At 70.8% G+C, this 42,032-nt stretch carries 37 protein-coding genes and 2 pseudogenes; 17 read left to right on the forward strand and 22 right to left on the reverse strand.

The features are described 5' to 3' along the window. Both ACFQ7F_RS27395 and ACFQ7F_RS27400 read left to right on the forward strand, forming a co-directional pair. A pseudogene (locus ACFQ7F_RS27395) lies at positions 1 to 830 on the forward strand (hypothetical protein); the annotation flags it as partial. A 2-nt stretch (positions 831 to 832) separates the two neighbouring features. After that, positions 833 to 1,276, forward strand: coding sequence for a hypothetical protein (locus tag ACFQ7F_RS27400; protein ID WP_383275421.1), 444 nt, complete (start codon positions 833 to 835; stop codon positions 1,274 to 1,276). Between the two features lie 74 nt (positions 1,277 to 1,350). Here the strand turns inward: ACFQ7F_RS27400 and ccrA are convergent, their stop codons facing one another. Further along, on the reverse strand, positions 1,351 to 2,625 hold the full coding sequence (ccrA, locus tag ACFQ7F_RS27405) for a crotonyl-CoA carboxylase/reductase (protein ID WP_383275424.1): 1,275 nt from the start codon (positions 2,623 to 2,625) through the stop codon (positions 1,351 to 1,353). A 139-nt stretch (positions 2,626 to 2,764) separates the two neighbouring features. Here ccrA and ACFQ7F_RS27410 point away from each other — a divergent pair, with 139 nt between their 5' ends. Further along, positions 2,765 to 3,751: an acyl-CoA desaturase gene (locus tag ACFQ7F_RS27410; protein WP_383275427.1), complete on the forward strand. Its 987-nt coding sequence runs from the start codon at positions 2,765 to 2,767 to the stop codon at positions 3,749 to 3,751. Here the strand turns inward: ACFQ7F_RS27410 and ACFQ7F_RS27415 are convergent. The 3 genes from ACFQ7F_RS27415 to ACFQ7F_RS27425 are packed head-to-tail and all read right to left on the reverse strand — an operon-like array spanning position 3,693 to position 10,677. Further along, entirely contained in the window at positions 3,693 to 4,715 is a 1,023-nt protein-coding gene (locus tag ACFQ7F_RS27415; protein ID WP_383275430.1) for an alpha/beta hydrolase, read from the reverse strand. The genes ACFQ7F_RS27410 and ACFQ7F_RS27415 overlap by 59 nt on opposite strands. A 53-nt stretch (positions 4,716 to 4,768) precedes the next feature. Then, positions 4,769 to 8,896 (reverse strand): acyltransferase domain-containing protein, encoded by a 4,128-nt coding sequence (locus tag ACFQ7F_RS27420; protein ID WP_383275433.1) that lies wholly within the window; start codon positions 8,894 to 8,896, stop codon positions 4,769 to 4,771. Continuing rightward, positions 8,893 to 10,677: a fatty acyl-AMP ligase gene (locus ACFQ7F_RS27425; RefSeq protein WP_383275436.1), complete on the reverse strand. Its 1,785-nt coding sequence runs from the start codon at positions 10,675 to 10,677 to the stop codon at positions 8,893 to 8,895. The genes ACFQ7F_RS27420 and ACFQ7F_RS27425 overlap by 4 nt, the downstream gene beginning before the upstream one ends. 291 nt (positions 10,678 to 10,968) lie before the next feature. Between ACFQ7F_RS27425 and ACFQ7F_RS27430 the strand changes: the two genes are divergently transcribed. Beyond that, positions 10,969 to 12,447, forward strand: a complete 1,479-nt coding sequence (locus ACFQ7F_RS27430) for an MFS transporter (RefSeq protein WP_383275439.1) — start codon at positions 10,969 to 10,971, stop codon at positions 12,445 to 12,447. Here the strand turns inward: ACFQ7F_RS27430 and ACFQ7F_RS27435 are convergent. Continuing rightward, positions 12,401 to 13,693: an AMP-binding protein gene (locus tag ACFQ7F_RS27435; protein ID WP_383275442.1), complete on the reverse strand. Its 1,293-nt coding sequence runs from the start codon at positions 13,691 to 13,693 to the stop codon at positions 12,401 to 12,403. The two genes, ACFQ7F_RS27430 and ACFQ7F_RS27435, sit on opposite strands and share 47 nt — an antisense overlap. A gap of 156 nt (positions 13,694 to 13,849) precedes the next feature. Between ACFQ7F_RS27435 and ACFQ7F_RS27440 the strand changes: the two genes are divergently transcribed. The 5 genes from ACFQ7F_RS27440 to ACFQ7F_RS27460 all read left to right on the forward strand — a co-directional run bounded on the left by ACFQ7F_RS27440 (position 13,850) and on the right by ACFQ7F_RS27460 (position 18,138). Further along, positions 13,850 to 15,163 carry a lipase family protein gene (locus ACFQ7F_RS27440; protein WP_383275445.1) on the forward strand — a complete coding sequence of 438 codons (1,314 nt, stop codon included), beginning with the start codon at positions 13,850 to 13,852 and terminating at the stop codon, positions 15,161 to 15,163. A 138-nt stretch (positions 15,164 to 15,301) separates the two neighbouring features. Then, positions 15,302 to 16,561, forward strand: a complete 1,260-nt coding sequence (locus ACFQ7F_RS27445; RefSeq protein WP_383275448.1) for a helix-turn-helix domain-containing protein — start codon at positions 15,302 to 15,304, stop codon at positions 16,559 to 16,561. A gap of 111 nt (positions 16,562 to 16,672) precedes the next feature. Continuing rightward, positions 16,673 to 17,353, forward strand: coding sequence for a hypothetical protein (locus ACFQ7F_RS27450; RefSeq protein WP_383275451.1), 681 nt, complete (start codon positions 16,673 to 16,675; stop codon positions 17,351 to 17,353). Between the two features lie 5 nt (positions 17,354 to 17,358). After that, positions 17,359 to 17,823 carry a hypothetical protein gene (locus ACFQ7F_RS27455; protein ID WP_383275453.1) on the forward strand — a complete coding sequence of 155 codons (465 nt, stop codon included), beginning with the start codon at positions 17,359 to 17,361 and terminating at the stop codon, positions 17,821 to 17,823. A 123-nt stretch (positions 17,824 to 17,946) separates the two neighbouring features. Beyond that, a complete protein-coding gene (locus tag ACFQ7F_RS27460) occupies positions 17,947 to 18,138 on the forward strand; it encodes a DUF5999 family protein (RefSeq protein WP_383275456.1) in 192 nt (63 codons plus the stop codon). Between the two features lie 17 nt (positions 18,139 to 18,155). Here ACFQ7F_RS27460 and ACFQ7F_RS27465 read toward each other — a convergent pair whose 3' ends face one another. Continuing rightward, the gene (locus ACFQ7F_RS27465; RefSeq protein WP_383275459.1) at positions 18,156 to 18,785 is read right to left on the reverse strand and encodes a TetR/AcrR family transcriptional regulator; all 630 of its coding nucleotides are present in this window, start codon (positions 18,783 to 18,785) and stop codon (positions 18,156 to 18,158) included. Between the two features lie 109 nt (positions 18,786 to 18,894). Between ACFQ7F_RS27465 and ACFQ7F_RS27470 the strand changes: the two genes are divergently transcribed. Both ACFQ7F_RS27470 and ACFQ7F_RS27475 read left to right on the forward strand, forming a co-directional pair. Beyond that, positions 18,895 to 20,412, forward strand: a complete 1,518-nt coding sequence (locus ACFQ7F_RS27470) for a cytochrome P450 (protein ID WP_383275462.1) — start codon at positions 18,895 to 18,897, stop codon at positions 20,410 to 20,412. 90 nt (positions 20,413 to 20,502) lie between these two features. Then, the gene (locus ACFQ7F_RS27475; protein ID WP_383275465.1) at positions 20,503 to 20,814 is read left to right on the forward strand and encodes a hypothetical protein; all 312 of its coding nucleotides are present in this window, start codon (positions 20,503 to 20,505) and stop codon (positions 20,812 to 20,814) included. Here ACFQ7F_RS27475 and ACFQ7F_RS27480 read toward each other — a convergent pair. The 10 genes from ACFQ7F_RS27480 to ACFQ7F_RS27525 all read right to left on the reverse strand — a co-directional run bounded on the left by ACFQ7F_RS27480 (position 20,774) and on the right by ACFQ7F_RS27525 (position 32,257). Further along, a complete protein-coding gene (locus ACFQ7F_RS27480; RefSeq protein WP_383275468.1) occupies positions 20,774 to 21,043 on the reverse strand; it encodes a hypothetical protein in 270 nt (89 codons plus the stop codon). The genes ACFQ7F_RS27475 and ACFQ7F_RS27480 overlap by 41 nt on opposite strands. 102 nt (positions 21,044 to 21,145) lie before the next feature. Further along, on the reverse strand, positions 21,146 to 22,378 hold the full coding sequence (locus tag ACFQ7F_RS27485) for a glycosyltransferase (protein ID WP_383275471.1): 1,233 nt from the start codon (positions 22,376 to 22,378) through the stop codon (positions 21,146 to 21,148). Further along, the gene (locus ACFQ7F_RS27490; protein ID WP_383275474.1) at positions 22,375 to 23,163 is read right to left on the reverse strand and encodes a MerR family transcriptional regulator; all 789 of its coding nucleotides are present in this window, start codon (positions 23,161 to 23,163) and stop codon (positions 22,375 to 22,377) included. Before ACFQ7F_RS27490 ends, ACFQ7F_RS27485 begins: the two co-directional genes overlap by 4 nt. An 89-nt stretch (positions 23,164 to 23,252) precedes the next feature. Then, the gene (locus tag ACFQ7F_RS27495) at positions 23,253 to 25,154 is read right to left on the reverse strand and encodes a DUF2264 domain-containing protein (RefSeq protein WP_383275477.1); all 1,902 of its coding nucleotides are present in this window, start codon (positions 25,152 to 25,154) and stop codon (positions 23,253 to 23,255) included. Next, entirely contained in the window at positions 25,151 to 26,131 is a 981-nt protein-coding gene (locus ACFQ7F_RS27500; RefSeq protein ID WP_383275518.1) for a hydroxyacid dehydrogenase, read from the reverse strand. The genes ACFQ7F_RS27495 and ACFQ7F_RS27500 overlap by 4 nt, the downstream gene beginning before the upstream one ends. A gap of 68 nt (positions 26,132 to 26,199) precedes the next feature. After that, positions 26,200 to 27,063, reverse strand: coding sequence for a carbohydrate ABC transporter permease (locus ACFQ7F_RS27505; RefSeq protein WP_383275480.1), 864 nt, complete (start codon positions 27,061 to 27,063; stop codon positions 26,200 to 26,202). Continuing rightward, on the reverse strand, positions 27,060 to 28,031 hold the full coding sequence (locus tag ACFQ7F_RS27510; protein ID WP_383275483.1) for a carbohydrate ABC transporter permease: 972 nt from the start codon (positions 28,029 to 28,031) through the stop codon (positions 27,060 to 27,062). The genes ACFQ7F_RS27505 and ACFQ7F_RS27510 overlap by 4 nt, the downstream gene beginning before the upstream one ends. Positions 28,032 to 28,104: 73 nt before the next feature. Then, positions 28,105 to 29,436 (reverse strand): ABC transporter substrate-binding protein, encoded by a 1,332-nt coding sequence (locus tag ACFQ7F_RS27515; RefSeq protein ID WP_383275486.1) that lies wholly within the window; start codon positions 29,434 to 29,436, stop codon positions 28,105 to 28,107. Positions 29,437 to 29,531: 95 nt separating this feature from the next. Next, entirely contained in the window at positions 29,532 to 30,629 is a 1,098-nt protein-coding gene (locus ACFQ7F_RS27520; RefSeq protein WP_383275489.1) for a substrate-binding domain-containing protein, read from the reverse strand. A 119-nt stretch (positions 30,630 to 30,748) separates the two neighbouring features. Beyond that, positions 30,749 to 32,257 carry a membrane-associated oxidoreductase gene (locus tag ACFQ7F_RS27525; protein WP_383275492.1) on the reverse strand — a complete coding sequence of 503 codons (1,509 nt, stop codon included), beginning with the start codon at positions 32,255 to 32,257 and terminating at the stop codon, positions 30,749 to 30,751. A 135-nt stretch (positions 32,258 to 32,392) separates the two neighbouring features. Between ACFQ7F_RS27525 and rpmF the strand changes: the two genes are divergently transcribed. Next, the gene (gene rpmF / locus ACFQ7F_RS27530) at positions 32,393 to 32,563 is read left to right on the forward strand and encodes a 50S ribosomal protein L32 (RefSeq protein WP_135332135.1); all 171 of its coding nucleotides are present in this window, start codon (positions 32,393 to 32,395) and stop codon (positions 32,561 to 32,563) included. A gap of 27 nt (positions 32,564 to 32,590) precedes the next feature. Here the strand turns inward: rpmF and ACFQ7F_RS27535 are convergent, their stop codons facing one another. The 3 genes from ACFQ7F_RS27535 to ACFQ7F_RS27545 all read right to left on the reverse strand — a co-directional run bounded on the left by ACFQ7F_RS27535 (position 32,591) and on the right by ACFQ7F_RS27545 (position 34,076). Continuing rightward, on the reverse strand, positions 32,591 to 32,827 hold the full coding sequence (locus ACFQ7F_RS27535; RefSeq protein WP_383275495.1) for a hypothetical protein: 237 nt from the start codon (positions 32,825 to 32,827) through the stop codon (positions 32,591 to 32,593). A gap of 7 nt (positions 32,828 to 32,834) precedes the next feature. Further along, a complete protein-coding gene (locus ACFQ7F_RS27540) occupies positions 32,835 to 33,548 on the reverse strand; it encodes a TNT domain-containing protein (RefSeq protein ID WP_383275521.1) in 714 nt (237 codons plus the stop codon). A 141-nt stretch (positions 33,549 to 33,689) separates the two neighbouring features. Further along, positions 33,690 to 34,076: an STAS domain-containing protein gene (locus ACFQ7F_RS27545; protein WP_383275498.1), complete on the reverse strand. Its 387-nt coding sequence runs from the start codon at positions 34,074 to 34,076 to the stop codon at positions 33,690 to 33,692. 463 nt (positions 34,077 to 34,539) lie between these two features. Between ACFQ7F_RS27545 and ACFQ7F_RS27550 the strand changes: the two genes are divergently transcribed. The 4 genes from ACFQ7F_RS27550 (at position 34,540) to ACFQ7F_RS27565 (ending at position 38,947) form a co-directional block, all read left to right on the forward strand. After that, positions 34,540 to 35,721 (forward strand): lactonase family protein, encoded by a 1,182-nt coding sequence (locus ACFQ7F_RS27550; RefSeq protein WP_383275523.1) that lies wholly within the window; start codon positions 34,540 to 34,542, stop codon positions 35,719 to 35,721. A gap of 67 nt (positions 35,722 to 35,788) precedes the next feature. Beyond that, positions 35,789 to 37,387, forward strand: a complete 1,599-nt coding sequence (locus ACFQ7F_RS27555) for an alpha-amylase family glycosyl hydrolase (protein ID WP_383275501.1) — start codon at positions 35,789 to 35,791, stop codon at positions 37,385 to 37,387. A gap of 82 nt (positions 37,388 to 37,469) precedes the next feature. After that, complete coding sequence (locus ACFQ7F_RS27560) at positions 37,470 to 38,153, forward strand: TetR/AcrR family transcriptional regulator (RefSeq protein ID WP_383275504.1); 684 nt, start codon at positions 37,470 to 37,472, stop codon at positions 38,151 to 38,153. Positions 38,154 to 38,161: 8 nt separating this feature from the next. Further along, the gene (locus ACFQ7F_RS27565; RefSeq protein ID WP_383275507.1) at positions 38,162 to 38,947 is read left to right on the forward strand and encodes an SDR family NAD(P)-dependent oxidoreductase; all 786 of its coding nucleotides are present in this window, start codon (positions 38,162 to 38,164) and stop codon (positions 38,945 to 38,947) included. 19 nt (positions 38,948 to 38,966) lie between these two features. Here ACFQ7F_RS27565 and ACFQ7F_RS27570 read toward each other — a convergent pair whose 3' ends face one another. Both ACFQ7F_RS27570 and ACFQ7F_RS27575 read right to left on the reverse strand, forming a co-directional pair. Continuing rightward, positions 38,967 to 39,620 carry an isochorismatase family protein gene (locus tag ACFQ7F_RS27570; RefSeq protein ID WP_383275510.1) on the reverse strand — a complete coding sequence of 218 codons (654 nt, stop codon included), beginning with the start codon at positions 39,618 to 39,620 and terminating at the stop codon, positions 38,967 to 38,969. Further along, positions 39,613 to 40,865 (reverse strand): annotated as a pseudogene (locus ACFQ7F_RS27575) (amidohydrolase family protein). Before ACFQ7F_RS27575 ends, ACFQ7F_RS27570 begins: the two are co-directional and overlap by 8 nt. A 98-nt stretch (positions 40,866 to 40,963) precedes the next feature. Here ACFQ7F_RS27575 and ACFQ7F_RS27580 point away from each other — a divergent pair. Then, on the forward strand, positions 40,964 to 41,254 hold the full coding sequence (locus ACFQ7F_RS27580; RefSeq protein ID WP_383275513.1) for a YkvA family protein: 291 nt from the start codon (positions 40,964 to 40,966) through the stop codon (positions 41,252 to 41,254). Here ACFQ7F_RS27580 and ACFQ7F_RS27585 read toward each other — a convergent pair. Continuing rightward, positions 41,225 to 41,944 (reverse strand): DUF2470 domain-containing protein, encoded by a 720-nt coding sequence (locus tag ACFQ7F_RS27585; RefSeq protein WP_383275515.1) that lies wholly within the window; start codon positions 41,942 to 41,944, stop codon positions 41,225 to 41,227. The genes ACFQ7F_RS27580 and ACFQ7F_RS27585 overlap by 30 nt on opposite strands. Positions 41,945 to 42,032: the final 88 nt, after the last annotated feature.

Raw genomic sequence — 42,032 nt, forward strand, 5'->3', positions numbered from 1 at the left:
TCACCGACGGGCACATCAAGGAGACGCTGAAGTACGTCCGGCAGGCCTGGCTCGAAGGCCATGAGATCGGCACGCACTTCAACGGGCACTTCTGCACGGGTACGGGCAGCGTCGCCCACTGGACGCCCTCGCAATGGCACAGCGAAATCGACCAGGCCACCGCCTTCGTGAAGGAATGGCGCACGAATACCGGCTGGACCGATCTCCCGTCACTGCCTTTCGACTACGACAAGGAACTCATCGGCGGCCGCACCCCCTGCCTCCTCGGCCAGAACAACCTGCTTCCCGTCGCCCGCGAACGCGGCTGGCGTTATGACTCGTCGTCGCCCGGTGGATCGCAGCGGTGGCCAGAGAAACGCCTCGGAGTATGGGACCTGCCACTCCAGCAGATCCCGTTCCCCGGGCACCGTTTCGAGGTCCTTTCCATGGACTACAACGTCCTGGCCAACCAGTCGAAGAATTCGACACGGGCACCCTCGTACAACTATCCCGGCTGGCGCACCCAGGCGACCCACTCGTATCTCGCCGGTTTCCGGCGCGCGTACGAGACGAACCGTGCCCCCTACTTCATCGGCAACCACTTCGAGGAGTGGAACGGCGGCATCTACATGGACGCCGTCGAGGAAGCCCTCAGGGGAATGGCCGGAAAGAAGGACGTGCGCCTCGTCTCCTTCCGGCAGTTCGTCGACTGGCTCGACGTCCAGGATCCGGCCGTCCTCGCCAGGCTGCGCGGGCTCGAAGTGGGGCAGCGCCCCGAAGGCGGCTGGCAGAGCTTTCTCGGTAAGTCGACCAAACGAGAAATCAACAGAGAGATGGAGAAGAGAAGTTGACCGTGAATCGGTTGAAGCTGAAGTTCGCGCCGGTGAAGTACACATCGGTGAAGTACGTGACGGTGGCGGGGATCGCGGCCTTCGCCGTTCTGGCGGGCCCCGCGGCGGCCGGTGCCGGCGCCGTGAGCCCGCATGGCTCGCAGGCTCCCGGGGCCGCCGCGACCACGGCCCCGCGCCCCACGCTGACGGCGAAGTCCACCGTGGGCAGCGTGCGCGCTTGGCACGACTTCCACATCTACGGAGTCAGCCACCACATGCGGGCAGGCACGCGCGTCACGCTGCAGCAGAAGCAGGGCAAGCGGTGGGTGTCGCTGCCCGCGTCGGTGTACACCGCGCGCTCCGGGGCGTACAACATGCGGGTCAAGCTCGGCTGGAAGGGACGCAACTCCCTGCGCATCGTCGGCGGCGGCGCCATCTCGCCCGTCATCTATGTGACGGTGCGCTGAGCCGACAGGCCTACCCGATCACCTGAACCCGGGCATGAGCTCACGAGCCCGTGCCCGGGATGCGGTCCGGGGCCTCAGCTGACGTCCCGCTTGCCGAGTCCGGTCCGGGGCGCGAGCGCCAGCACGCCGACCTTCCCGGTGTGGCGGTTGGCCTGGACGAGACGGGCTGCTTCGGCTGTGTCCTGGAGGTCGTACGTCACCGAGAGCGCGGGCCGGATGTGTCCGAGATCGAGGAGTCGGGCCACCGCGGCCTGTTCCTGGAGGTTGGCTCCGTGGCTGCCGATGACGCGCTTGAGGCGCATCCAGAGGTAGCGGTTGTCGAACTCGTGGAGATAGCCGGTGCTCGATCCGCAGGTGACGACGGTGCCGCCCCGCCGGACCACGAAGACGGACACCCCGAAGGTCGCCCGGCCGACGTGCTCGAACACGATGTGCGGGTCCTCCCCCACCGCGGCGCGGATCCGTTTGCCGAGCTTCTTGCCGACCGCCGTCGGATCGGCAGGCGCGGTGCCTGTCAGGCCGATCTCGGCACGGTTGATCACCGCGTGACAGCCGAAGGCGTGCGCACGCTCCGCCTTCTCCTCGCTGCCGACCACACCCACCGCGATGCCGCCGCCGTTGCGCACGAGCTGCGCGGCGTACGCGCCGAGGCCGCCCGCCGCGCCCCAGATCAGCACGATGTCGCCCTGCGTCATCCGCGCGCCGCGGTCGCTGACCAGCATGCGGTAGGCGGTGCCCGCGCACAGCGGATTGCCTGCTGCTTCCTCCCAGGTCAACTGCCCTGACTTGGGCAGGAGCTGGTTGGCGCGGGCCACGCAGTAGTGGGCGAGCCCGCCGAAGTTGGTCTCGAAGCCCCAGGCCAGCTGGGAGTCGCCGAGCATGCCGTCGGCGTGGGTCGCCGGTTCCTCGTCGTCGACGTAGGCGGGAGTGACCACGACCTCGTCACCGACGGCCCAGCGGCGCACCCCGGCCCCCGTACGGACGACGACGCCTGCCGCGTCCGAACCGACCACGTGATACGGCTGATCGTGTCGCGCGGCCCAACCGCCTTTCGCGCCGAAGTGCCGGAGAAAGGCGAACGTGGATATCGGCTCGAACATCGCCGACCACACGGTGTTGTAATTTATCCCGCTCGCCATGACCGCCACCAGGACTTCATCCGGGGCGAGTTCCGGCATCGGCACGGATCCCACGTGGAGTGTTTTTCGGACGTCTTTGTCCGCCACCCCCGTGAAACTCTCCACATCCTCCCTCCGCAGATGCGCGGCGGTGAATTCGGCGGGTAAGGGAAGTCGGCGCAGCTCGTCCGCGCCGGCTCCCGCTACGACTGCCTCTGCGAGCACATCCATGACGTTCCTCCTTCGGCACAACTGTCCAATGGTGCGGGGTCAGGTCATCACTTTCCGAACTTTCCGAGTAGAAGCCTCCCTATTTCCGACGCTAATGTCCGGCTCACCCGTACTGACGTACTGAAAGGCGAGAAAACTCATGGCAGAAGAGAGCGCGAACGCCGCATGGGGCGAACGCATGGGTACAGCTGACCGGGTCGTGGTGGGGGTGTTCGTCGGGATTCCCTTTGTCGCGGTGATCGCGTCCGTCGTCGTGCTGTGGGGATGGGGTGTCACCTGGCACGATCTGGTGATCGGCGCGGTGATGTACGCCATCGCCGTGCACGGCATCACCATCGGCTACCACCGCCTGTTCACGCACAAGGCGTTCAAGGCGGCCCGTCCCCTCAAAGTCGCCCTCGCGGTGGCCGGGACGATGGCCGTCGAGGGCGACGCGATCACCTGGTGCGCCGATCACCGCCGCCATCACCAGTTCGCGGACCAGGTCGGCGACCCGCACTCCCCCTGGCGGTTCGGCACCTCTGTGCGCGCGCTGCTCAAGGGCATGGCGTGGGCGCACGTCGGCTGGACCTTCAACAACGACAGGACCAACCAGCGGAAGTACGTCCCCGACCTCCTCGCCGACCGCGATCTGGCCGCGGTGGCGCGGTGGCAGCCGCTGATCGTGCTGTTCTCGTTCGGTGCGCCCGCCGTGGCGGGCGGGCTCTGGGGCGAAGGGAGTTGGGACTCCGGCGCCGCCTGGTCCGCCTTCTTCTGGGCCGGGCTCGTCCGTATCGGTCTGCTCCATCACGTCACCTGGTCGATCAACTCGATCTGCCACATCAGCGGAGCCCGGCCCTTCCGGGTCCGCGACCGCTCGGGAAATGTGTGGTGGCTGGCCCCGCTCTCCGGCGGCGAGTCCTGGCACAACCTCCACCACGCCGACCCGACGTCCGCCCGGCACGGAGTGCTGCGCGGCCAGCTCGACTCCAGCGCCCGGCTTATACGCCTCTTCGAGCTGGCCTCATGGGCGAGTGCCGTGCGGTGGCCGGACGAGCAGAGGCTGGCCCGCCTCTCCGCCGCCGACGTCAGGACCCCTCCGCGGGAAGCCCAAGACCCGCCGCGAGGGTCGGCCAGGAAGCCTTGAACTCCAGCTGCCAGGAGGACCAGGCGTGCGAGCCGCCGCGGTAGAAGTGGACCGTCGCCGGGACTCCGGCACGGTCCAACTGCCGGGTGAATCCGTGCGCCTGGCCCCACAGCGTGCCCTCCAGGATCGCCCCTTCGAGGTTGCCGAAGTCGCTGCTGGGGATGCCGCTGCCCTGGGAGACGTAGAGCCGGGTTCCGGCCAGACTCTTGGCCAGGGCGGCGGGGTTGTGGCGGTTCCAGTTCTCGCGGTGCAGGAAGGGACTGCCCCAGAGGGTGGAGGGGAGCTGGAGTTCCCGGGCGACGATGGCGTTCATGACCGTCGGCATGCCGAGGGCGGTCGTGTCCACGACACCGCTGTACGAGGCCGCCGCGCCGAAGGTGCCGGGGTGCCGGGCGGCGAACGCCAGGGCGCCGTAGCCGCCGGTGGAGACTCCTGCGACGGCGCGGGTGCCGTTCGCTCGGTAGGTGTCGCGCAGGAGAGCCGTCAACTCCTCGACCTGGAAGGTCTCGTAGTCGGGGGCGGTGGGGCTCCCGTAGTTCCACCAGTCGGTGGGGATCCCGGTGGGTCCCGACGCCGGAAGGACCGTGATGACGTCCTTGTCGGCCAGGAACTCCTCGACGTCCGTCTCGCGGGTCCATGAGGTGTAGTCGTCGTGGGCCCCCTGGAGGAGGTAGAGCACGGGCCATGTGCGGCCCGGCTGTTCCTTGAAGCGGGTCGGCAGGATGACACGTACGGGGAGTTGTTTGCCCACGGCGGGTGAGTCGATGGTGAGGTCGACGGTGCGGGAGTCGAGCCACTTCTCGCCGACGACGCGCGGGCCCTCGGCTGCTCGGGCCGCCGCAGGCGACACGGTAGGTGCTCCCAGGGCGGTGGAGGTGCCCAGGGCGCCGCCGGTGGCGAGGAGGGCGGTGACCGCGGCGATGGCGGCGAGTTTCTTGCGGGGTCTGCGGTGCTTCTGCGGCATGGCGGGTGGTCCTCTTCTCGGCAGGAGTGCGGGCGGGCGTGCGGGCGTACGGGTCAGGCGCCGTGCAGGTCGCGGGTCAGGAATTGGGCGAGCGTGTCCACGACCGGGGGGTCGAGCAGGGAGAGGTGGTGGCCCGGCAGCGGGGTGACGGTGAGGTCGGAGCAGTGGGCGTCCCAGCCGAGGCTCTCGTCGTCCCGTTCGTAGCGGGCGTCGCGCACGGTGTGCGGGGCCGGTTCGGTTGCCCGGTAGAGCAGGGTCCGGCCGGTGTAGGGGCCGGGCGTGTGGCGTTCGCCGCTGCGCAGGTCGAGGGCCGATGTGCGTTGATGGTCGAGGACCGCCCGGGGCAGGTCGACGGCCTGCTCGAGGAGTTTCATGACGAGGGCGATCTGCTCGGCGTCGTCGAGGCGTGCCAGTTCCTCGAAGGGCAGGGGGAGTTGGGTGCGGTAGGTGCGGGCTATGTACACGGCGAAATCGGCGTAGCGGCGGTGGGCTTCCTCCAGCGGGGTCAGGCCTGGGGGCGCGGGCAGGGGCAGTACGGAGTCGAGGAGGGCAAGGGCCCGGACCGTGCCGTGTGGCGCGAGGAGCCTCGCGGCTTCCTGGGCGAGAAGACCGCCGTAGGACCAACCGCCCACGATCCAGGGCCCGTTAGGGCATACGACACGAATGCGTTTCGCGAAGTGTTCTGCGCGGGCCTTGAGGTCCTCGGGGGTGGCCATCCTGTCGAAGCCGTAGACGGGGCGGGTTTCGGACAGGCGCTCAGAGAGGCGTGCGTACACCTCGGATGTGCCGCCCGCCGCGTGGGCCAGGAAGAGCGGGGTGCCGTCGGCCTTGTCGGCGAGAACACGCAAGGGCAAGGGCCCCTCCCCCGCCAGTTCCCTTGCCGACGGCGACGAGTAGGACTCCACCTCGCGGGAAACTCCCTGAGAGCGCCGGGCGGGCCGGGGGCCCGGCAGCAGTTCCGCGACTCCCCTCAACGTCGCCTGCCTCAGCAACACCCCCGGTTCCACCTCCACCCCGAACTCCCGCTCCACCGCTGTCCGGATGCGCGCCGCGGTGAGGGAGTCGAGGCCCAGGTCGGTGAGGGGGGTGTCGGCGTCGATGCGGTCGGGGGTATAGCCCATGACGTCGGCCACACAGACGCGGAGGCGGTCGAGTGGACCTGCGTCGCGGGTGGTGGCCGGTGCGTGACGTGGCGCCTCGTGCGGTCCCGGCTCCTCCCCCGCCCAGAAGCGGCGGTGACGCCAGCGCGGTGAGGGTACGTCGGCGATGCGCGCGCCCGGATGCAGGCTCTGACGGGGCGCGGGAATGCCCACGCCCCTCACGAGCAGCGAAGCAAGGGACGTACGGAAGGTGAGCGCGTCGTCGGTGTCGCGGTGCAGGGTCGGGAGAATGAGCGAGCTGTCGGCGCCCGCGTCCCGCAGGGTCTCCGTCAGCGGGTACAACTGCGTGGGGTGCGGGGCCACTTCGACGAACACCCGGTGGCCGTCGTCGGCGGCGGCGCGTACCGCCTGGCTGAAGCGGACGGGGCGCCGCAGATTGGCCACCCAGTAGTCGGCGTCGCAGGGCGCCGGGTCGCGCGGGTCGGCCAGGACGGTGGAGTAGCGGCGGCAGCCGGGCCGTGCGTGCCGCACGGCGGCGAGCTCCCGGGCGAAGTCGTCGAGCAGCGGATCGACGTGGGACGAGTGTCCGGCGCCGGTGACGCGCAGGGAACGGGCGAAGCCGCCCTCCCTGGTGACGTGGTCGATGAGTCCGCGCACGTCGTCGGCCGATCCGGTGACCACGCTCTGCGCCGGTGACGCGTGTACGGCGACCTGGAGCGTGCGGAAGTCGGCGGCCAGCGCCTCGATGTGCTCGCCGGGCCGGTCGACCACGGCCATGGCGCCGCCCGTGAGCCCGGCGAGGAGCCGCGACCTGATCGCGACGACGCGCGCGCCGGTGGCCACGTCGAGGGCGCCGCAGACGACTGCCGCGGCGATCTCCCCCATGGAGTGGCCGATCACGGCGGCCGGTTCGAAGCCGTACGACTTCCACAGTTCGGCGAGGGCGACCTGCATCCCGAAGAGGGCGGGCATGACGACGGCGGGCGAGGTCAGCTCGGCGCCGGGATCCATGCAGTCCCGCAGGCAGATGCCGGCCTGGTCACGCAGGAGCGGCTCAATGCGGTCGACTGCGGCAGCGAACTCCGGTTCTGCGGCGAGGAGTTCGCTGCCCATTCCGCCCCACTGCGACCCGTACCCGGAGAACACCCACACGGCACCGGGGCCGATCCCGGACGACACGCCCCCGGACGACGTAGCCCCGACCACCACCCGCCCATCGGGCTCCTGCCCGGCCAGGCGAGTCAGCGCCGTAGTCAGCTCCTCCCGGCCGCGCGCGACGACCGCCGCCCTGTGGCGGCCACGTCCGACGCGGCCCGTCAGTGTGCGGGCGAGGTCCTCGGGGCGGACGGAGCGGCTTTCGGGCCCTTCCATCCATGCGGCCAACTCGCCCGCGTACGTGCGTACGCGGTCCTCGGTGACGCCGTCGAGCAGGGCGATGACGGGACCGGTGGCCCTCTGGCGTGCGCCGCGCGGCACGCGGTGTTCGGCGAGGACCACGTGAGCGTTCGTGCCTCCGAAGCCGAACGCCGAGACGCCCGCCCGTGCGGTGCCCGAGTAGCGGGGCCACGGCTCGGGGCCCGTGACGACGCGCAGGCCCAGGGCGTCGAGGTCGGCGTGCGGGCCGGGGGCGGTGAAGTGCAGATGGGGCGGGATCTCGTCGTGGTGCAGGGCGAGGACCGTCTTGATGAGCCCGGCGATGCCCGCCGCGGCTTCCAGGTGGCCGATGTTCGTCTTCACCGAGCCGATGAGCAGCGGTTGATCGGCGGCCCGCCCGCGCCCGGCTCCGAGCGCGGCCGAGAGCGCGGACGCCTCGATCGGGTCGCCCAGAGCCGTGCCCGTGCCGTGAGCCTCGACGTAGTCCACGACCGTGGGCCCGTCGCCGTGGCTCTGCTCCAGGAGCGTGCGCTGGGCCTGTGCGCTGGGGGCCGTGAGTCCGTTGGAGCGGCCGTCCGAGTTGACGGCGGTGGACTCGATGACCGCGAGGACGCGGTCGCCGTCGCGCTCGGCGTCCGCGAGGCGCTTGAGGACGACGACGCCGCAGCCCTCGCCCCGCACCATGCCGTCGGCCGACGCGTCGAACGCCTTGCACCTGCCGTCGGCGGCCAGCGCCCCCGCCCGCTGGAAGCCGAGCGTCACCGCGGGGGAAAGGAGCAGGTTCACCCCGGCGGCGAGCGCCATGTCGCTCTCCCCCGCCCCGAGGCTGCGTACGGCGTGGTGCACGGCGACGAGCGACGAGGAGCACGCCGTGTCGACGGCCATGCTCGGGCCGCGCAGATCGAGGACGTAGGAGAGACGGTTCGCGGCGATGCTCAGGGCGGCGCCCGGCGGGGTCCAGGCCCCGATCAAATCCGGTTCCGCGGTGGTGAGATGGGCGTATTCGTTGCCGCTGATGCCCACGAAGACGCCGGTACGGGTGCCCGCGAGGGACGGCGCGGGCAGCGCCGCGTGGTCGACGGCCTCGCGGGCGACCTCCAGGAGCATGCGCTGCTGCGGGTCCATGGCGGTGGCCTCGTGCGCTCCGATGCCGAAGAACTCGGCGTCGAAGCCCGCCACGTCGCCGATGCCCCCGTCGCCGAGGAAGCCGCCGTGTCTGCTGATGTCGTCCGGCAGGGCCCTGTCCTCCCGTACGAAGGGGACCCAGCGGTCGTCGCCGACGCTGCCCACGGCGTCACGTCCCTCGCTCAGGAGCTGCCAGAAGGCGGCGGGCGATGTGACGTCACCGGGCAGTCGGCAGCCGACGCCGATGACCGCGACCGGTGAACCGCCCTCCGCGGACGGCACGGGCACATCGGCAACCGCCGGCTGCGGCGGCGCACCCCCGTGCTCCGGTTCGCCGCGCACCACCCGCTCCGCGAGCGCGCCGATCGTCGACGCCTCCCAGAGCAGCGTCGCGGGCAGCCGCGTACCCGCGAGGTCGCTGAGGCGCGCCGTCAGGACCACCGCGTCGCGGGAGGTCAGGCCCAGCTCCGCCAGTGGGCGGTCGTCGGCGATCTCCTCGGCCGCCAGGCCGTACCAGGCGCTCAGGCTCTCGACGACGGCGGCCCGGATCGCCCGGATGTCCGTGTGGCCCGCCCCCCTCATCGCGCGCTCTCCACGCCGTCCCGGCCCCCCTCGCCGAAGGCGCCTTGCAGGTAGCTCGCCCGGCCCGCCGCTCTGGCGACCTTGCCGCTGCTCGTCCTCGGCAGCGAGCCCGGCGGGATGAGGAGGAGTTCGGCGAGACGCAGTCCGTGCCGGGCCGATACGGCGGCCGTGGCGTCGCGCAGCGCGGCGAGCAGGTCCTGTTCCGCGGGCTCCGCGCCGCGCCGGTGTTCGGCGACGACCACCAGGACGTCGGTTTCGGTACCCGTCCAGGGCACGCAGAACGCGGCGAGCCGGTCGCGGCGTACGAGGTCGACGGCCGACTGCACGGTCTCCTCGATGTCCTGGGGATAGTGGTTCCGGCCGTCCACGATGATCAGGTCCTTGAGCCGCCCGGTGACATGGAGCCGTCCGTCGTGGAGCACGCCGAGATCCCCGGTGCGCAGCCACCCCGCCTTGCCCTCGTCCTTGGCGGCACCGGGCGGGCGGACGCCGAACACCTCGTCGGAGAGCCCACCGCGCTTCCAGTAGGAGAGGCCGATGTTGGGCCCGCGCAGCAGGATCTCGCCGACCTCGCCCGGGCCCGCCGAGGCGCCGGTCGCCGCGTCGGCGATGCGCAGCTCCTGCCCTGCCGGGGTGCCGCAGGCGACCAGGTGCGTCGCTTCCGCGTCCGTCGGCTCCCTCACTTCGAGCCGTCCTTCGGACAGGGCGAGCGGATCGCACGCCAGGACCGTGGGCGGCGCGGCGAAGGTGTCGGTCGTCACGAACACGGTGGCCTCGGCGAGGCCGTACGCCGGGCAGTGCGCCTCGGGCGCGAGCCCCGCGTCGGCGAACGCGTCGCGGAAGCGCTCGACCGTGCCGGGGCGCACGGGTTCGCTGCCGTTGATAAGGACCTTGACGCGGTCGAGGCGCAGCTCGGCGGCCTCGTCCCTGTCGATCCTGCTCGCGCAGTAGTCGTACGCGAAGTTGGGTGCCGCGCTGATCGTCCCGGGATACGCGGCGAGCAGCCTCAGCCAGCGCACCGGGTGCTCCAGGAAGGCGACCGGGTCCATGAGGACCGAGGGGAAGCCGCCGACGACGGGCGCGGCCACGCTCAGGACGAGGCCCATGTCGTGGAAGAGCGGCAGCCAGCCGACCGTCGTGTTGCTCGCCGCGTCGGCCGCGAAGGCATCGATGGCCTGACGGGCGTTGGCCACGACGTTGGCGTGGCTGATCACGACGCCCGCCGGGCTGCGTGTGGAGCCGGAGGTGTACTGGAGGTAGGCGATGTCGTCCGGGGCGAGCCGCTCCGGAAGAGCGACCGCGGACCTCTCGCTCGGCCGGTCCACCAGGACCACCGGCACCGGCGGCAGCCCCTGCTCGGTCATGAACCGTGCGACCCCGGCGGCGGTGCGCGCATCGGCAAGGACGCACGCGGGTTCGCAGTCGGCAAGGACGGCCGCCAACCTGCCCTCGTGTCCGGGGAGTTCGGGACTGAACAGCGGCACCGCGATCACCCCCGCGTAGAGACAGCCCAGGAACGCGGCCGTGTAGTCGAGGCTCTGCGGGAGCAGCAGGGCCGCTCGCTCACCGGGACCCGCGTTCGCCGCGATCCGCCCGGCGATCGCGCGGGCGCGGGTGTCGAGGCCCTGCCAGCCGAGGGTGTGGTGCAGGCCGGGCGACGACGGTTCGGGGAACTCCACGTGGGTGAAGGCGCGTTGGTGCGGGCGGGCGGCGGCCAAGCGCGCCAAGTGGTCGGTCAGCAGCGGGCCTTCGGGCGGCTGAAGGGTCATGGTGCTGGACATGGCGGCTCCAACTGGACGGCACGGGGACCGGGACGGGGCTCGGCGGGGACCGGGACGGGATGTAGCGGGGAGCGGGGCGAGCGGTGAACCAGGTTCCGCCCGGATGTGACCCGTGAGTAAGACGGCTTGCTGACAGATCGTCTGACACCCTCTGTCACTTCACTGACAAGCCCCCGCACCGGATTCGGCGTCAAGGGCAGCAGCCACGACCGCCGCAGCCCCGGAGAATCCGGCAGCGGAACCGCATCACCATCGGCGGCACAACCGCATCGCGATCGAGGGGAGCCGCACGTGGGCCGGGGCAGGCTGACCGCTCTTCTGGCGATGCTCGCCCTAGCCGGATTCATCACGACGCTCGACAACACCGTCATCAACGTCGCGCTGCCGACCGTGCAGCGCGACCTCGGCCTGAGCGTCACCGACCTGGAATGGGTGGCCACCAGCTACGTACTGAGCTTCGGCTCACTCCTTCCGGCCGGGGGCAGGCTCACGGATCTGCTCGGCCGACGGGTGGTCCTCGCGGCGGGGATCGTCGTCTTCACCACGGCCTCCCTGGCCGCCGCCCTCGCGGACAGCGGCGGGACGCTCATCGCGGCACGCACGGTGCAGGGCGTGGGTGCGGCGCTCGTCATCCCGGCCTCGCTCGCGGTGGTCGCCGCCGATCTGCCCGCCCGCAGACGCGCCATGGCGGTCGGCCTGTGGACCGCGGCGCTCGCGGTCGCCCTTGCCCTTGGCCCCGTGGTGGGCGGGTTCGTCACCGAACGGTGGGACTGGAGCTGGGTGTTCCTGCTCAACGTCCCCTTCGGCATCCTCGCCCTGCTCCTGGTGCCCGCAGTCCCACGCGCCGTCACCCGCGTGCGGCACGGTCTGCTGCCACTCCTCGATCTGCCGGGGGTCGCGCTCTCCACTACCTCGCTCTTTCTCCTCACGTACGGCCTCGTCAGGGGCGGCGAGCACAGTTTCAGCACGCCGCCCGTGCCGCTCTGCCTCTGGCTCTCGGCGGCCACCGGGGTCGCGTTCCTCGTCGTCGAGTCGCGGACCTTTCTGCCCCTTGTGGACCTGCGGCTGCTGCGCAACCGTTCACTGAGCGGGGGTGCGGCGGCTCAGGTGCTGTGGGGCATCGGCGTCAACGGCGTGTTCTTCTTCACCGCGCTCTACCTCCAGCGTGTGCTCGGCTTCTCGCCCACCAAGGCGGGTCTGGCCTTTCTGCCGCTGGCCGGTGCGCTGCTCGTGACGACGCCGTTCGCCGAGCGTGCGGCCAAGGCGGTGGGGGCGCACTGGTCGATCGCCGGGGGGCTCGTCCTTGTCGCGGGCGGGCTCGTGTGGGTGTCGGGGACGGGGCTGCATGCGCAGTACTGGGATCTGCAGCCGGGGCTGCTCCTGATCGGTGCGGGGTCGGCCCTGACGACTCCACTGACGGTACGTTCCGTCGCCGATGTCCCCGCGACGCGCACCGGCATGGCTTCGGGCCTGGTGAGCGCGGCCCGCGAGATCTCCGGGGTGTTCGGAGTGGTCCTGGTCGGCGTGGTGCTCACCCGTACGGAGCGTACGGCGCTGCGGCACGGCGCCGATCCGCGCAGCGCCTTCCTGGACGGCTACGACACGGGGCTGCAACTAGCCGCGCTCTGCGTCCTGTTGGGGGCCGTCGTCACCGCGGTCACGCTGCGTCGGCCCGCCAGGCACCGGCGGGAATCCGGCACCGCCATCACCGATTCGGTCCGCATCAAGGGTGTGACGCGGCGTCCTGGGCGGGGCCGGCTCCTCCGATGACGGTCGCATAGCCGTCCGGTCCGAGTACCGCGACGTCGCCCGTACGCAACCACCCGTCCGGCAGCAGCCGCCGTCCCGTCTCCGCCGGGTCGGCCCAGTACCCCGCGCACACCTGCGGGCCCCGCACCAGGAGTTCGCCGGCGTGACCCGGGGGCAGCTCGATCCCTGGAGCCCCCTCCTGGCCGACGCGGACCTCGGTGCCGGGCAGCGGCAGGCCTGATGTGCCGGGCCGGGCATTGGCGCCGCGCGGATTGGCGAGGACGGCGCCCGCGGCCTCGGGGATGCCGTAGCCCTCGACGAGCACGGCGTCCACCGAGTCCCGGATGCGGTCGGCGGTGTCGGCGTCCAGCGCGTCGGTCAGCCAGGTCCGCACCGTGGCGAGCGCCTCCAGCTCGTGGGCCGGGCGTTGGAGCAGGCGTCGGCAGTCGGCGGGCTCGGCCGACAGGAGGGTCGCCTTCCGGCGGCGTGCCGTACGCAGGAGCTCCTGTGGTTCGGGGTCCGGCAGGAGGACGGTACGCGTCCCGGTGAGCAGCGGGGCCGTCAGACCGAACAGCAGCCCGTGCGGCCGCCACAGGGGCGTGACGGCCAGAACGGTCTCCTGGCCATCACGTAACTGCGGATGCCACAAGGCGAGTTGGTGGGCCGCCGCGACCAGGTTCGCGTGCGTGAGCATCGCCGCGGGGCCGTCGGCGGCGACGTACGCGAGGACGGCCAGATCACCCGGTCCCGGCCCGACGCCGCCCGCCTGAGGCCTGTGCGCCTTCCGTATACGGCTGCTCCCCGGCCACTCCCCGTCGATCGGGACCGTGACGACGTCCCGCACGCAGGTGTCACCGCGCACCGCATCGAGCCGCTCCCCCGCAAAGTCACCGGCGACCACCAGCAGTACGCCCGAGTCCGAGAGTTGATGAGTCAGGGTCTGCCGCGAAGCCGCCGGATCGATCGCCACCACGACCGCTCCGATCCGCAGCACCGCATGCCAGGCCACCGCGAACCACGGGCAGTTGGGCAGCACCAACGCCACCCGGTCACCGCGTCGGATGCCCAGCGTCCGCAACGTATCGGCGCATGCGCCCACAGCGCGATGCAGCCCCCGGAAGCCGGACCTGCCCCGGTGGTGCCCGGCGGCCGCGTCAAGGAGGTCGGGGATCGTGACGTCGGGAACGTGCAGGCCGTGCGGCACCCCTGCTGCGTAGAAGCGGAGCCACGGTCGTGGGTCCCGGGCCGTCACCTGTGGCTCTGTCATGACCTGATCGTGGCGCAGGAGGCCGGGTCGCCACTTGTACCCCACGCACAGTTCCGGCCCGGCGGGCTGTGGTTCCACTGACTATCAACGCCCGGTTACTGCTCCGTAACTTCACGGCGTGCACAGCAATCTCCCCTCGAAACGAAGGAGTCCCCCGTGCGCAGGCCAAGAGCGAAACGGAAGAAGAGGCTGCTCGCGCTGACCGCGGCCGTCGCCCTGGCGGCCCTGGGTCTCGGCGTGCCGACCCTGACGGCGGGCGCGGCCGCGACCCCGGACGCGTCGGCCGCGTGCGATGCCCCGGACGAGCGGATCTACCAGGTACCCGGTGCCGTCCCGACCGATCCCGGCAGCGTCATCGCCTGCCGGACGACCGAACTCCCCCAGGTACCGGGCGATGTCCCGATGCACGCCTGGAAGGTCCAGTACAGCTCGAAGGACAACGCGGGCAGGGCGGTCGCGGTCTCCGGCACCGTCGCCGTGCCGGACGCTCGGTGGAACGGACAGGGCAGCCGTCCTGTTGTGGCCTTCAACCCCGGGACGCTGGGGCTCGGTTCGCAGTGCGCGTTCTCCAAGCAGCTCGCGGGCGCGTTCCAGGACGAGTACGAGGGCGAGAACATCGCGGCGCTCCTGAAGGCCGGATACGCCGTCGCCGCGACCGACGGCGCCGGCTATCTGGACGGCCAGACCCATCCGTACGTCTCCGGCGCCGACGCCGGGCACGCACTCCTCGACATCGTGCGCAGCGCGCCCGCGATCCCCGGCACCGGCATCGACCGGAAGACGAAGGTCGGCCTGTGGGGGTACTCCGAAGGCGGCGCGGCCAGTCTGTGGGCGGCGCAGCTCGCGGCTTCGTACGCTCCCGAGCTCAACGTCGTCGGCGACGCCTCAGGGGGTGTGCCGGGCGACTTGAAGGTGGTCGCCAAGGCGCTCAACGGCAGCCCGTTCGCGGGCTTCATGGTCGACGCCGTGCTCGGCCTTTCCTCCTCGCACCCTCAGATGCCCTTCGAGGAGCTCATGAACGACCAGGGCAAGGAGACCCTCAAGAAGGCCAGATCGCACTGCCTGCTCGGCACGATCTCGGCCCTCGCGGGCCAGAAGATCGAGGACAACACCTCGGACGGGTTGAGCTTTGAGCAGCTCTACGCGCTCAAGGGCACGGACGGCAGGACATGGGGCCAGGTCGTCGACGAGCAGAAGCTCGGCGTCGGCATCGGCCGCGCGCGCTCCGGCGCCACGTACGAGATCGGCTTCCCCGTCCTTCAGTACCGCGGCTCGCTGGAGGAAGTCATCCCGACCGAGACCGAGGACGCGACCCGCAAGGCCTACTGCAAGGCGAACATCACCACCCGGTGGAAGGTCTATCCCGGTGAGCACCTGACGACCGATCAGCTGGCGAAGGACGACACGGTCAAGTGGCTCGGCGACCGCTTCGACGGCAAGCCGGAGTTCGGCAACTGTCTGCTCCCGTGAGTTGTCTCGCACTCGCTGCCTCTTGTCACCCGGGTGACAAGAGGCAGCATCATGTCCATCCGTCCTTGATGGGCCGCCACGCACCCGTGGCGGTATCTTCACCAAACCTTTGTCCCCCGCGCGCAGAGGGAGCACTCCATGGTGAACGGTTCGACGCTGCCCGCCGGTATACCCCCGGCAGGCGCCCCCGCATCCGCGGGCACCCCGGCAGAGGAGTCGCACGCCGCGTTCAGAGCGTTCCCCTCGGGCCTCCACGATCACGTGAGACCGTTCCTCGACGACATCACATCGGAGGTGGTGCGGGCGATCCGCACGGAGATACCGGAGTACGCTCGCCCGACCGACGACACCTACATGCATGTCGTGAACCGGGGCGTGGAGCAGGCCCTGTCGGGTTTCCTGGCCCGGATGGCGCACCCGGACACCGACTGGGAGTCGGTGAAGGCCACGTACCAGAACATCGGCAGGGGCGAGGCGGACGAGGGCCGCAGCCTGGACTCCTTCCAGTCGGCGCTTCGCCTGGGCGCGCGCGTCACCTGGCGCCGGGTCAACGCCCTGGTCGACGCCGACCTGTTGCCCCGGCACGTGCTCGCCGCCTTCGGCGAGGCACTGTTCCTGCACCTGGACGAGATGGCCGCGGCGACGACAGCGGGCTACACCGAGGCCAGGCTGCACGCGGCGGGCGAACTGCAGCAGCGCCGGGCCCGTCTCATCGACCTGCTGACCGCCGATCCTCCCGCGTCGGCGGAGGCCATAGCCGATCTCGCCCAGGCCGCCCAGTGGCCCATCCCGCGCGAGGTGGCCGTCGTCGTCATCGACCACGCCCTCACCCCGGAGACCATCAGGCCGATAGTGCCGCCGGAGTTCCTCGCGCGCTTCTCCGAGCAGCCCGGCTGCATCGTGGTGCCCGACCCGGAAGGCCCGGGGCGGGCGCGGTCGATCGCCGCCGCCTTACAGGGGCTGCGCGCGGTGATCGGCCCCACGGTCGCGCTGCACGAGGGCGCGCGCTCGCTGCGCTGGGCCCTTGACGCCCTGGAGCTGTCCCGGCGCGGCATCCTGCCCCGCGCGGGCCTGCTGCACTGCGCCGATCATCTGGCGACGCTGCTGCTCTTCCATGACGAGGCCCTGATCGACGCGCTCGCGCAGCGGCATCTGCTGCCCCTGCAAGAGGTGCGCTCACCGCAGCGGGAGCGCCTCGCCGAGACCCTGCTGTGCTGGCTGCGGTGCGGGCACAACGCGAGTGAGGTCGCCACGCGCCTCGCCGTGCACCCGCAGACGGTGCGCTACCGCCTGCGGCAGCTGGACGAGGTCTTCGGCGACCGGCTGCACGATCCGGTGGCACAGTTCGAGATGCAGTTGGCGCTGCACGCGTTGAGCCTGCGGCCGGCTGCCGGTTAGGGCCCTTCTGCGGCACGTCACCCGGACGCGCCGCGAGGGCGGCGGCCTCCGACCGTTACCGAGCCGTAATGTCCCCTTCGTCCCAAGTCCCAGGCGAAGGAGAGTTCTTACGTGCGTGCCCGCCTCATGGCCGCTGCCCCCGTACCGACCGATTCGGCTGTCCCGACCGACTCGACTGTCCTGATCGACTCGGCCGTCCCGGCTGTCCTGACCACGAAGCGGGCCCCCCGGACCCCCACCCGGACCGTCCCGCGCCTCGTGGTCCTCTTCCTCCTCCCGCTGCTCACCGCCCTCAGCGGCCCCTTGCTCACCCCGGCGCACGCCCACGCGGACGCGCTGGTGCAGCACGCCCCGTCCGCCAACAGCCTGCTGGCCCCGCCGCGCGCACCCGATGACCCGTGCACCAGCAAGGACCCCGCGGTCTGCCTGATCCGGCAGATGACTCCGGAGGAGCGGGAGCGGGCGCGCGAGGTGCGGCTGCGCTACCACGCACTCCTGGAGACCATGGAGCGCGTGGCGGACCGTATGCACGAGGAGGGGCGCTCCGACGAGGAGATCGCCCGCGTCCTCGTCGACATGCGCAACGAGGCCAAGGACATCACCCGTGCCGGGATGACCCCCGAAGCGGTGCAAGCGCTGGAGCAGCGGAACATGAAGAAGTACGGCAATCCCCTGGGCCCGACCGCGGACCAGCAGTTCCTCAAGTACGGCAGCTGGGCCGAGGTCATCGAGGCGGCGACCCGCACCAGCGCAGCCGTCGACCAGGAACTCGGCATCCGGCCGCGCGTCTGACCGGCATGCTGCTTCAGGATTACGACCAGCACGGCCGGACGTGGGCCCTCGACACCCGAACGGGTCTCGTCTCCCCCGCGTCCGGCCGCTGCCATGGCTTCGTCCACGTGAGCGACGCGGCGGCAGCGGCGCTGTACGCCGACCCGTCCGACGGCGAACCGGCCCTCTGGCTCCAGTACGGCCAACGCCGCTGGGACTGCGCCGCAGTGATGGCCCATCAGTCCAAGGGGCCGAACGGCACCCGCCGCTTCACCGTCGAGGACGCGCGGGGGACGGCCCTCGAACTCCTCTACCCCGCACCGGATTCCGGTCCGTTCGACCCGACGTACGACTGGATCGACGCGGAGGGGGACGACTTCTTCCTCTGGGTGGCCGGTCGCCTGGCGGACGCGCACGCGGACACGGACACGGATGCCACGTCGCGTACCACACTCCTGGCGCACTTCCGGGCCGGTTTCCTCCCCGGCTGAGGTCGCAAGTAACCTTTCCGAGCGATGAGTTGATGCCTCCCGCCGAGTCTTCACTCACACAAGGAGAAACCGAACAAGACCGGGCCGCGCGCAAGGTTCGCGACCCCCACCCGGAGGTACACCATGTGCGCCCACCAGCCCCCGTGCCCGCCCGCCGAGAGCCCCGACCACCTCTCGGCCCGGGTCCTCTCCGCCCACCCCGAACAGGGCTGGAGCCTGCTGTGCAACGGCACGATCGTCTTCGACGACACCGGCGAACTGCTGCCGGACGGACGAGTGGTGGCGGTGACGAGGCCGCTGGCGATGGCGGCCTGACCCCCGCAAGGGTCACCTCACGGCGCGATCGCACCCAGCAACGCCCGCGCGCACAGGTCCCGCACCTGCGCACGCGCCAGGAGCTCCGGCTCCTCCAGCCACTCCAGGCAGACGGCCACCATGAAGGCGAGCCAGCCGCGCACGGCCAGGCGCAGGGTGGGCAGGTCGTGGGGCGTCGACGCCGTCTCGGGATCCGCGGCCAGGGCTTCCAGGATCTGGTTCTCGTGCGCCGCAAGGCCTTCGCGGTAGATCCTGCGGACCGTGGCGTCGCCCGTCTCTTCCGCACGGTGGAAGGCGCGGAAGCCTTCCGCGTGCGATTCGACGTACGCGAGGAACGTGTCGAGCCCCGTGCCGATCTGGTCGCGGACCGGTACTCCGGGCACGGCCGCCGTCAGACGCAGCATGTGATGGCTCTCGCGCTGCACGACGGCGGCGAAGAAGTCGCTCTTGGTCGGGAAGTAGTGGTACAGCAGGCCGCGTGAGACTCCGGCGATCTCCGCCACCCGCTCGACCCATACGTCGTCGTACGGATTCTGGGCGAAGAGCCGCGCCCCTGCCGAGAGCAGCTGCTCCCTGCGCTCCTCGGTGCTGAGTCTGCGGCGCGTGCGCTCCTGCGGGTTCGTGCGCTCCTGCGGGTTCGCGGCCATGGGAGCACCTTACTTGACGTGGATTCAATAGCGGGATCAGACTGTGGGTCCTTATTGAATCCGCGTACAACAGGCTCAATGGGTCTGCGGCACAAGGGAGATGGCACACATGGCGCAGGTGTCGCAGTCATCGAAGGCGGCAGAGGGGGCTGAGCAGGCCGGATCTGCCGAGTCTGCTGGGCCCACCGAGCCCGCCGGACCTCCCAAGGGGTTCCGCAGCGCCGAGCTCGGGTGGCCGCGCCTCGACCTCGTCCCGCATCCGCCGCGCCGCCTGCCCCTGATCGGTGATGTCCTGGGCGCCCATGTCCGCACGCCCGTGCAGGACTCGATGCGGATCGGCAGCAGCCTGGGGCCCATCTTCCGCCGCAAGGCCTTCGGCAAGGAGATCGTCTTCGTCTGGGGCGCCGAGCTCGCGGCCGAGCTCGCCGACGAGTCGCGGTTCGCCAAGCACGTGGGCCTGGGGGTCGCCAATCTGCGGCCGGTCGCCGGGGACGGCCTGTTCACCGCGTACAACCACGAGCCCAACTGGCAGCTGGCGCACGACATCCTCGCGCCGGGCTTCAGCCGGGACGCGATGGCCGGCTACCACCCGCTGATGCTGGACGTCGCCCGGCAGCTGACCGCCCGCTGGGACGCGCGCGAGGAGGCGGGCCGGTCCGTCGACGTGCCCGGCGACATGACGAAGCTGACCCTGGAGACGATCGCCCGCACCGGCTTCGGGCACGACTTCGGTTCCTTCGAGCGGTCCAGGCCCCACCCCTTCGTGACGGCCATGGTCGGCACGCTCTCCTACGCCCAGCGCCGCAACGTCGTACCGCCCGCGCTCGCCCCGCTGCTGCTGCGCGGCGCCACCCGGCGCAACGCCGCCGACATGGCCTACCTCAACCGCACCGTCGACGACGTGGTCGCCGCCCGCCGCGCCGCGTCAGGTCCGGGCGACGGCGATCTGCTCGACCGGATGCTGGAGGTCGCCCACCCCGACACGGGAGAGCGGCTCTCCGCCGAGAACATACGCCGTCAGGTCATCACCTTCCTGGTCGCCGGGCACGAGACGACATCGGGCGCCCTGTCGTTCGCGCTGCACTACCTCGCGCGCTCCCCCGAAGTCCTGGCGCGCGCCCAGGCGGAGGTCGACGACGTCTGGGGCGCCGCGGAGGAACCCGCGTACGAACAGGTCGCCAAGCTCCGCTATCTGCGGCGCGTCCTGGACGAGTCGCTGCGGCTGTGGCCGACCGCGCCCGGCTTCTCCCGCCAGGCCCTGCACGACACGACGATCGGTGGCGTGCACCCCATGCGCGAGGGGGCCTGGGCGCTCGTCCTCGCCACGCTCCTGCACCGCGATCCGGCGGCCTGGGGCGAGCGGCCCGAGGAGTTCGATCCCGACCGGTTCGCCCCCTCGGCGGTCCGTGCGCGGCCCGCCCATGTCTTCAAGCCGTTCGGCACGGGCGCGCGGGCCTGCATCGGTCGTCAGTTCGCGCTGCACGAGGCGACATTGGTCCTCGGCCTTCTCCTGCGCCGCTACGACCTGCACGCCGACCCCGGCTACCGCCTGCGGGTGGCCGAGCGCCTCACCCTGATGCCCGAAGGCCTCACACTGCGGCTCACCCGCCGCGCCACGGCCGCGTAGGGACCCGATTGTCAGACCCGTGCGCAAGAGTGGAGGGTCCACCGGTGCGAGCCGCCGGGCCGTCCGACCCCGCGCAGAGGAGCTCTCGACATGACCAGCACGTCGACCCCCGAACTTGCCGCCGCCCAGGCCTGCTTGCGGCTGCTGCACACCGCACGCGCCGCGCTTTCCGGTCCCTCACCGGCCGCGGCGGCCTCGCTGCTCGCAGGACCCATCGCGGAGGCGGACGAAGCGCTGCGCCGCGCGGGCCTGACGGGCAACGAGGCCGAGCTCCTGAACAGGATCTACGACCTCGAACCCGACCACCCTGACCGCCCCGACCCCCGGACCTGCCCCGCTTCGGCCAGTTCGACCCGTTCGGCTATTTCGGCTGGCCCGACTCCGTCGACCTCGGTTCCTTAGGCTTCCAGGTGAACTTGTCGCCGCCCACCCAGCGCACCAGATCCGGGTCGTCCACGTCGTGCACGACGACACCCACCTGAGCCGCCACCTCAAGGACGTCGACAAGTTCCCTGGCCTCGCCGACCACCTCGCCGTCGAGCTCCACGATGCGGAAGGGCGGTCGTCCGGGATTGACGCCAAGGACCGTGATCCGAGGGTTCGCCATATAGAGGTGCGCGCTTTCGGTCATATCTGCAGGCTTCCACGCTCCGGCTCCGTCTTGACCGTCACGACCTGCCCGTTCGGCCGCTCGGGCTACGCAACCGGTCGCCTCGGGTCACCCGGACTCCGCTCACGCGAGGCGCTCGACCGCCTTCAGGACATGACCGGCACCGTCCTCCGTGCCCATCCGGCGGGAGACGGCACCGGCGGCTTCCTTGTACGTGGCCTCGCGCACCGCGGCTCCGAGCTGCTCGGCGAGGCGCTCGGCCGTGAGCTCCTTGAACGGGATGGGCGCGGTGGCCGCACCGAGTCCGGCGAGCCGCGAAGCCCAGAAGGGCTGGTCCGCCATGACGGGTACGGGGATCGCGGGTACACCGGCCCGCAGCCCCGCCGCGGTGGTACCGGCGCCCGCGTGATGGACCACGGCCGCCATCCGTGGGAAGAGGAGCGCGTGGGGCACCCCGTCGACGGTGAGGATGCCGTCGCCCTGCCCCATCAGCCCCGCCCGGCCTTCCTGCAGGACTCCCCGCAGCCCGGCCAGGCGCAGCGCGGAGACGGCCAACTCGCTCAGCCGCGCGCCCTCACCCGCGGCCATGCTGCCGAACCCGATGAAGACGGGTGGCGGCCCGGCCCGCAGGAAGTCCTCGAAGGGGGCGGGCAGCGGGGTCTGGGGGTCGTGGTGCGGCCACCAGTTGCCGACGACGTCGAGTCCCTCGCGCCAGTCCGCGGGCCGGGGCACCACTGCGCTGCTGAATCCGTGCAGGACCGGCCACCCGGCCTCTTCCTGGCGGCGGCGGACCGCGCCCCGGCCGGCTCGGGGCAGCGAGAGGCGTGTCCGCAGGTCCGCGATCGCGTCGGCGTAGACGCGATCGGTCATCCGCAGGGAGAAGCGGCCGAGTGCACGGTTGCCGGGACCGCCGAGCGACCTGCCACCGCTCACCACCGGTGCGAACTCCCGTGTGGGGTGGGTGGGTTGCAGATAGACGCCCAGGGACGGGATGTCCATGGCCTCGGCAACCTGCCAGCCCAGTGGTGCCGTGGTCGTCGAGAGCAGCAGCACGTCGGCGCCGGGTTCCGCCGCGTCGACGAGCCCGGCCCCCAGCTCCCGTACGAACGCGGCGGCCGTGCGCATCAGCTGACGGTTCCCCCCACCGCTCTTCCTCCCACCACCCTTTCTCCCACCGCCCCCGCTCGTGTCGGCGGGCAGCGGACGGAAGGTGAGCCCGGCGCCCCGCACGAGCGGCGCGAAGGACTCCTGCGTGGCGAGGGCGACCTCGTGCCCGGCCCCGCGCAACCGTGCGCCGAGGCCGGTGTACGGGGCGACATCGCCGTACGACCCGGCGGCGGCCAGCAGGATCCTCATCGGCTGCCCGTCCCGGTCCCGACCGATTCCGCGTTGGCCCGCACCGCCGCGTGCAGGAACGCGGCGAGGCCCGGCCGCTGCTCCGAGGGCGGTACGACGAGGGCGAAGGCGCGGGGATCCTCGGTGTAGTCGTCGGCGATGCGCAGGTGCATGGCGGGCGGGCAGGGCGTGAACCAGCGGGTGATGTGCTGCCGGTGCTCCTCCGCGAGGTCCGTCGCGCGCTTCCCCTCCGCGGGTTCGCCCTCGTCGAACGCCTTGACGAGTTCCGCCCGCCAGGCCGCGGCCTCGCTCATGATCCGGGCCCAGTCCTCCTTGGAGTGGGCGGCGGCGCGGCTCATCGCCTCCCGGTGCCCCGCGCTGTTCTCCCACTTGAGCCCGGCCTCGGTGGCGTAGCTCAGGTCGAAGGTGATCTCGCCGAACACCTCGAACCGCTCCTGCGGGCCGAGCCGCACACCGGTCTGCTGCACGTCCATGGCCCGCTCGGCGACCTCCACAAGGCGGCCCAGCTTGCCGATCTGCTCCACCAGCGCCTTGTGCCGGGCCCGCAGCAGATCGAGCGCGTTGGCCTGCGGGTCCGCGAGGATCTCCGCGATCTCCTCCAGGGCGAAGCCGAGTTCGCGGTAGAAGAGGATCTGCTGCAGGCGCGCCAGGTCGGCCTCGCCGTACAGGCGGTACCCGCCCGGGCTTCGCTCGCTGGGCACGAGCAGCCCGGACCGGTCGTAGTGATGCAGAGTGCGGACGGTGACCCCCGCGAACCCGGAGACCTGCCCCACGGTGTAACTCATGGACCTCGCCTTTCGTCGCGTGCAGCATGCGGCCTGACGCGACGTGAGGGTCAAGTCACCCGGACTCGGCACTCACCCGTGCTCGCTCATCACCCGTGCTCGACGGTCAGCGGTGCGAAGGCGATCCGGGTCAGGGAGCCGTCGTCCGCCCACCGCACCTCGACGGTGTCCGCCGTCGCGCTCACCACGGTGACCGCCTCGGCCAAGGCCGCGGGTTCCTGCTCCGCGGTGAGCGTGGCCAGAGCCGCGTACAGCGCCGTGCCCTCGGCCTCGGCCGTGAGGCGTGGCACGCGAGCCCACCGGGTGAAGGCCGTGCCCTGGGGTGCGCGCTGTTCGTCCTGGCCGGTCCAGCCGTGCAAGGGGTGGAGCGCGGAGAGCAAGGGCTCCTCGGGCCCTGTCGCCCAGCCCGTGTGGGTGACGCGGGCGCCGTGCGGCGCGCCGACGACACGGTGCACGCGCAGTTCGTGCCGCCCCCTGGCCACGGTGACGCTCTCCACGCGAAGGCCAGGCACCATGGGCGGGCCGCTCACGAAAGCCGGTGTGTGCCGGGACGCGGCCCAGCCCCAGCCGTCGCCCCGACCGGCGCCCAGCGGGTGGATGCGGCTGCGGGCGCTGCGTACTCCTGCCACCTCCACCGCTATGTGGTTGTCCGCGGTGTTGCCGCGTGCCGTGGGGCCGGTCCTCGTTGAATAGGCCTGGCGGGCGTAGAGCGGGTCCTCGTGCGCCGCCGACTCGGCTTCGTGCGGGCGCGCGTGGTCGCTGCCGTGGTTGTGCAGCCGTACGACCCCGTCGCCTCGGGTGCTCTGGACGAGCAGGCCGGGGGCGGGCAGCGCGATGACCTGGTCGCGGCTCTCGCTGGGGGCGGGTTCCTCCGTGGCGGTCCACAGGGGGTGGGTGGCCGGTGCCAGGAGACCGACGAACGCCTTCGACGCCCAGTACGGGGACCCGGGGCCCGAGTAGGGCTGCAGGGTCGCGTCGTGCGGGCCGTGCCAGCCGAGGCTGAGCAGTCCGTCGGCGCCGACAGAGCCGCGGTCGAGGAAGTAGCGAAGGGATCCGCTGAGGAGTCGGCGCGAGGTGCCCGGGGTCAGGGGCGTCTGGCCGGTGACTGCGCCGAGGGCCACGGAGGCTCCTGCCGCGAACCGGTAGGTCAGGGATCGGCCGAAGTGGATCGGGGCGCCGTCGGCCCCGAAGAGGAGCCCGAAGCTCTCCAGGTGTTCGTGCAGGCGGGGGCCGTGCCGGTTCAACTGGTCCTGATCGTCCGCCAGATGGGCGTCGAGCGTCGGGTACAGGTGCAGGGCCCAGCCGTTGTAGTGGTCGAAGGCGCGCCCGTCTCCGTCGGCGTACCAGCCCTGGCCGCGGTACCAGGTCTCCAGGAGTTCGAGGGCCCGCTCCCGCGCCCGGGCCGTCTCCGCGTCGCCCCGGCCCACCGACTCCAGGAATCCGGCCACGGTGTAGGGGAAGAGGTACCAGTTGTTGGGCGCGGGGACGTGGCGGATCGCTCCGCGCAGCCACTCCTCGGCGCGATCCTGTACGTCGGTGTCGAGCCGGTCCCACAGCCAGGGGCGGGTCAGGCGCAGCCCGAGTGCGACGGATGCGGACTCCACCATCGGCTGGCCCTGGACGCTGTGGTCCAGGATCACCGGCCAGGACTCGGCGTCGTCACGGCCGGGTGTGCGGGTGCCCGCGTCGAGCCCCTCCGCGTACCGGTCGAGCCAGCCGTGCGGGTCCTTTCCGTCGGCTCCCGCCACCCGGAACGCGGCGGCGAGAAGGGTACGGGCGTATCCCTCAAGCCCGTCCGACCGTACGCCCGATGCGGAAGGCCGCCCCGGCAGGTCGAGTAGGGCGCCGCGTGGTGTCGCCCACTGCCAGGCGGCGCTCAGGAGACCGTCGGCTGCGGCCTCCCAGTGTTCGCGCGTGTAGCCGGTGAAGGGGCTCAACTCCCGGTTTTCTTCGGGCAGTCCAGGGAGTCCGGGCAGTCCGGGGATGCTCATGCGAGGTAGGCCAGCCTTTCGCGTCGTACGGCATGGGCGAAACCGTCGCCCGCGGCCCAGCGGCCGAGTTCGGCGACGGCGAGATCCGCGAGGCGACCCCACTCGTTGCCCTGCGAACCGGCCAGATGCGGGGTGATCATGACGTTGTCGCACTCCCACAACGGGTGTTCGGGAGGCAGGACTTCGGGGACGGTGACGTCGAGGACGGCACGGATGCGGCCGGCGACGGCGGCTTCGGTGAGGGCGTCCTGGTCGAGCACCGCGCCGCGGGCCGTGTTGATGAGCACCGCATCCTGGCGCATGGCGGCGATCAGTTCACGGCCGACCAGGCCTCGGGTGGCGGGCAGCAGCGGAGTGTGGACGCTGACGACATCGCTGCCGCCGAACAGCTCATCGATGCCGACCGGTTGCGCGCCGAGCGCCAGGGCCTCCTCGTCGGAGACGTACGGGTCGTGCAGCAGGACCTTGAGGTCGTAGGGGCGGAGGAGTTCGATGACGCGGCGGCCGATCATCGATGCGGAGAGGATGCCTACCGTGCGGCCGTAGTTGCCCACGCCGTGCGAGAGGCCGAGCCAGTCGTCGCGGCGCCGGGTGACCTTGAACTCCCGCGCTCGCTCGGTGACTTGCTTGCCGGTGAGCAGGATCATGGCGACGGTGTACTCCGCGACGGGCAGGGCGTTGGCCGCCGCGGCCGACGACACCTCGATGCCGCGGTCCCAGCACTCCGGGGTGATGTGGCCGCGTACGGAGCCCGCGGTGTGGACGACGGCCCGCAACCGTGGCGCGGCCGCGAGCACGGCGGCGTCGAGGGGCGGGCAGCCCCAGCCGGTGACCAGGACCTCCACGTCCCGGAGCACGGAGCGTGCCCGTTCCGTGCTGAAGTCGTCCAGGACGGTGTCCGGAACCAGATCACAGACCCGGCCGATGGCGGCGAGCGCGTCGGGGCCGAGTACGGCCGTCGCCGCGTCCCGCGCCATGGCGAGCGCGGTGTGCGGACGGTGGCTGCCGTTCTTCAACACATTCCCTTTCACGTGGTGAGCGTGGCTCACTTGACCGAGCCCGCGGTGAGACCCGACTTCCAGAAGCGTTGCAGCAGCATGAAGGCGAGGATGAGCGGCAGTACCGCGAGGAGCGAACCCATGATCACCACGGGGTAGTACTCGGGCGAGACGGTGGCCGAACTGTTCCAGGTATAGAGGCCGAGGCTGACCGGATACAGCTTCTGGTCCGAGAGCATCACCATGGGCAGGAAGAAGTTGTTCCAGATGGCGGTGAGCTGGAAGAGGAACACCGTCACCAGGCCGGGTCCCAGCATCCGCAGGGAGACACGCACATACGTGGTCAGCTCCCCCGCGCCGTCGACGCGGGCCGCTTCGAGCACCTCGTCGGGCACATACCCCTGGCTGAAGATCCGCCCCAGATAGACGCCGAACGGGTTGAAGAGGACCGGGATGAACACCGCCCAGAAGGTGTCGACGAGGCCCGTGGCCGAGGCCATCAGGTACAGCGGAAGCGCGAGCACCGTCTGCGGCACCATCACCGCGGCGAGCACCAGGCCGAAGACCTTCTCCTTGTGCGCGAAGCGGTATTTGTCGAAGGCGTAGCCGCAGGCGACACTCACCAGTGCGCTGATCGCGGCGCCAAGGACGGCGTACAAGAGGCTGTTGGTGTACCAGCGGCCGTAGAGGCCGCCGTCCATCGCGAACAGGTCGCGCAGGTTCTGTACGAAGGAGAAGTCGGTCAGCGTGAAGAAGTTGCTGCTGAACAGCGCGTCCCGGTTCTTGGACGCGGCGAGCACCAGCCACAGGACGGGCAGCAGGGTGTAGAGCACCGCGATACCGACCACGGTGTTCACGACGGTGCGGCCCAGAAGGCGGGGGCGGCCCGCGGTGAGGGTGTCGGCGCTCATCGCGCTGCCTCCTTCTGGGAGCGGTTGGTCCAGCGGGTGACGCCGTAGGACAGGGCGACCGTGCAGAGCAGCAGGATCACCGAAGCGGCGGCGGCGAGGCCGTAGTTGTTGCGGGTGAAGGCCGCGTCGTAGATGTACATGCTGGGCGAGAAGCGCGTGTTGATCATCGGGGACGACTGGCTGAGCAGCATCGGTTCGGTGAACAGCTGCATCGCCCAGATCAGGGTGAACATGGCGACCATGACGATCGAGGAGCGCACGAGGGGCGCCTTGATCTGGAGTGCGGTCCGCACCGGTCCCGCGCCGTCGACCACGGCGGCCTCGATCACTTCTCGGGGCACGGCCTGCAGGGCGGCGTAGAAGATCACCATGTTGTAGCCGAGGTTGCTCCACAGGGCGATGTTCACGATCGAGGGCAGGACGGTGTTCACGCCGAGGAAGTCGATGGTGATGTCGCCCTTGGCGAGCAGATCGACGACCGGGCTGAGCCCTGGTGTGTAGAGGTACAGCCAGATGAGGGCCGCGATGATGCCCGGCACCGCATGCGGCAGGAAGAGCCCCAACTGGGCCCAGGCGCGCAGTCGTACGACGCCCGAGTCAAGAAGCAGGGCCAGGGCGAGGGCGCCGATCACCATGAGCGGGATGTAGATCAGGCAGTAGAGGACGACCGTGCCGAGGCTGCCGAGGAAGGTCGGGTCGGTGAGGACGGCCGTGTAGCTGCGCAGGCCCACGAAGACCGTGCTTTCCGGGCCGAAGCCGAGGCCCGGCTGGTCGTCGCTGAAGAAGCTCAGCCGGACCGCGGTGCCGACGGGTATCAGGAAGACCGTCACCAACAGGATCAGGAAGGGGGTCATCAGGACGCCGCACGCGATGTGTTCACTGCGCCGGGCACGCGTACGGGCGCGGCGGGCGGAGACGGGGGCATCGGGGGTGCGGGTGGCGCGGGCCGGGGGCGCGGTCGTGGTCATCGGGGTCACCTGCCTTTCTGCTGGTGCTCGTCGGCGGACGGGGGCTTCGGCCGGGTCGGGGCGTTCGGGCCCGTCATGTGCTGTGCTCGGTGATGGAGAGGCCGAGAGCCTTGAGGTCCGGCATGGTTCCGTCGTGCGCGGCGCGCACTGCGTCGAGCAGCGAGCCCTTTCCGCCGCCCGCGCGGGCGAAGCCGTCCTGCATCACCCGCTGGGTCGCGGTCATCCGCGGCCCCCAGACCCAGCCGTCGCGAATCGTCTCGGCCTGTTCCTCGAAGAGGCGGTAGATGTCCTGGCCGGAGTAGTAGGTGCGGTCGAAGGCTTTGCGGCCGACAGGAACCAGGTCGGGTACGGCGGGGTACTGGCTGCTGGCGCCGCTGGAGAGGCGGGCGCGCAGCGCGTCGGGGTGCGAGACCTGCCACTCGATGAACTCCATGGCGGCTTCCGGATGCCGGCTGTCCTTGGTGACGGCGAAGGTGGAGCCGCCGTGGGTGCCGACGACCGGGTTGTCGGGGTCCCACTGCGGGAGCGGGGCGATGGCCCACTGGCCCTTCTGGCCCGGCCTGGCGTTCATCTGCGAGCCGGCGTCCCAGGCGCCGCTGAGCCGGCTGAGGACAAGACCCTCACCGAGCTGGGAGTCGTAGTGCCTGCTCTCGGAGGCGTTGACGAGCAGCAGCTCCTCGTCGATGAGCCCCTGCCAGTACGCCGCGACCTTCCGGGTCGGGCGGTCCGTGAGCGAAATGTTCCAGGCGCCGTCGCGGGTGTCGAACCACTGGGCGCCCGCCTGCCACGCCCACGAGGCGAACTGGGTGCCGCCGTCGGTGGGGAAGAGCGCGATGCGCCTCTCGCGTGACTTGTCCCGTACGGTGCGGGCGGCCTCGGTGAAATCGTCCCAGGTGCGCGGGACTTCGATCCCGTACTCGTCGAACAGGTCGGTGCGGTAGTGCAGCACCATCGGCTCGACGTCGAGCGGGACGGAGTAGACCTTCTTCTCGAAGGTGGTGAGGCCGAGGGCCTGGGGCAGCAGCTTGGCGCGCAGCCTCTCACTCATCAGTGAGGTGATGTCCCGGGCTACGCCGTCGATGGCGAAGCCGGGGACCTGGGGGTATTCGAGGGTGGCGACATCCGGGGCGTTGCCGGCCCGGGCGGCGTTGCTGAGCTTGGCGTATCCGCCCATGGCCCCGGACGGAATCTGCTGGAACTCGACCTGGATGCGGTCGTGGGTCTTGTTGAACGCGTCGACCACTTCCTGGCTTCCGCGCAGTGCGGACCAGAAGGTGATGCGTGTGGTGCCGCCCTTGCTGCGTGACGTGCTGCCCGCGCTGCCCGAACAGGCGCTGAGAGCACCTGCCGTGGGAACTGCGGCTGTCACGGCGAGCAGGGACCGGCGGCTCGGTCGACCAGGCATGGGTGGGTGCCTCCCGCGGCTCTTGTTCGGGACACGGGAATCCTGATCGCGTGAACGATGACGGTCAATAGATCGATCAAAAGAAACTAAAGCGGTCAAACGATCTCGACGTGAGTGGTGGATCCACGGACCTTGAGCTCCGGCAGAAGTTCCGCCCGCTGGGTCGTCACGGCGCCCGGCTCCGCCAACTCGTCGAGCCTGCGCAGCAGAAGCCCGGCCGCCGTCCGCCCCACCTCGTACTTCGGCGGTGACACGGCGGTCAGCGGAGTGCTGCCGAGCGCGGCCACCACATCGTCGTACGCCACCACCGAGCAGTCCTGCGGCACCCGCACGCCGTGGTCCATGAGTTGCTGTACGAGCATCAGCGCGTCGACGTCACCGTGCAGCACCGCGGCCGTCGCTCCGTGCTCGCGCAACCGCGCCGCGAGGTCGAGGGGCTCGCGCACCCGGCCAGGCCCCGCGTTCGCGGCGCTGAGCATCACGGTCCAGTCCTCGATCTCGGGCCGGGACGCGGCGATCTCGGTGAAGGCGGCACGCAGCGCACGGGCCGTGGGGCTGTCGTCACGGGCGGCCAGGACGATCCGCCGGTGGCCGAGCCCGATGAGGTGGTCGACGGCGAGATGGATGCCGTACCAGTGGTCGGTGCAGATCGAGTCCATGGCGTGCAGCGCACTGCCCGCACGCGGCCGACGCTCCATCAGGACCGTGGGCACGCCCGCCGCGGCAAGCCAGGCATAGTCCGCCTCCTCCTCGGCCGCGGTGCGCCAGCGCGGAGCGATCAGAAGCCCCTGGACCTTCTCGGCCAACACCCGCTCGACCAGCGGCCGTTCAGCCCCCTCCACCTGCGGCGCGATATGCAGCGCGACCCGCATCCCGGCCTCGTTCAGGACGCTTCGGGCCCCGTGCATCGTCTCGTACAGGTAGGTGTGCCGCTCGGGCACCATCAGCGCCACGGCCCCGCCGCCCTGCACCACCGGTTCGGCCCGCGGGGCGCCGCGCTCCACGGGTCCGACCGACCGCGCGACACCGTGCCCGCGCCGCAACTTGCCCTCACGGGCGAGGTCTTCGACATCCCGGCGCACGGTGATCACCGAGACCTCCAGGTCGTCGGCGAGATCACTCAGCCGCGCCTCCCCCCTCGACTCCACGACCGCGAGTATCCGCTGCCGCCTGACGTCCCTCGGCTCCCGCATGCTGCCGACCCCCTCGCCACGCACCCGTCGGGTGTTCGTTTGAGCGTTTCCGCTGGAGGATATCGATCATTGCCCCGCCTGTGTCCAGGACGGCGATGTTCGTTACTGGCGGCTCATCGTTACTGGCGGCTCAGTGAGCGGGTGATACCGGCCGCCACCGTGGTGACGAGGACCCAGCCCGTGGCGACCAGGAGATACGAGAGCCACTGATACCAGCCCTCCGGCGCGAAGGCCGACTCCTGCCCGAAGCCGATGATCGGCAGGAGCAGGTCAAGGGTGTAGAAGACGGGGTTGAAGTCGGGGGCCTCGTCGGACTTCAGCGGGCGCGGATGGTGAAGGGCGAAGGCGAGCGCGCCGATGAGCAGCAGGACGAGCAGCCATCCGGCGGCGCGCATCGGACGGAATCCGTAGCCGACCGTCACATCCTGGAGGTGGCCCCAGATCCTGGCGTACGGGGGCAGGGTGCGGCGGTGGCGGCGGAGCCTGGCCAACTGCACGGTGCGGGCGGCGGCCTCGTCGCCCACCGTGCGGTAGGCGGCGGCCAACTGCTCGTAGCTCTGCGGGAGATAACCGGCCGTCTCGCGCTCGAGCAGTGGCAGTCGCCGCTCGGCGGGCAGGTGCGGGGCGAGCCTCTGGTAGGCGAGGCCGTCGAGCTTCACCTGGGTCGGCCACACCTCCGCGGGGACGTGCAGCAGGTCCAGCTGGGAGCGGCGCAGGTTCACGGCTCCCTGGATCGGAGCGGCTTCCCGCAGCCACAGCTCGCCGATGACACAGCTGCTGGCCCGCAGGGCCGATCCACCGGGGTGGGAGAGACGGGCGTAGGCGAGATTGACGTGCCGCGGGATTCTGGCGCCGCTGAGGTTGAGCGTGCCGTGGGCGCGCAACCGCATGGCCCGCAGGTCGGTGCCGACGGACAGCGTCTCGGCGTGCAGGGCCACACCACCGGGAGCATTCAGTTCGGCGTCGTCGAAATTGACCTGTCCTCCGACGGAGGCGCCGTTCAGCCGGACCTGGCCGTGGGCGACCAGACCGACGGCCCATACATCGGTGCCGATCACGGCGTGGTTCAGCTGCAGCACCGCCTCCCTCGCCGCTTCGGGGTCGGGCGCGTCCGGTGGAGGCGATCCGTCGGGCGCGGGCGGGGTGCCGAGCTCCGCCCCATTGGCGAAGAAGGCCCCGGCGATCTGCGCGCCCGCGAGCCTTACGGGGCCCGTTATCCGGCAGCAGGTGATCCGCAGGACCAGCTCGACACGGAGGGTTCCCGCCGTCAGCCCCGGCAGGCACGAGTCGCTCAGGACCAGGGCGCGGACCTGGGCCCCGTACAGATTCGGCGTCTCCTCGAAATAGCAGGACCGCATGCGTACGGGATGCTCGACCGTCCCGTACATGAGGTTGAGCTGCCCCGTGATCCGCGCGCCCGTGAGTTTCAGGCCCGCGATCTCGCCGTCCCGCGTGGGGCCGTTGAGCAGCAGCGCCCGCAGCACCTCGGCACGCACCGTCCGCTCGGGCCCCCAGGATCCACCGGCCCGGGGATCTTCGTCGGGGCTCTCGCGGAAGTCGACGCCCTCGCCGAGCGCGAATGCCTGCCAGACGCGGAGCTCCGCCGGTGTCGCGTCGGTGATCTCCATCAACCGGATGCTGTCGCGGGCGCGTTCGGGCTGTCAACCGCGGGCTCGGACCTGCCAACAGGAAACCTAATTCGAAATGGGATCCATTTTCATATAGCCTCGGCATCGCACCGCCGAGAAAGGACCCGAACACCCATGGCCGTACCCAAGCGGAAGATGTCCCGCAGCAATACCCGTCACCGCCGGGCCCAGTGGAAGGCGAGCACCCCGCAGCTCGTGCCGGTCACCGTCGACGGCTCCGCCTACCTCGTTCCCCAGCGACTGGCCAAGGCGTACGAGCGCGGGCTGCTGCGCCCCGAGGGCTGACGGGCGCGACCGGGTCCCCTCGCCGCCTCATCGCAGCAGGCGCAGCAAGTGGGCGCAGGCCTCCCCCTCGTCCGCGTGCCGGGCGAGGGGATGGTGCGTTCCGCGTTCGTATGTTCCGGTCTCCCACGCCCCGCCGCCCTCGGCTCTGCGCAGGTAGACGAAGTCGGGCGGCGTGGGGACCGGTTCGTGGACGCCCTCGATCCAGTAGTAGCCGTCGGCGACACCGGCTTCGCGCAGCGCGGCGGGCAGTCCACGGATGTCCATCGTCGCGCTAGCCGTTCGCAGGCTCGAGGTAGCCGTGATCGAGCAGCCACTTCACGTTCAGGCGCTGCCCCTCACCCGGGTCCAGGAAGACCGGGTCGAGCTTGACCTGCTGGCCGCCGCCGGGCTGCGCGAACCAGGGGGCGATGCCGCCCTGCCAGACGTGGAACGGCTTGCTCACCTCGTAGACGCGGTAGTCGCAGGCGACCGCGGCGTCACGGGTGTTGAGGTTCTGCGGGGGCAGTGCGCGCTCCGCGTACGAGTCGCCCGCGGGGGCCAGGAACGAGCCGTACTCCGATCCGAAGCGGTCGAGAAGCTCACCTTCCTCCAGCTCCTCGGGGTGCTTGTCGACCTGGCCGTTGACCGTCTCGAAGCCGTCGTTCGGCGGGTACTTCCAGCTGCCCGATTCGGCGGGGCCTTCCCAGTACTTCTTCAGGAAGGACGAAGACGAGAGGCCGCCCGTGCGCTTCCATCCCTTGAGCAGTGGGCCGACCGGCTCCTGCCACTTCTTGGGGAGCCACTTCGGACCGAGCCGTGCGTCCTTGTGGAACTCACCGGTGCAGGGCTCGTGCCGCGCCGAGGACGATATCGCCCCCGCCGACGACGCCGACCCCGCGGACGATGCCGTCGACTCCGTCCGATCCGCCGCCGCCGTCGCGGTGGGCGCTGCCGCCATCGCGGTCGCCACGCCCAGCGCCGCCAGAACAGTACGAATCCGGATCACAGAACTGCGGTCCACTCAGCAACTCCTCGCGTATACACGGGAAACGAAAAACGTCTCGCACACGGTATCCGCGCAGTGGCTCTCAGTGGTCAACTTCCGTCACAGCAGGCCGAAACCAGCCATCGGGTCCCTGCGGACTGTCTAGGCCGGTCTGTTCAGGTTTCCCTCATAGTCATCGGGCGCGTCCAGGTCCGACGGCATGCTGTCCAGGACGGTGAAACTGCGGTCGAGCCGAGTGATGCGCAGTACCCGCCAGACACGCGGACTGCTGCGCACCAGTCGCAGAGGGCGCCGTCTCGCGATGGCCTGGCCCTTGATGCGCACCAGCAGCCGCAGGCCACCGGCGTCCAGGAAGGACACCTCCCGCAGGTCCACCACCACGTCCGCGTCCGACCTGTTCAGCAACTCCGTTATTCGCGGCCCGAGTTCCTGGTCCGCCCAAGCGTCCAGCTCACCACGGAACGTCAGAACTATCGATTCGCCCACCACACGGTGCTGCAGCCCAAAACCCGGGTCGGGCGTGCCCATGATCCACCCCCCTATTTTTCCCTACACCCCGCATACGAAGAGTTACGACAACGCGAGCGGCGCGGCCTTCAGGTCGGCGCCCGACGCCGCCGGGGTCTGGGGCGGCACCGCGAATGGCACCTACATCTTGCCCGCTCAGAGCCAGTTCATACCTCAGGGTGGTATGTCCGGCCACGGTGCGGCGCATATTCGAGGCAAGTTGGTCGTAGTTACTCTCCGTATTTCATGCACGGTTCAACAAGCATGAAACCCTGCAGATGAGAGACCCGATCGGTGTCACCGCTTCCGGTCGCGGCGGCCACGCGCCGCCGCCACATCGCCCACCCGAACCCCGTCAGACGCCCGTCTTTCATTGCACAGAACGCAACTCCGGTTGCGCCTCTTGATCGGGGGGATTCCAAGCGCCACGCTGTCTGCCACACGCGTCACTACCGACACTCAAGGAGTGGACATGGCGGCAGGGATGAACAGTGGGTCCGAGGGACTGCCGGCGACAAATGGCTGGGGACGGCGGGGATTCATCGGAGCCGTCGCCGCCACGGCTGCCGCCGCTGCCATCTCCGCACCCGCGCCCGCTTCCGCGTCCGCGCTCTACCCCGAACGGCCGCCACGCCGCGCACGGCAGCTCTTTCTCGGTACGTACACCTCCCAGCAAGGCGGCGGCACCGGCCTCGGCCTGGCCACGTACGACGAAGCGACCGGGCACATCACCGACACCGGCACGCTGACCGGCGTACCCGACCCCTCCTACCTCTGCCTCCACCCCTCGGGCAAAACTCTCTACGCCGTCAATGAGCGGGAACAAGGCGGCGTGACCGCGATCGCGCTCTCCCCCGCGGGCCCCGAAGTGTTGGGGGCGCGCGGCACCGGGGGTGCGGGGCCCTGCCATCTGTCCGTGCACCCCACCGGACGCTGGCTGCTCAGCGCCAACTACCTCTCCGGGAACGTAGCCGTCCATCCCATTCAAGCCTCGGGCGCACTGGGCGAGTTGAGCGACCTCGTCACCCACTCCAGTCCGCCACCCGGTCCGGGCCAGGACGGACCGCACGCCCACCACATCATGACCAGTCCGGACGGCGGTCATGTCCTCGCCGTAGATCTGGGCAACGACACCGTCTACAGCTACCGCCTCGACACGAAGAAGGGGAAACTCACCCAGGCCTCGTACGCCACTCTGCGACCGGGTGCGGGACCCCGCCACCTCACCTTCCACCCCTCCGGACGCTTCGCCTATCTGGCGAACGAGCTCGACAACACGGTGGTCGTCTGCGGGTACGACCCCGCGAGCGGGCGGCTGTCTCCCGGTGCGCCGCAGTCCACCGGCACGGGCGAAGGCGCCAGCTACCCGGCGCAGTTGGCCGTCACGAGTGAGGGCACCTTCGCCTTCCTCGCCAACCGCGGGCACAACAGCCTCACGCGGTACGCCATCGAGGCGGGCGGCGCCCGGCTGCGGCTGCTCGACACCGTCCCCGTCGGCGGGGACTTCCCCCGGCACATCGCCTTTTCGCCGTCCCAGCGACTGCTGTTCGCCGCGAACCAGAAGTCGAACTCGGTCAGCGTCTTCGAGGTGGGGAGCGACGGCCGACTACGCCTGGCAGGGACGCCGTTCGCCGCCCCTCTCGCGGTATGCGCACTGCCCTTGTAGTCATGTTGCAGGCAGTGGCTGCCGCCCACCCCCGGAAGCCGCATGAAGGAAAGGCCGCACCCGTCCCATGACTTCCTTCCGCCCCGCCCCCGCCTGGCTCTCCGACGCCGTCTTCTACCAGATCTATCCGCAGTCCTTCGCCGACTCCGACGGCGACGGCATCGGTGACTTCAACGGCATCACCGCACATCTGGACCACCTGGCCTGGCTCGGCGTCAACGCCGTCTGGATCAACCCCTGCTTCACCTCACCGTTCAGGGACGCCGGATACGACGTGTCCGACTACCTCTCCGTCGCGCCCCGTTACGGCACGAACGCCGACCTGGCCGAGCTGGTGGAGGAGGCGGGACGGCGCGGCATCCGGGTCCTGCTCGACCTGGTGGCCGGGCACACCTCCGACCAGCACCCGTGGTTCACCACGTCGGCCGACGACCCGGACGACGACCGCTACATCTGGGCGCCCACAGGCTGTCCGGACGGTTTCGTACGGTCCCCGGGGAGCCGCCCCGGCGCGTATCTGCCGAACTTCTTCGACTCCCAGCCCGCCCTCAACTTCGGCTATGCGCGCATGGATCCGGCCGAGCCGTGGCGCAGTACCGTCGACGCCGACGGGCCGCGTGCCAACCGGGCCGCGCTGCGCGACATCATGGACCACTGGCTGCGCCTGGGCCTCGCCGGATTCCGCGTCGACATGGCGCACTCCCTCGTCAAGGACGACCCGGACCGCAGCGCGACGGCAGCGGTGTGGACGGAGCTGCGCGGCTGGCTGGACGCCGCCCACCCGGATGCGGTGCTGCTCTCGGAGTGGGGTGATCCGGCCGTGTCCGTCCCCGCCGGGTTCCACGCCGACTTCTTCCTGCAGTTCGGCGGCCCCACCAACGGCGGCCCCCTGCGCTCCCTGTGGAACAACGGCGAGGGCACCGCCGACGCGTCGTGGGACCCCCTCGACTGCTTCTTCGATCCGAGCGGCAAGGGCTCCCCCCGTACGTTCGTCGAGGCGTGGCAGGCGGCCGACGAAGCCCTCGGCGACGCCGGGCACATCTCGCTGCCCACCTCCAACCACGACTTCTCCCGCCTCAACTGCGGCCCGCGCACCGCCGAGCAGCTCCCGGCGGCGTTCGCCTTCCAGCTCACCTGGCCCACGCTCCCCGCGATCTACTACGGCGACGAGATCGGCATGCGGTACGTCCCCGGTCTTCCCGGCACCGAGGGCAGCGTGCTCGGCCCGCGCTACAACCGGGCCGGCTCGCGCACCCCCATGCAGTGGGACGACAGCGCGAACGCCGGTTTCTCCACTGCACCGGCCGACCGCCTCTACCTCCCCGTCGACCCCGATCCGCGGCGCCCCGATGTCGCCGCCCAGCGGGCCGACGACAGCTCTCTGCTGCACCTCGTGCACCGCCTGATCGCCCTGCGCAAGGCCACCCCAGAGCTGGGGCCCGACGGATCGGTGGAGGTGCTGCACAGCGGCTATCCGTTCGTGTACGTCAGGGGCGGGAGCCATCTCGTGGTGATCAATCCCCGCAGCACACCGGCGGCGTTCACCACCCCTCTCGTGGACGGGGCGGGCCCCCGAGTACTGGAGGCGAAGGGCGTGGAGGCCGACAGCGGCGTCGTCACGGCGCGGGGGTTCGGGTACGGCGTCTTCGACCTGCGTTCCGCATGAGTCTTCGACAGCCGATGACAGCCGATTGAGTCCCGGCGGGACAGATGTCCCATTGGGACATCGCGGGTGTACAGTCGAAGACATGAACAAGGCGACGGAATCCGGCCCAGGAGTCCCGGCCACCGACCGGAGCGGCGAGGACCGCAGGCAGCGCAAGGCCCGCCAGACCCGGGAAGCGCTCGCCGACGCGGCCATCGACCTGATCCTGGAGCACGGCCTCGCGGCCGTCACCGTGGAGGCCATCGCTGAGCGCGCCGACGTCACGCGCCGCACCTTCAGCCGTCACTTCGGCGGCAAGGAGGCCGCGGCGCTCGACTTCACCCGCGCCGACGGCGACCGCATCAACGCGGCCCTGCGCGCCCGCCCCGCCGACGAGCCTCCGCTGGCCGCCTATCACGCGGCCGTACTGGACTGGCTCGCCGCCTCTGAGACTCCGGCCCTGCACCGCCGGGCTCCGAGGCGCGAACTCCTTGCCCTCGTCGACACGGAGCCCGCGCTGTTCGCCGCGTACGAGCGCGTCCGGGTCGACGCCCAGGACGAGTCCGTCCGGATCATCGCCGACCGGCTCGGCACCGACCCCGCCCGGGACCAGCGCCCGGCCGTCGTCGTCGGCGCCGCCGCCGGAGTCCTGACCGCCGCCCTGCGCAGCTGGGCGCGCGGCGGGCACGAGTACGACGCAGACCTCACCGCGCATGTGGAGCGGGCCTACGCCGTCCTGACCAGGGAGGCAGCCCTAGCGGCCCCCCACATAGCGACAGGAAAGTGAAAAGCACCATGAGCACCACCCCCGCCACCACCGTCCCCGACTACGCCACCGAGTTCGCGGGCAAGACCGCCCTCGTCACGGGCGCCGCCTCCGGCATAGGCCTGGCCACCGCCCGCCGCCTGGGCGGGGGCGGCGCGAACGTCGTCATCGCCGACTACAACGCCGAGGGCGCCGAGAAGGCCGCCGCCGAGCTCATCGCGGAGGGCTTCAAGGCCGCCGCGGTCGCCGTGGACGTCACCGAGCCCGCGTCGGTCGAGGCCGCCGTGCAGTTCGCCGTCGACACGTTCGGCGGGCTCGACCTCGCGGTCAACAACGCGGGCATCGGCGGGGAGAGCAAGCCGACGGGCGAGTACGACATCGATGTCTACAACCGCGTCGTGCGCACGAACCTCGACGGCGTCTTCTACTCGATGCGCTATGAGCTCCCGGTCATCGAGGCCGCGGGCGCGGGCGCCATCGTGAACGTCGCCTCGATCCTCGGCTCCGTCGGCTTCGCGGGCTCCCCCGCCTATGTCGCCGCCAAGCACGGCGTCGTCGGCCTCACCAAGACCGCCGCCGCCGAGTACGCGGCGAAGGGCATCCGCGTGAACGCGGTCGGCCCCGGCTTCATCGACACCCCGCTCCTGCAGAAGATGAACAAGGACGACTACGACGCGCTCGTCTCCCTGCACCCGGCGGGCCGCCTCGGTCACTCCGAGGAGGTCGCCGAGCTGATCGTGTTCCTGCTCTCGGAGCGGGCCTCGTTCATCCACGGCAGCTACCACCTGGTGGACGGCGCGTACACCGCCCGCTGATCCCCCGTCGCCACCAGGCCTACGGCTTGGTGAAGTCGACGTCCTGGGCCCTCGCGACGATCTCGACCTCGTCGCCGAGGGCCCATTCGGCGACCCGGGACACCATCGCCGCCGGGACCACGTCACTGATGCCCTCGGCTGCCGGGATGTCGTACGTCGCGTGCGCGTCGTGCGGCAGGACGACACGGAAGTCCAGCTCCAGGGCGGTACGCACGGTCGCAAGGACGCACATCTCGGACTGCACCCCGCAGACGGCGAGGTCGCGTACTCCCCACTCGGCGAGCAGTTCGGCGAGCCCGGTCTCCTCGAAGCCGTCGTCGACGGTCTTGCGCAGGACCCTCTCGCCCCGGTCGGCGTCTGTCGGGAAGCAGATCTCCCAGCCGGGAGTGCCCGGTTCGTCTACGGTCCCTGGCTCACCGTCGTTCTGCAGCTGGACGACGACGGCCCCCGCGGCGCGGGCCCGCGTGATCAGGTCGGTCGTCCGGCCGAGGACGCGGGCCGCTTCGGGCACGGCGCCGTCGCCGGTGACGAAGGCGGACTGCATGTCGACGACGATCAGGGCCTGCACGGGCTTCGCGGGACGTGCCGATTCATGTGCCGATCCATGTGCCGATCCATGTGCCGATCCATGTGCCGATCCATGTGCCGATCCGTGTCCCATTTCCTCACTCATGGTCCACCATCCTGCCGTTCGCCATGATGAGGCGTACGTCGCCCAGGGCCTCCACGTCCGTGAGCGGATCGCCGTGCACCGCGATCAGGTCGGCGCGGTAGCCCGCGGCAAGGCGTCCCACCTGGTCGGCGATGCCCAGAGCGGCGGCGGCCTCCGTGGTCGCCATGTCGATGACGCGGTGGGGTTCGACCCCCAAGTGCTGGTAGAAGCCGAGGCTCTGGGCCAGACCGTCGCAGCCCGCCCGCTGCACTCCCGCGTCCGTCCCGGCGATCAGCCGCGCGCCGTGCTCCGCCATCGTGCGGACCTGCTCGAACATCGCCTTCGCCCGTTCGGCGCCGAAGAACATGGGAAGCATCCGCCAGTTCGGGCTGATGGTGGGGCAGATGCGGATGCCCTTGTCGACGATGGCGTCCAGGACGTCCTCACGCAGGTCGAGGCCCTCGCGGGTCAACCAGGTGCAGTGCTCGATGGTGTCGACGCCGGCCATCACCGCGGCCACGATGCCCGCCGTGCCGTGTCCATGGGCGGCCACCGGCAGGCCTGCCCGGTGCGCCTCACGGACGATCACCCGCAGTTCGGGGGCGTCGAACTGGGCCTGCCAGGTGGCGGGGCCGCCCCGGGTGAGGCCGCGCCGGTGGCCATGACCTTGATGACGTCCGCGCCGAGCTCGGCGTTCTGCCGCACCAGGGCGCGGATCTCGCTCTCGCCCTCGACCTCACCGCCCAGGAACCAGCAGTGGCCGCCCTTCGTGGTCAGCGGCGTGGTGGCGGCGACGATCCGCGGGCCCGGCACCCGGGACGCGGTGATCTCCTCGCGCAGGCGCAGGGTGATGCGGTCCCGGTCACCCAGATCGCGCACCGTGGTGACACCGCTGCGCAGGAACTGGAGCGCCCGCTCCTCCATCGCCGCCATCAGAGTGGTGTCGCTGTGCGCGTCCAGGACCGCGACGGGGTCCTTGCTCGCGTCGAAGACCAGGTGGACGTGGGCGTCGATGAGGCCGGGCAGCACCGTGGCGTCGGGCAGCGCATACCGCTGAGACACGCCTCGCGCCAGGGGCTCGACCTCGGCCCGGGCACCCGCGGCGACGATGTCGGCGCCCTGCGTCAGTACGGCGCCGTCCATGACGTACTGGCCACCCGGCCCGGTCAGAACCCGCCCTGCCGTGATCAGCGTCTGGCTCATCTCTGCCTTTCCAGGAAGGAGTTGGAGGAGCTGGCGGTGATGCCGGCCTCCATCCTCCGTCATGGGAGGGCAGGACGGGATGTTCGCGCGCCGTCCCGCGGGTACCCATAGCCTGGGCCGAGTGCCCGCGCAGGACGTCGCAGAGCGGAGGTCAGGGTCTGGTGAGCACGGAAGTCACGGTTCTCCTCGTTGCCGGCGCGATCCTGGTGGCCGCGACGCTCGCGGTCGCGATCGCGCTGCTCGTACGTCTGGTCCGCGCGCGCCGCGATCTGCGCAGAGCGGGTCTGCCGGTCGAGCGCCAGTGGGTGTTCTGGGCCGCTGTCGCCTATCTCGTCCTGCCGGCCGATCTGCTGCCCGACCCGGTGTTCCTCGACGACATCGGGGTGCTCGCCCTCGCGCTGCGGTCCATGAAGTCGGCGAATTCAGGCGTCGGGCGGAGTGGGGCGCAGTAGCGGGCGGCGCAGGTGCCGCGCTTTGGTCAGGAGGATGTGCATGCGTTCGGTCACCTGGCCGAGGTCCTCGACGGGCTCGTCGAAGGCGAGCCTGACGTCCGCCTGGCTGCTTGCCTTCTCCAGGCGCAGCGTGAGTGCGTAGCGGTCGATGGCGAGCGGGCGTACGCGCACCACGCCGTGCAGGCTGTCCGAGCACACGAGCCGGGTCAGCTGCTCCACGGCGTCCTCGTGCGAGTCGGCCAGATGAGTGAGCAGCCGAGCCTCGGCCTCGGCCAGCGGATCGGGGGCGGCCAGGGCCAGTTCGTCGAGGTCGATGCCGATGCGGCCGCCGGTGGAGTCGTGAAGGACGGCGCAGGTCGGCGCGAAGATGAACCCCTCTCCGTCGGGTACGAGCGACCCCGAGAGCCACAGCCGGGCCCGGATCCGGTCCCTGACCGGTACGGGGGCGACGTCGGCGAACTCCACCAGCGTGGACGGTTCGCCGCGCGGCGCGCAGATCATCGCGGTGGCCAGCGCACTGTCCGGTGGCGGTGACAGCATGAGGATGCCCTCCGGCGTGACGCTGTGCGCGCCGACGAGTTCATCCCTGCCGATCTCCGTGGTCACCGCGCAGGACCATGCCGTGGTGAGCAGTGAGCGAGCGCGTGCCGCTGCGGTGGGCACGGACGTGCTGACGTGACGGACACCCATTCTTCAACCTCCATTAGGTAAGCCTTGCCTAACTTATCGGAGATCGCGGAGCAGGGCCAGTACGCGAAAGGCCCCGCGCGGTGAACCA

It is taken from the genome of Streptomyces sp. NPDC056486, assembly GCF_042795295.1.
In the GTDB taxonomy this organism is placed as follows: Bacteria; Actinomycetota; Actinomycetes; order Streptomycetales; family Streptomycetaceae; genus Streptomyces.

What these genes read in the sequence shown, in the direction of transcription:
- ccrA (WP_383275424.1), bottom strand. Translation starts at nt 2,625, where the DNA reads ATGGATGTGCTCGCAGAGGCAGTCGTAGCGGGAGCCGGCGCGGACGAG.
- ACFQ7F_RS27410 (WP_383275427.1), top strand. Translation starts at nt 2,765, where the DNA reads ATGGCAGAAGAGAGCGCGAACGCCGCATGGGGCGAACGCATGGGTACA.
- ACFQ7F_RS27415 (WP_383275430.1), bottom strand. Translation starts at nt 4,715, where the DNA reads ATGCCGCAGAAGCACCGCAGACCCCGCAAGAAACTCGCCGCCATCGCC.
- ACFQ7F_RS27420 (WP_383275433.1), bottom strand. Translation starts at nt 8,896, where the DNA reads ATGAGGGGGGCGGGCCACACGGACATCCGGGCGATCCGGGCCGCCGTC.
- ACFQ7F_RS27425 (WP_383275436.1), bottom strand. Translation starts at nt 10,677, where the DNA reads ATGTCCAGCACCATGACCCTTCAGCCGCCCGAAGGCCCGCTGCTGACC.
- ACFQ7F_RS27435 (WP_383275442.1), bottom strand. Translation starts at nt 13,693, where the DNA reads ATGACAGAGCCACAGGTGACGGCCCGGGACCCACGACCGTGGCTCCGC.
- ACFQ7F_RS27445 (WP_383275448.1), top strand. Translation starts at nt 15,302, where the DNA reads ATGGTGAACGGTTCGACGCTGCCCGCCGGTATACCCCCGGCAGGCGCC.
- ACFQ7F_RS27455 (WP_383275453.1), top strand. Translation starts at nt 17,359, where the DNA reads ATGCTGCTTCAGGATTACGACCAGCACGGCCGGACGTGGGCCCTCGAC.
- ACFQ7F_RS27460 (WP_383275456.1), top strand. Translation starts at nt 17,947, where the DNA reads ATGTGCGCCCACCAGCCCCCGTGCCCGCCCGCCGAGAGCCCCGACCAC.
- ACFQ7F_RS27465 (WP_383275459.1), bottom strand. Translation starts at nt 18,785, where the DNA reads ATGGCCGCGAACCCGCAGGAGCGCACGAACCCGCAGGAGCGCACGCGC.
- ACFQ7F_RS27470 (WP_383275462.1), top strand. Translation starts at nt 18,895, where the DNA reads ATGGCGCAGGTGTCGCAGTCATCGAAGGCGGCAGAGGGGGCTGAGCAG.
- ACFQ7F_RS27475 (WP_383275465.1), top strand. Translation starts at nt 20,503, where the DNA reads ATGACCAGCACGTCGACCCCCGAACTTGCCGCCGCCCAGGCCTGCTTG.
- ACFQ7F_RS27480 (WP_383275468.1), bottom strand. Translation starts at nt 21,043, where the DNA reads ATGACCGAAAGCGCGCACCTCTATATGGCGAACCCTCGGATCACGGTC.
- ACFQ7F_RS27485 (WP_383275471.1), bottom strand. Translation starts at nt 22,378, where the DNA reads ATGAGGATCCTGCTGGCCGCCGCCGGGTCGTACGGCGATGTCGCCCCG.
- ACFQ7F_RS27490 (WP_383275474.1), bottom strand. Translation starts at nt 23,163, where the DNA reads ATGAGTTACACCGTGGGGCAGGTCTCCGGGTTCGCGGGGGTCACCGTC.
- ACFQ7F_RS27495 (WP_383275477.1), bottom strand. Translation starts at nt 25,154, where the DNA reads ATGAGCATCCCCGGACTGCCCGGACTCCCTGGACTGCCCGAAGAAAAC.
- ACFQ7F_RS27500 (WP_383275518.1), bottom strand. Translation starts at nt 26,131, where the DNA reads ATGGCGCGGGACGCGGCGACGGCCGTACTCGGCCCCGACGCGCTCGCC.
- ACFQ7F_RS27505 (WP_383275480.1), bottom strand. Translation starts at nt 27,063, where the DNA reads ATGAGCGCCGACACCCTCACCGCGGGCCGCCCCCGCCTTCTGGGCCGC.
- ACFQ7F_RS27510 (WP_383275483.1), bottom strand. Translation starts at nt 28,031, where the DNA reads ATGACCACGACCGCGCCCCCGGCCCGCGCCACCCGCACCCCCGATGCC.
- ACFQ7F_RS27515 (WP_383275486.1), bottom strand. Translation starts at nt 29,436, where the DNA reads ATGCCTGGTCGACCGAGCCGCCGGTCCCTGCTCGCCGTGACAGCCGCA.
- ACFQ7F_RS27520 (WP_383275489.1), bottom strand. Translation starts at nt 30,629, where the DNA reads ATGCGGGAGCCGAGGGACGTCAGGCGGCAGCGGATACTCGCGGTCGTG.
- ACFQ7F_RS27525 (WP_383275492.1), bottom strand. Translation starts at nt 32,257, where the DNA reads ATGGAGATCACCGACGCGACACCGGCGGAGCTCCGCGTCTGGCAGGCA.
- rpmF (WP_135332135.1), top strand. Translation starts at nt 32,393, where the DNA reads ATGGCCGTACCCAAGCGGAAGATGTCCCGCAGCAATACCCGTCACCGC.
- ACFQ7F_RS27535 (WP_383275495.1), bottom strand. Translation starts at nt 32,827, where the DNA reads ATGGACATCCGTGGACTGCCCGCCGCGCTGCGCGAAGCCGGTGTCGCC.
- ACFQ7F_RS27545 (WP_383275498.1), bottom strand. Translation starts at nt 34,076, where the DNA reads ATGGGCACGCCCGACCCGGGTTTTGGGCTGCAGCACCGTGTGGTGGGC.
- ACFQ7F_RS27550 (WP_383275523.1), top strand. Translation starts at nt 34,540, where the DNA reads ATGAACAGTGGGTCCGAGGGACTGCCGGCGACAAATGGCTGGGGACGG.
- ACFQ7F_RS27555 (WP_383275501.1), top strand. Translation starts at nt 35,789, where the DNA reads ATGACTTCCTTCCGCCCCGCCCCCGCCTGGCTCTCCGACGCCGTCTTC.
- ACFQ7F_RS27560 (WP_383275504.1), top strand. Translation starts at nt 37,470, where the DNA reads ATGAACAAGGCGACGGAATCCGGCCCAGGAGTCCCGGCCACCGACCGG.
- ACFQ7F_RS27565 (WP_383275507.1), top strand. Translation starts at nt 38,162, where the DNA reads ATGAGCACCACCCCCGCCACCACCGTCCCCGACTACGCCACCGAGTTC.
- ACFQ7F_RS27570 (WP_383275510.1), bottom strand. Translation starts at nt 39,620, where the DNA reads ATGAGTGAGGAAATGGGACACGGATCGGCACATGGATCGGCACATGGA.
- ACFQ7F_RS27585 (WP_383275515.1), bottom strand. Translation starts at nt 41,944, where the DNA reads ATGGGTGTCCGTCACGTCAGCACGTCCGTGCCCACCGCAGCGGCACGC.